We start from the raw sequence: 57,671 nt of genomic DNA on the forward strand, positions 1-57,671 counted from the left end.
ACGCCCACAAGTCCGGCACCGTGACCGGACTCAACGCCGAGGTCGGCGCGTCCGTCACCTCCGGCGCCGGCATCTGCGACATCAAGGCCTGACGGGAAACCGGGAGACGCCGACCGGCGCGCGAATTTCCGGTCGGCCGGTTGACGAATATGACACTGCCCTGACATTCGGGCTGTTGAAAACCGATCCGGGCGACCCGGATACTTGTCGTAAATTCTTTCGGGAGTCTAGCGGGTGCGAAAGGAAGAGGGGAAAATGCACAGCACGTTGATCGTCGCGCGAATGGACCCGGCAGCGAATGTGGACGTCGCCAAGCTTTTCGGCGAATTCGACGACACGGAAATGCCGCATCGCATGGGGACGCGCCGTCGGCAGCTGTTCCACTATCGAGGACTGTACTTCCACCTCCAGGACTTCGACGCGGACAACGGCGGCGAACGGATCGAGGAGGCCAAGACCGACTCGCGGTTCGTGGCGATCAGCGAGGACCTGAAGCCGTTCATCACCGCCTACGACCCCGCGACCTGGCGCTCGCCCGCCGACGCGATGGCCACCCGCTTCTACCACTGGGAGGCGTCCGCGTGACCGGGCGACGAGTTGTCATCACCGGCATCGAGGTCCTGGCCCCCGGCGGCGTGGGCCGGGAGAACTTCTGGAACCTGCTGAGCGAGGGCCGCACGGCCACCCGCGGCATCACGTTCTTCGACCCCGCGCCGTACCGCTCGAAGGTCGCCGCCGAGATGGACTTCGACCCCGAGGCCCACGGTCTGACCCCGCACGAGATCCGCCGCATGGACCGCGCCGCCCAGTTCGCGGTGGTCGCCGCGCGCGGCGCCGTGGCCGACAGCGGGATCGAGCTGCAGGCGTACGACCCGTACCGCGTCGGGGTGACCATCGGCAGCGCCGTCGGCGCCACGATGGGCCTGGACGAGGAGTACAAGGTCGTCAGCGACGGCGGCCGGCTCCACCTCGTCGACCACGAGTACGCGGTGCCGCACCTCTACAACTACCTGGTGCCCAGCTCCTTCGCGGCCGAGGTCGCCTGGGACGCCGGCGCGCAGGGCCCCAGCACGGTGGTCTCCACCGGCTGCACCTCGGGCATCGACTCCGTCGGGCACGCCGTGGAGCTCATCCGCGAGGGCACCACCGACGTCATGATCGCGGGCTCGTCCGACGCGCCGATCTCGCCGATCACCATGGCCTGCTTCGACGCGATCAAGGCGACGACGCCCCGGTACGACGCCCCCGAGACCGCCTCCCGGCCCTTCGACGGGACGCGCAACGGCTTCGTGCTCGGCGAGGGCGCGGCCGTCTTCGTCCTGGAGGAGCTGGAGCACGCCAGGAAGCGCGGCGCGCACATCTACGCGGAGATCGCCGGCTACGCCACGCGCTCCAACGCGTACCACATGACCGGACTGCGGCCGGACGGCGCCGAGATGGCCGAGGCCATCGACACGGCCCTGACCGAGGCCCGGATGAACCCGACCGCGATCGACTACATCAACGCGCACGGTTCGGGCACCAAGCAGAACGACCGGCACGAGACCGCCGCCTTCAAGCGCAGCCTCGGGGAGCACGCGTACCGGACCCCGGTCAGCTCCATCAAGTCGATGGTCGGGCACTCGCTCGGCGCGATCGGCTCCATCGAGATCGCCGCGTCCGCGCTGGCCATGGAGCACAACGTGGTGCCCCCGACGGCCAACCTGCACACCCCCGACCCCGAGTGCGACCTCGACTACGTGCCGCTGGTCGCGCGGGAGCAGCTGACCGACGCCGTGCTCACCGTGGGCAGCGGCTTCGGCGGATTCCAGAGCGCCATGGTTCTGGCGCGACCCGAGAGGAGTGTGGCATGACCACCTCGGTGGTAGTGACGGGCCTGGGCATCGCCGCTCCCAACGGGCTCGGGACGCGGGAGTACTGGGAGGCGACCCGCAACGGCAAGAACGGCATCGGCAGGGTCACCCGCTTCGATCCGTCCTCCTACCCGTCCACGCTGGCCGGAGAGGTCCCGGGCTTCGTCGCCGAGGACCACCTGCCGAGCCGTCTGCTTCCGCAGACCGACCGGATGACCCGGATGGCGCTGGTCGCCACCGACTGGGCGCTCCAGGACGCGGGCATCGACCCCGCCGCCCTGCCCGCCTACGACATGGGCGTGGTCACGGCCAGCTCCTCCGGCGGCTTCGAGTTCGGCCAGAACGAGCTGCAGAAGCTGTGGGGCCAGGGCAGCCAGTACGTCTCCGCGTACCAGTCGTTCGCCTGGTTCTACGCCGTCAACAGCGGCCAGATCTCCATCCGCAACGGGATGAAGGGGCCCAGCGGGGTCATCGTCAGCGACGAGGCCGGCGGCCTCGACGCGGTGGCCCACGGCCGCAGGCTCATCCGCAAGGGCACCCCGGTGGTCGTCTCCGGCTCGATCGACGCCTCGATCTGCCCGTGGGGCTGGGTGGCGCAGCAGGCCGCCGGCCGGCTGACCCACAGCACCGAGCCGACCCGGGCGTACCTGCCCTTCGACGCCGAGGCGTCCGGTTACGTGCCGGGCGAGGGCGGCGCCATCCTGATCATGGAGTCGGCCGAGTCCGCCCGCGAGCGCGGAGCGCGCGTCTACGGCGAGATCTCCGGCTACGGTTCCACCTTCGACCCGAAGCCGGGCAGCGGCCGTGAGCCCGGTCTGCGCAAGGCCATCGAACTGGCCCTGGCCGACGCGGACCTGACCCCCGGCGACATCGACGTCGTCTTCGCCGACGCGGCCGGCGTGCCGGAGCTCGACCGGATCGAGGCGGAGGCGCTCACCGCCGTCTTCGGTGCCGGGGGCGTCCCGGTCACCGCGCCCAAGACGATGACGGGCCGCCTCTACTCGGGCGCGGGCCCGCTCGACATCGCGTCCGCCCTGCTCGCCTTCGAGGAGGGGTTGATCCCTCCGACCGTCCACGTCACCGCGGACGAGAGCTACGGCCTCGACCTGGTCGTCGACCAGCCGCGGCAGGCCCCGCTGCGCGCCGCGCTGGTCCTGGCCCGCGGGTACGGCGGCTTCAACTCGGCCGTCGTCGTCCGCGCCGCCGGCTGACACCGGCGCCCGTCACACCCCGGTCGCCCGGCGACCGGTTCGACCGATCTCCCCATCCGGAAGGAACCCACGTGTCCACTGCGCCTTTCACCCTGGACGACCTGCGCCGCGTTCTCCTCGAGGCCGCCGGTGCCGACGAGGGCGTCGACCTCGACGGCGACATCCTCGACGTCCACTTCGAGAGCCTCGGCTACGAGTCGCTGGCGCTCCTGGAGACCGGCAGCCGCATCGAGCGCGAGTACGGCGTCGCCCTCGACGAGGACCTGCTGGCCGACGCCCAGACCCCGCGCGCGCTCATCGCCGCCGTCAACGAGGCGCTCGGCACGGTCCAGCAGGCCGCCTGAGCCTCCGCGCACCCCTGCGGGCCGGGCGATCGGTTGAGCCCGGCCCGCCCGCCGTCCACGGTCGCCGCCGTCACCGCCGTCGACCGTCACCGCTGTCCACCGTGACCGCTGTCCACCGTCACCGCCGGATCCCCGAAGAGGAAACATGTCCACGAAGCACAACCGGGTCGCCCTGATCACGGGCGCCACCAGCGGCATCGGACTGGCCGCCGCCCGAGCCCTGGCCGCCGACGGCCACCGCGTCTTCATCGGCGCCCGCAACGCCGACACCGTGGCGGCCACGGTGAAGGAGCTCCAGGCCGCCGGGTTCGAGGCCGACGGCAGCGTCCTCGACGTGCGGGACTCCGCCTCCGCCGCCGCCTTCGTCCAGGCCGCCGTCGACCGCTTCGGCAGCGTGGACGTGCTCGTCAACAACGCCGGGCGGTCCGGCGGCGGCGTCACGGCCGACATCGCGGACGAGCTGTGGGCCGACGTCATCGACACCAACCTCAACAGCGTCTTCCGGCTGACGAAGGAGGTCCTCAACACCGGCGGCATGCGCCACAAGAACCGCGGCCGCATCATCAACATCGCCTCCACCGCCGGCAAGCAGGGCGTCGTCCTGGGCGCCCCGTACTCCGCCTCGAAGCACGGCGTCGTCGGCTTCACCAAGGCGCTCGGCAACGAGCTGGCCCCCACCGGCATCACCGTGAACGCGGTCTGCCCCGGCTACGTCGAGACCCCGATGGCCGAGCGCGTCCGGCAGGGCTACGCCGCCGCGTACGACACCACCGAGGACGCGATCCTGGAGAAGTTCCAGTCCAAGATCCCGCTCGGCCGCTACTCCACCCCGGAGGAGGTCGCCGGCATGGTCGCCTACCTCGCCTCGGACACCGCCGCCTCCGTCACCGCGCAGGCCATCAACGTCTGCGGCGGCCTCGGCAACTTCTGACCGGCCCCGCCCGCACCGAACCCCTGGAGAACGAAGCCGTCATGACGACCCGTGAGGTTGAGCACGACATCACCATCGCCGCGCCCGCGCCGGCGGTCTACCGGCTGCTCGCGGAGGTGGAGAACTGGCCCCTCATCTTCCCGCCGACGATCCACGTCGACCGCGTCGAGGAGAGCCCCACCCAGGAGCGGATCCGCATCTGGGCCACGGCCAACGGCGAGGCCAAGAACTGGACCTCCCGCCGGGAGCTCTTCCCGGAGGAGCTGCGCATCACCTTCCGCCAGGAGGTCAGCCCGGCGCCGGTCGCCTCGATGGGCGGCACCTGGATCATCGAGGCGCTCGGCGAGGACGAGTGCCGGGTGCGGCTGCTGCACGACTACCGCGCCATCGACGACGACCCGCACGACCTGCTCTGGATCGACGAGGCGGTCGACCGCAACAGCCGCTCGGAGCTCGCGGCCCTCAAGAAGAACGTCGAACTCGTCCACGGCGCACGGGAGCTGACCTTCTCCTTCGAGGACTCGGTCCGCATCGACGGCGAGGCCAAGGACGTCTTCGCCTTCATCGACGAGGCCGACCGGTGGCCGGAGCGCCTGCCGCACGTGGCGACCGTCCGCTTCTCGGAGGACACCCCCGGCCTGCAGAGCCTGGAGATGGACACCCGTGCCAAGGACGGCTCGGTGCACACCACCAAGTCGTACCGGGTCACCTTCCCCCACGCGAAGATCGCCTACAAGCAGGTCACGCTGCCCGCGCTGATGACCCTGCACACCGGCCGCTGGACCTTCGTGGACGACGGCGCCTCCGTCGTCGCGACCTCCCAGCACACCGTCACCCTCAACGCCGACAACATCGCCGCCGTCCTCGGCGCCGAGGCCACCGTCGACGACGCCCGGTCGTACGTCCACACCGCGTTGTCCACCAACAGCCTGGCCACCCTCAACCACGCCAAGGCGTTCGCAGAGAGCAAGCGCCGGCCGTGACCACCGACCGCCGGGACACGGACGTCGTGGTGGTCGGGGCGGGGCCCGCCGGACTGATGCTCGCCTGCGAGCTCAGGCTCGGCGGCGCCCGGGTGCTCGTGCTCGACGAGCGGACGGGGCCGACCACCGAGTCCCGTGCCTCGACGCTGCACGCCCGCACCATGGAGATCCTCGACTCCCGGGGACTCCTCGAAGCCCTCGGCACCCCGCCCCGCGACGCCCGCGGCCACTTCGGCGGCGTACCGCTCGACCTGACCCTGCCCGGTCCCCACGCCGGGCAGTGGAAGGTCGACCAGACGCGCACCGAGGAACTGCTCGGCGACCGGGCCGTCGAGCTCGGCGCCGACGTGCGGCGCCGGCACCGGGTGCACGAGGTGACGGTCCGGCCGGACGGCGTGGAGGCGGCGGCCGAGGGTCCGGGCGGATCCCTGCGGGTGCGCGCCCGCTACCTGGTGGCGTGCGACGGCGAGGACAGCACGGTGCGGCGGCTGACCGGGGCCGAGTTCCCCGGCCGGGAACCGCGCCGCGAGCTGCTGCGGGCCGATGTGCGCGGCCTCGACATCCCCGACCGGCGCTTCCAGCGCCTGGAGCGGGGCCTCGCCATCGCCGCCACCCGGGGCGGCGTCACCCGCGTCATGGTCCACGAGTTCGGGCGGCCCGTCCGACCCGGGGGAGGACAGCCGGAGTTCGCCGACGTCGTCGCCGCGTGGCGGCGCGTCACCGGCGAGGACATCGGCCACGGTACGCCGACCTGGGTCAACGCCTTCCACGACGCCAACCGGCAGCTCGCCCGCTACCGGCACGGGCGGGTGCTGTACGCGGGAGACGCCGCGCACCAGCAGATGCCCAGCGGGGGCCAGGCCCTCAACCTCGGCGTGCAGGACGCCTTCAACCTCGGCTGGAAGCTCGCCGCCGTGGTCCGCGGCAGCGCCGGCGAGACCCTGCTCGACACCTACCACGACGAACGGCACGCCGTCGGCGCCCGCACCCTCGCCAACATCCGGGCCCAGGGCGACCTGCTGCTCGGCGGACCGGAGGTCGAGCCCGTCCGCGCGCTGCTCACCGAACTCGTCGCCCTGGACGGCGTACGGGAGCACCTGGCCGGGATGATCAGCGGCGTCGGCATCCGCTACGACGCCGCGCCCGAGGCGTCCCCGCTGGTCGGACTGCGGCTGCCCGACACCGTGCTGACCGCGCCCGACGGAGCCGTACGCACCACCGAACTGCTGCGCGGGGGCCGCGGGCTCCTGCTGCTCCCCGCCACGGCCGGCGCCCGGACGCTCGCCGAGGCGGCCCTGCCGTGGGGCGAGGAGGTCGACGTCGTCGACGCCCGGCCCGCGCCCGGATCCGGACTCCCCGGGGACCAGGCGGTCCTCGTGCGCCCGGACGGCCACACCGCCTGGACCGGCGACGACGTCGGCGGTCTGCGCGAGGCGCTCGACCGCTGGTTCGGGAGCCCGCCCACCGCCTGAGAGTCCGAGCCGAACGACCAGCCACCCGACGCGTGCCCCGCACGCCAGGAAAGGAAATTCATGGACAGGAAAACGGACGCGGACGTCATCGTCGTCGGTGGCGGTCCCACCGGCCTGATGCTGGCGGGCGAGCTGCGGCTCGGCGGGGCGAGCGTCGTCGTCGTCGAGGCCCTGGAGCAGCCCACCGGCCAGTCCCGCGGCCTGGGCTTCACCGCCCGAGCCCTGGAGTCCTTCGACCAGCGCGGCCTCGTCGAGCGCTTCGGCGGCCTGGAGACCAGCCCGATGGGGCACTTCGGCGGCGTGGTGTTCGACTACACGGTCCGTGAGGACGCCCACTTCGGCGCCCGCGGCATCCCGCAGTCCCAGACCGAGGCGGTCCTGGAGGAGTGGGCCGCCGAACGCGGCGCCGACATCCGCCGCGGCCTGCGGTTCCTCGCCCTGGAGCAGGACGAGGACGGCGTCACCGTCACCGTGGCCGGCACCGACGGCGAGGAGCGGCGGCTGCGCGGCCGGTACCTGGTCGGCGCCGACGGCGGGCACAGCGCGGTCCGCAAGGCCGGCGGATTCGACTTCCCCGGCACCTCCGCCACCCGGGGCATGTACCTCGCCGACGTCGTCGGCTGCGCCGTGCCGCCCCGCCCCCTGGGCGAGCGGCTCCCCGGCGGCATGGTGATGGCCGCGCCGCTCGCCGAGGGCGTGGACCGCATCATCGTCTGCGAGCACGGCACGCCGCCCGCCGACCGCAGCGAGACCCCCGAGTTCGCCGAGGTCGCGGAGGCCTGGAAGCGGCTCACCGGCGAGGACATCTCCGGTGGCGGCGCCGCCTGGGTCAGCTCCTTCACCGACGCCACCCGCCAGGTCACCGAGTACCGCCGGGGCCGCGTGCTGCTCGTGGGCGACGCCGCGCACATCCACCTGCCGGCCGGCGGCCAGGGCCTGAGCACCGGCGTCCAGGACGCCGTCAACCTCGGCTGGAAGCTGGCCGCCACCGTCCGAGGCCGGGCGCCCGAGGGCCTCCTCGACACCTACCACGGCGAGCGCCACCCGGTGGGCGAGCGCCTCCTGTCGAACACCCGCGCCCAGGGGCAGGTCTTCCTCGGCGGTCCGGAGTCCCAGCCGCTGCGGGACCTGTTCGCCGAGCTCATCGAGCACGACGAGGTCAAGCGGCACCTGGCCGGAGCGGTCAGCCACCTCGACGTCCACTACGACCTGGGCCCGGCCGGCCACCCGCTCGCCGGCCACCGGCTGCCGCCGCGCGCCCTCGACACCGCGCAGGGAGAGGTGCGGACGCCCGAACTGTTCCACCCGGCCCTGGGCGTGCTGCTCGACCTGTCCGGCAGCGGCACCCTGCGGGACCTCGGGGCCGGCTGGAAGGACCGGGTCGTCACGGTCGAGGGCACGCCCCAGGACCCGTCTGCCTTCGGCGGCGCCACCGCGATCCTGGTCCGCCCCGACGGGTACGTCGCCTGGGCGGGCACCGACGGGACCGGTCTCGACGCCGCCCTGCGCCGCTGGTTCGGCGCCCCCGCCACCGAGGACGGCGCCGACGTCACGGGCCTCAAGGAGGCCATGGACCAGTGGCTCGGCACCCCGGACCACGGATGAGCACCCTCCGCGCGACCGGCGTACGGCCGGAACCCACGGCGCGCCCGATGTCCCCGGGAGTGCGCCCGATCGTCCTCCAGGCGGGCGGCAGGACCCTGTCGGCGCTCGTCGCCCGGCCGGACGGGCCGCCGAGGGCCACGGTCCTCGCCGTGCACGGCGGCGGGATGAGCGCCGGCTACTTCGACGGGCAGGCGCACCCCGACGTGTCGCTGCTCGCGCTGGGCGCGCGGCTCGGCTACACGGTCGTCGCCGTCGACCGGCCGGGCTACGGGCTGTCCGCGGCGGAGCTGCCGAGCGGCCAGGACCTGGCCGCGCAGGCGGCGACGCTGCGGGCCGCTCTGGCCCACCTCGGGCGGCGCGGCGGTCTCGGCGCCGGACTGTTCCTGCTCGCCCACTCCTTCGGGGGCAAGCTGGCGCTGACCTACGCCGCGTCCGACGCCGACGCGCCGGGCGAGGCCGCCCCCGAACTGCTCGGACTGGACATCTCCGGTCTCGGCCGCGACTACGCGACCGAGCCGGAGGCGCTCGCCGACCCGCTGGCGCAGCGGAACTCGAAGCGGCACTGGGGTCCGCTGCGCTGCTATCCGCCGGACACCTTCCGGCAGGCGAGGGGCCTCGTGGCGCCCATGCCCGAGCGGGAGCGGGCGGAGGCCGCCCAGTGGCCGCGGCGGTTCGCGGCGGCCGCCGGGCGGGTCCGGGTCCCGGTGCGGCTGACCTTCGCCGAGCACGAGTTCTGGTGGCACCACGACGAGGAGGCCCGCGCCGACCTCACCGCGCAGTTCACGCGGGCGCCGCTCGTCCGGGTCGACGGCCAGCCCGACGCCGGCCACAACATCAGCCTGGGCTGGGCCGCCCGCGCGTACCACCTCCGGGCGTTCGGGTTCTTCGAGGACTGCCTGGCCCGCCGGGCCGCGGGTCCCGCCGCGGCCCCCGCTCCGGCCGTGGCCGCGGCCTGCTGAACGATGGGGAAGAAGTTTCCTGCTCCCTTCCGGTCCCTGGCCGTCCGCAACTTCCGGCTCTTCGTGGCGGGCCAGGTGGTCTCGGCCGCGGGCACCTGGATGATGGTGACGGCCCAGGACTGGCTGGTGCTGTCCCTGACCGGGGACTCGGGGACGGCGCTCGGCACCGTGACCGCCTTCCAGCTGACCCCGCTGCTCCTGTTCACGCTGTACGGCGGCCGGCTCGCCGACCGGTACGACAAGCGCCGGCTGCTCGGCGTCGCCAACGCGGCGGCCGGGCTGCTCGCCCTGGTCCTGTCGGTCCTGGTGATGTCGGGCGCCGTCCGGCTGTGGCACGTCTACGCGGCCGCGCTGTGCCTCGGGCTCGTCAACGCCGTCGAGGTGCCCGCCCGCATGGCGTTCGTCAGCGAGCTGGTCGGCCCCGATCTGCTGCCGAACGCCTCCTCCCTGAGCGCCGCCTACTTCAGCACCGCCCGCATGGTCGGGCCCGCCGCGGCGGGGCTGCTCATCGCCTGGATCGGCGTCGGCCCGGTCATGCTGGTGAACGCGCTGAGCTACCCGGCCACGGTGGCGGCCCTGTGCCTCATGCGGCACGGGGAGCTCGTCCGTTCCGCGCGGTCCGCACGGGCGGCGAAGGTCGTCGACGGGCTGCGCTACGTGCGGGGGAGACCCGATCTGCTGGTGCCGCTGGTGCTGGTCGGGACGGTCGGCCTCGCCGGCTTCAACTTCCAGCTCACGCTGCCGCTGCTCGCCAAGACCGTCTTCCACGCCGACGCCTCCGCGTTCGGGCTGCTCAGCGCCGCGTTCGCCGCCGGTTCGCTGTGCGGCGCGCTGCTCGCCACGACCCGCAGCGGCCGTCCGGCGGCCCTGCTCGTCACCGGCTCCGCGGTCGCCTTCGGCGCGCTGGAGACGGTCGCGGGGTTCGCCCCCGACTACGCGACCGCCGCCGTGCTCGTCGGCCTCACCGGGGCCGCCGGCATCTACTTCGTCCAGGCCGCCAACCACTACGTCCAGCTGGGCAGCGCGCCCGAGTACCGCGGCCGGACGATGGCGCTGTACACGCTGGTCCTCCAGGGCCTCACCCCGCTGGGCGCGCTGCTCGTCGGCTGGCTGTCCGCGCGGTACGGCGCCCGCTCGGGCCTGTACCTCGGGGGGCTCGTCTCCCTGGCGGCCGGCCTCGCCGTGCTGGCCCCGGCCCTCGTCCGCCGGCGCCGTGCCGGGACCGGGGCCGCTCCCGAGCCCGCCCCGGACCAGGCCGCCCCCGCTCCATCCGCGACAGGAAGGACACCATGACCACCGCCGAAGCACCCGCCCCGCACGGGCTCGAACGCCTCCGGGACGTGGAGGGGCTGCGCCGTCTGCCCCGGGAGGAACGCGTCGCCGCGATCTGCCACCTGCTGCGCCTCGAACTCCAGCGCCTGCTCGCGGTCCCCCCGGCGCACCGGCTCTCCGCCGAACTCCCGCTGGGCTCCCAGGGCCTCGACGCGATCAACGCGCTCAGCCTGGAGCGCGCGATCCGCACCGTCCTGCGCACGGAGCTGCCCGCGGAGGAGCTGCGGGCGAGCACGGTCGGCGAGGTGGCCGAGCGCCTCGCCGGGGCGACCGGACCCCACGACGAACAGCCGTCATCCATCCACCGCTAGCAGAAGGAGCACCGCAGATGTCGATCGCGGCTGCCGACGAACTCACCGTACGCCTCGACGAGTTGGCCGAACGAAAGACCGCCGCACGGGACGGCGGGGACCCCAGGGCCACCGAACGCCAGCACGCCAAGGGCAAGCTGACGGCCCATGAGCGCATCGCCCTCCTGCTCGACAAGGGCAGCTTCAGCGAGGTGGAGCCGCTGCGCCGGCACCGTGCCACCGGCTTCGGCCTGGAGGCGAAGAAGCCGTACGGCGACGGCGTCGTGACCGGCTGGGGCACGGTCGAGGGCCGCACGGTCTTCGTCTACGCCCATGACTTCCGGGTCTTCGGCGGCGCCCTGGGCGAGGCCCACGCCACGAAGATCCACAAGATCATGGACATGGCCATCGCGGCCGGCGCGCCGCTGGTCTCGCTGAACGACGGCGCCGGCGCCCGCATCCAGGAGGGCGTCTCCGCCCTCGCCGGCTACGGCGGCATCTTCCGGCGCAACACCAAGGCGTCGGGCGTGATCCCGCAGATCTCGGTGATGCTGGGCCCGTGCGCCGGCGGCGCGGCCTACAGCCCCGCGCTGACCGACTTCGTCTTCGCCGTGCGGGACATCTCGCAGATGTTCATCACCGGTCCGGACGTCGTCAAGGCGGTCACCGGCGAGGAGATCAGCCAGAACGGCCTCGGCGGCGCCGACGTCCACGCCGGGACCTCGGGCGTCGCGCACTTCGTGTACGACGACGAGGAGAGCTGCATCGCGGAGGTCCGCTACCTCCTGTCGATGCTCCCGCAGAACAACCGGGAGCTGCCGCCGGTCGCCCACACCGGCGACCCCGTGGACCGCCCCGGCGACAGCCTGCTCGACCTGGTGCCGGTCGACGGCAGCCGCTCGTACGACATCCGCGCGGTCATCGAGGAGGTCGTGGACGACGGCGAGTTCATGGAGGTGCACGCCACCTGGGCGCAGAACATCGTGGTCGGTCTGGCCCGCGTCGACGGGCACACCGTCGGCGTCGTCGCCAACCAGCCGGCCGCCATGGCGGGCGTCCTCGACATCAAGGCCTCCGAGAAGGGCGCGCGCTTCGTCCAGTTCTGCGACGCCTTCAACATCCCGCTGGTCACCCTGGTGGACGTGCCCGGCTTCCTGCCCGGCGTCGACCAGGAGCACGAGGGCATCATCCGCAGGGGCGCCAAGCTGCTCTACGCCTACTGCAACGCGACGGTGCCCCGGGTCTCCGTGGTGCTGCGCAAGGCGTACGGCGGCGCCTACATCGTGATGGACTCGCGCTCCATCGGCGCGGACGTCGCGCTGGCCTGGCCGACGAACGAGATCGCCGTCATGGGCGCGGAGGGCGCGGCCAACGTGGTGTTCCGCCGCGAGATCGCGGCCGCCGACGACCCCGACGCCATGCGGCAGGAGAAGATCGACCAGTACCGCCGCGAGCTGGTCCACCCGTACTACGCCGCCGAGCGCGGCCTGGTCGACGACGTCATCGACCCCCGGCAGACCCGCGAGGTCCTCGCCCGCTCCCTCGCCATGCTCCTCCACAAGCACACCGACCTGCCGAGCCGCAAGCACGGCAACCCGCCCCAGTGAGCCCAGGAGACACGATGACCGCGGAACACCCCACCACCGGCGCGCCGCTGTTCCGGCTCGAGGCCGGCTCCGCGACGCCCGAGGAGCTCGCCGCCCTGACGGCCGTCCTGCTGTCCCGGTCGCTCCTCGCCGGCGCCGCCCCCGACGACGTGGCGCGCCGGGCCCAGACGGTCGCCCGGTGGCGGCGGCCGGAGCGGGTGACGGGCTTCGAGGGGCCGCGCAGCTGGCGCGGCGCCGCCTGACCGCAGACCGCCGGACACACCGAAGGGCCGCGGAGTCGGTTTCGACTCCGCGGCCCTTCGGTGTGTCCGGCGGGTCATTCCCCGAGGGGCGCCGCCGACCGGTCCCGCAGCACCGTGCGGAAGCCGGGTTCGATACCGCCGATGCCGCGCACGGCGCTCCCGGCGTCCGCGGCGTACAGGTACGCGGCCGGCACCGCCCGCATGGCGACCTGCCAGTTCCCCGAGCCCTGCAGCGCCACCGCGCCGACGTGCCCCTCGCACAGGGGCAGGTTGCCCACGAGCCAGCCGCGCGGCCGGCCGGACGGCTCGCCGTCGCCGAGGTAGTCCAGGCTCGGTGCCCGGTTGAGGCCGGTGCCCAGGCCCTTCAGATAGGCCTCCTTGCGGGTCCACAGCCGGCCGAACACCGCCGCCCGCGCGTGCGCGGGCACGGCCAGGAGCTCCTCGCGCTCGTCCGGATGGAGCGCCGGAAGGCAGGCCTCCACCGTCGAGTCCGAGGGGATCCGCTGGACGTCGGCGCCCACCCGGGCGTGGGCGACGGCGGCCAGCGCCAGGCCGTGGCTGTGCGACAGGGAGAACTGGGGGGCGCCGGGCACGCGCAGCACCCGGGGCCGCCCGTGCCGGCCGCCGTCGCCCTTGTGCAGTTCACCGCCGATGACGAGGCGGGCGGGCGCGATGCCGGTGTAGAGGGCGAGGACCCGGCGCAGCCCGACGTGCGCCGCGAGGTACATGCGGCGGTCGGCGGGCTGGAGGAAGGACTCGGCCCGGCGCCGCTCGACGGCGTCGAGCTCATGGCCGGGCACGTCCCGGGGCGATTCGGGAGGCGGCAGCAGCCAGACGTCCAGCACCTCCCTCCCGAAACCGAACGGAGAAAGCGGGCGCTGAAAGTCCAACTGCGGTCAGCTCCTTGTCCTGTTCCGCGGTGGGCGCGCGCGGCGCCCCCGCTTCGGATACGCGAAGGCCGCCGGCAGGGTGGGGGAAACCCTGGCGGCGGCCGGCCGGTGGGGGCGAGGTCACTCGCCCGCGGAGCGCGTGTGCACCACCCGGTAGGTGTTGTCGTCGTACCAGGTCCGCAGGGCCTGGACGCGGGCGTCCACCTTCAGGCGGTCCGGCACGCGGTCCGGCTGCGCCTCGGTGCGGAAGGCGTCGTACGCCTCCTTGCTGTCCCACTGGGAGTAGACGACGACGAACTTGCCCTCGATGCCGCGGGCCTTCAGGCCGCGCAGCACGGTGTGGGTCCGGTAGCCGGGAACGTCGAGGAGGTACTCCTGCGAGGCGCCCAGGGCGTCGACCAGGTCCTCCTGGTCGGCCTCCGCCACGCCGAACAGCTCGATCGCCGTGTAGTCGTCGCGGGTCGGGGAGACCTCGGTCACGCCGTTCAGCGCGGGCTTCTGCTGGGTGAACGCGATCTCGTTCTGCAGCAGCCGGATCGAGGTGGTGATCTCACCGAAGAGCGGCAGCGTGCGGTGCTTGAACTCGTCGCCCGCGTAGCGGGCGTCCAGGTCCTCGGTGCTGCGCCACTGGATGAAGTTGGCCGTGCCGAACTTGTCGTGCCCGGCGTGGACCGTGCTGGAGATCCAGCCCTCGTACGCCGCGGCGTCGACGATCTGCCGCATCGCGGCGAGCAGCTTCTCCTGCTTCTCCGCGGTGTCGGTCGTGAACAGGTTGAGGACCGTCAGATGCTGGCCGTCGGCCGCGATCTTCGGCATTCTCTCGTCTCCTTCATCGGCGGAAGTTCGATACGGCAGAAGCATTGCAAGGCCGGAACACGAATTGAAGGCCTTCGAGTTCAAGCTTTCCGGCTGATTCGCCAAGAACCAGGGAGAGGTGTCACAGTTCTTCGCGGTCTTGGTCAGGAAGATGAAAAGAGCCCTTGGCGGCCCGGGAAATCCTGCGCATCCTCGAACAATGGATTCAGGACAGGAAGTATTTGAGATCAGCGGCCTCCTGAGCCGGTATCTCGTTTCTCTCGACGACGAGGAGATCGACGACGCCTGGGCGCGCAGGCTCTTCACCGAGGACGCGCACATCGACTTCCCGATGAGCCGGCACGACGGAATCGACGGCCTCGCCGCCTTCCACCTCCACGCCCGCGCGGCCTTCGCCGGGACCCAGCACCTCGGCTCGTCGGTCGTGACCGAGGTCGAGGACGACGGCGACCACGCCGTGCTGCGCGCCAACGTGCTCGCCACCCATGTGCACCACCCCGGCGCGGCGGCCGATCCGCTGTTCCAGGCCGGCACCCTGGCGACCGCACGCGCGCGCCGCACCGCCGAGGGCTGGCGGCTCGCCTCCCTGTCCCTGCGCGTGCTGTGGACCCGGGGCACCCCGCCCGGCCCCCAGGAGCCCCGATGACGCTGCTCGCCGCGGTGAACCCGCGGGAGATGCAGATCGCGGTGATGCTGGCCGACATCGCCGTCGTCCTGGTCGCCGGAGCCCTGCTCGGCCGGCTCGCGCGACGGCTGCGCCAGCCCGCCGTCGTGGGCGAGATCACCGCCGGCATCCTGCTCGGCCCCAGCGTCCTGGGCCTGCTGCCCGGCGGCCTCACGGAGCGGATCTTCCCGCTCGACGTGCGGCCGCTGCTCTCGGCCGTCTCCCAGGTGGGCCTGATCCTCTTCATGTTCGTCGTGGGGTGGGAGTTCGAGCGGCGCCTGATCAGACCGCACGCGAAGCTCGCCGCCGGCGTCTCGGTGTCCTCGATCGCGATGGCCTTCGGCCTCGGCTACGCCCTGGCCTTCCCGCTCTACCCGGAGCACGCGACGGTCGGCGGGCACGAGATCCCGTTCACCGCCTTCGCCACCTTCCTCGGCGCCGCCATGTCGGTCACCGCCTTCCCGGTGCTCGCCCGGATCCTGACCGAGAACAACCTCGTCAACACCCGCGTCGGAGCGCTCTCCCTCGCCAGCGCCGCCATCGACGACGTCCTCGCCTGGTGTCTGCTCGCCTACGTCTCGGCACTGGTCGCCGCGGACGGCAACTACGCCGAACTCGCCCGGATCGGCGCGCTCAGCGTGGTCTACGTGGCGCTGATGCTGCTGGTCGTCCGACCACTGGCCGCCCGCCTGACCTGGCGGCTCGCCGCCACCGAGCGCTGGTCCCTGCTGCTCTCGCTGCTCTGCGCGGGCGCCCTGCTCTCGGCCTGGGTGACCACCTGGATCGGCATCCACGCCATCTTCGGAGCCTTCCTGTTCGGCTTCGTCATGCCCCGCGAGCCGGCCCGGCTGCTGATCGAGCACGTCCGCAAGCCGATCGACAACGTGAGCACGGTGCTGCTCCCGGTCTTCTTCATCGTCACCGGTCTCGGCGTCGACCTCGGCGCGCTGACCGGCGGCGACGTCCTGGCGCTCGTCGCGATCATCACCGTCGCCTGCGTCGGGAAGCTCGTCGGCGCCCTGGTGCCCGCACGGCTCGCGGGCATGTCCTGGCGGGACACCAAGGACCTCGGGCTGCTGATGAACACCCGCGGCCTCACCGAGCTGATCATCCTCAACGCCGCCGTCAGCCTGGGCGTCCTCGACGGCCGCATGTTCACCATGCTGGTGATCATGGCCCTCGTCACGACCGCCATGGCCGGCCCGCTGCTCAGCCGCCGGACGGCCCAGGAGCCGGACCGGGACGAGCCCGCGCCGGAGCAGGACGACACCGCGCCGGAGCAGGACGACACCGCGCCGAAAACCGCCGAACCCGCCGGCCTCGGCCGGCTCCGAACCTGATGAGAGGGAAGCCATGACCAGCGTTACGCCTGCCGCGCTCCGGCCGGCCGCTCCGATCGAGGGCCGTCAACTGCGCACCGTCTGCGGGAACTTCGCCACCGGTGTCACCGTGATCACCTCCGGCCTCGGCGACGAGGGCGCCGGGGCCACGGTGAACTCCTTCACGTCGGTGTCGCTCGATCCGCCGCTGGTGCTCATCTGCCTGCACGAGAACTCCCGGCTGCTGCCGGTGATCCGGAGTTCCGGCGGCTTCGTCGTGAACCTCCTGACGCTCCGGCAGGCACCGGTGGCCTGGGCGTTCGCCGGCCGGGCCACCGCCCGGCTCGACGAGACGCCGCACCACAGGACCGGCAACGGACTCCCCGTCCTGGACGAGGCCCTGGGGCACCTGGAGTGCCGGGTGGCCGCCGAGTACGACGGCGGCGACCACACCATCCTCCTCGGCGAGGTCGTCGGGCTCGCCGCCCCGGCCGAGGAGGAGGAGCCGCTGGTCTTCTTCCAGGGCTCCATGCGCGAGCTCGGGGAGCCGGTGGCCTCCGGCCGGCGCTGACCGGCGCGCGGCAGGCGCTCAGCCGAGGGTGACCGGGTGCTCCGCCCCGTCGAACGCCTGCCGCGCCCGCTCCACGGCGGGCAGGTGCTCGGTCGACCAGTCGGCGAGCGCGGCGAACAGCGGCGCCAGGCTCCGGCCCAGGTCGCTGATCTCGTACTCCACGCGCGGCGGCACCTCCGGGTAGTAGGTGCGCAGGACCAGGCCGTCCCGCTCCATCTGCCGCAGCCGCTGGGTCAGCACCTTCGGCGTGATGGTGCCGATGTTCCGGTGCAGCTCCACGAAGCGCTGGACGCCGTAGGCGTGGAGCGTCCACAGGATCGGAGTGGTCCAGCGGCTGAAGACGATGTCCAGGACCGGAGCGATCGGGCACGCCTGCTCCGCTCCGGGGGTGTCGGCGGGGCTCCTCAGCACGGCGGTCACCTTTCGGGAAGTCACTTTCCTCTAGGTACTCACTATATCGACGGTGGTAGCTTCCGGAAACCGCGCATTCGCCCGGCTCTCCCCGTCCACCGTCCGTACACGTCCACCCATTGGAGTCGCATGTCCGTGCCACGACCGCAACGGTCGCCCTTACGCCTGGACGCCGCCACCGAGGCGTTCCTCACGGAGAACCACGTGGGCACCCTCACCACCGTCCGCGGGGACGGCTCCCCCCACGCCGCGCCCGTGCGGTTCACCTGGGACGCCACGGCGGGCCTGGTGCGGGTCATGACCGTCGTCACCCGCCAGAAGGTGCGCAACCTCTCGGCGGACGGCGCCCGGGCCGCCATCTGCCAGGTGGCCGGAATGCGCTGGATCACGCTGGAGGGGGCGGCGGCGGTCTCCACCGACCCCGAGCGGCTCCAGGAAGGCGTCCGCCGCTACACCCGGCGCTACTGGTCGCCGCCCCCGCAGCCACCGGGCCTCGCCGTGATCGAGATCGCCGTCGATCGCGTGCTCGGCCTCGGCTGACAGACCCCAGAGGGTGCCGGAGTTCCCCGCCGGCACCCTCTCGCGCGTTCCGCGCGCCCCCTCCCGCCAGATCCCTGACGAACTTGTCAGAGTCCTGTATCTGCGGCCGTTCAGCTTCCGTCGCCACCCCGGAATACTGAGGGAAAAGCCTGCGGGAGAGGGAATATGGACGCGTACAACGCCGATGTGATCATTGCCGGCACGGGCCCTTCGGGCCTCATGCTCGCCGGAGAGCTCCGACTCCAGGGAATTTCCGTCATCGCGGTCGACCGGCTTGAGGAGCCGATGCAGCAGTCCCGTGCACTGGGATTCTCGGCCCGCACTCTCGAAGAATTCAGCCAGCGCGGTCTCCTCGGTGAATTCGGCGCGATGGAGTCCATGCCCGGCGGGCACTTCGGAGGACTTCCCCTCGACTACACCATCGTCGAGGGCGGCAACTTCGGCGTCCGCGGCGTTCCGCAGTCCCGGACCGAGGCCATCCTCGCCAAGTGGGCCGTCGGCCTCGGCGCCGAGATCCGCCGCGGCCAGGAGGTCGTCGGACTGACCCAGGACGAGGACGGCGTCAGCGTCGAGGTCTCCGGCCCCGAGGGCACCGCGACGCTCCGCGGCCGCTACCTGGTGGGCTGTGACGGCGCCCGCTCCACCGTGCGCAAGCTGACCGGCATCGACTTCCCCGGCTACGACCCCACCATCGAGATGCAGATGGCGGACGTGGCCGGCGTCCCGGTGCGCCTGCGCCCGACCGGCGAGATCAGCGAGGCCGGCATGGTCGTCGTGCTCCCGCTCGGCCCCCACGCCACCCGCGTCGTCGTCTTCGAGCGCGGCGCCGGCGTCCGCCCCAGCCAGGAGCCGCCCACCTTCGAGGAGGTCGCCGCCTCCTTCCAGCGCGTCACCGGCGAGGACATCAGCGCCGCCAAGCCGCTCTGGACCAGCTACTTCACCGACTCCAGCCGCCAGGCCGCCGAGTACCGCAAGGGCCGCGTCTTCCTGGCCGGCGACGCCGCCCACATCCACATGCCGATCGGCGCCCAGGGCATCAGCGCCGGCGTCGGCGACGTGATCAACCTCGGCTGGAAGCTCGCCGCCGAGATCAAGGGCCACGCCCCCGAGGGCCTGCTCGACACGTACCACGCCGAGCGCCACCCGGTCGGTGCCCGCGTCATCACCAACACCCTGGCGCAGCGCACCCTCTACCTCGGCGGCCCCGAGGCCCAGCCGCTGCGCGACCTCTTCGGCGAGCTCGTGCGCATCGAGGCGGTCCGCCACCACCTCGTCGGCCTCGTCACCGGTCTCGACATCACCTACGGCGCCGCCCCCGGCGGCCACCCGCTCCTCGGCCGCCGTCTGCCGGAGCAGGCCCTGGTGGTCGACGAGGCCGAGACGACCACCCACGAGCTGCTGCACACCGGCCGTCCGGTGCTGCTCGACATGTTCGACGACGCCGCGCTGCGCGAGGCGGCCGCTCCGTGGGCGGACCGGGTCGACATCGTCACCGCCCGCCGTCCGGAGGCCGGCGCGCCCGCCGCGAACCTCCTGGTGCGCCCCGACGGCTACATCACCTGGGCGAGCCCCGCGGGCTCCGTCGAGGGGCTGACCGGCGCCCTCGCGCAGTGGTTCGGCGAGCCCCGCTCCTGAACGCGGTCCCAGGACACCCGAGCAACCCGGAAAAGGAGAGTGCCGTCTTGCCCAGCAAGACCGAGAAGCAGAACGCGGCCCCCGGGGCCGGTGAGTGGACCGAGACCGACGTCCTGATCCTCGGATCGGGCCTCGCCGGCTCGATCATGGGCTCGATCCTGGCGCGGCAGGGGGTCGACGTCACCCTGATCGACGCGGGCCAGCACCCCCGGTTCGCCGTCGGCGAGTCGCAGAACCCGCAGCTCGTCGAGTGGCTGCACATCCTGGCCGTCCGCTACGACGTGCCCGAGATCAAGCACATGCTCGACGTCAAGGCGATCACCGAGCACATGGGGCCGCACCACGGCCGCAAGCAGAGCTTCGGCTTCGTGACGCACCGCGAGAACCGCGAGCCGGATCCGCGGGAGGCGACCATGTTCGTCATCCCCAAGATGCTCACCGAGGCCGTCCACCTGTACCGCCAGGACACGGACTCGTACTACCTGAACGTCGCCGCCACGTACGGATGCACCATCCGGCAGAACTGGTGGGCGGCCGACATCGACTTCGACGACGACGGCGTCACGGTCACGGGCAAGAGCGGCGAGGTCTTCCGGGCCAAGTACCTGATCGACGCGAGCGGCTTCCGCTCCCCGCTGGCCCAGAAGTTCGACCTGCGGGAGAGCCCGTCCCGGCTCAAGCACCACGCCCGCTCGATGTTCACCCACTACGTGGGCATCAAGCCGTACGACGACGTGTGCAACTACCCCGAGGCGCTCCGGCCGCCGGCCGAGTCCCCCTTCCACGGCGGGACGCTGCACCACCTCATCGACCGCGGATGGTTCTGGATCATCCCCTTCGACAACTACAAGGACTCCAAGAACCCGGTCTGCAGCGTCGGCCTGACGCTCGACGAGCGGCTCTACCCGAAGCCGGCGGACATGACGCCGGAGCAGGAGTTCCAGCACTACCTCGACAAGTTCCCGGCCGTGAAGCGGCAGTTCGAGGGCGCCAGCCGGATCCGCGAGTGGGTCAACACCGCCGACCGCATCCAGTACTCCTCCAAGAAGACCGTCGGCGACCGCTGGTGCCTGATGTCGCACGCCGCCGGCTTCGTCGACCCGCTGTACTCGCGCGGCCTGTCCAACACCTTCGAGGTCGTGGACGCGCTCGCCTGGCGGCTCCTCGACGCCCTGCGCGACAACGAGTTCTCCGCGGAGCGCTTCGAGTACGTCGAGCGCCTGGAGCAGGGGCTCCTCGACCACAACGACAAGATCGTCAACAGCTCGTACATCGCGTTCAAGCACTTCCGGCTGTGGAACGCGGTCTTCCGGGTCTGGGCCTGCTTCACCACGCCCGCGACGATGCGCCAGATCAGGGCGCGCCAGAACTTCGAGATCGACGGCGACGACCGTCACTTCAAGGAGATGGAGAACTCCCCCTACACGGGCCTGTGGTGGCCGGACAGCCACGCCTTCAAGCACCTCTTCGAGCTCACGAACACCACCTGTGAGCGGTACGAGGCGGGGGAGATCGACGGCGACAAGGCCGCGGACATCGTCTTCGAGGCGATCCGCGAGTGCGAGTCCGTCAACACCCCCTTCGGCTGGAAGGACCCGGAGGACCACCGCTTCTACCGGGCGACCACCCCCACCATGATGAAGTTCATGTGGTGGGCGAACACGACCGGCCCCAAGGAGATGCGCGATCTCGGGCGCTCGTTCCTGGCCGGCGCCGTCAAGCAGGGCCTGCGCGGCCGCAAGGTCTCCTGAGCACGGCCGACCTGTCACCTCACACGAACGGACATCTGGACTCCACATGATCAGCCGTAGAAAAGTCCTGGGCACGGCCGTCGGCGGACTGGGCGCCGCAGCCGTCCTGACGCAGGTCCCGCCGGTGGCGGGGATCGCCGAGGCCGCCGTGGCGGGCACCGACGCCACCTGGGGAACGCTCGCCGCGATGATGGACGGCGACCTGGTGCTGCCGACCCACGCCGAGTACCCGGTCGCCAAGCAGCTCGAACTGGCCCAGTACGACGTGATCAACCCCAAGGCCATCGCGTACTGCGTCAACGAGTCCGACGTGGCCGCGGCCCTCGAGTACGCGAAGTACAAGCGCCTGCCGTTCGCCGTCCGCAGCGGTGGCCACAACTACGCCGGCGTCTCCACCTCCACCGGTCTCGTCATCGACGTCTCCCGGATGGACTCCATATCCGTGGGCGCGAGCACCGTCACGATCGGCCCCGGCGCCCTCAACGTCGACGTGCTCAACACCCTGGCCGACCAGGGGTACGCGCTCAGCAGCGGCGGCTGTCCCACGGTCGCGGCCGGCGGCTTCCTCCAGGGCGGCGGCCTCAGCTTCATGACCCGCTCCCTGGGCGTGGGCTGCGACTCCGTGCGCTCCGCCCGGGTGGTGCTGGCCGACGGCCGGACCGTCACCGCCTCGGAGACGGAGAACTGCGACCTGTTCTGGGCGATCCGGGGCGGTGGCGGCGGCAACTTCGGCATCGTCACCTCGTACACGCTCAAGCACCACGTCGTCGGCGACCTGCTGGTGTCGTACCTCTTCTTCCCGTACGAGCGCTCCGCCGAGGTGCTCGACGCCTCCACCCGCTGGCTGGTCAACGCCCCGCGCTCCATCACCGGCGGCACCTACATCACGCTGCCGGACGCCGCGCCGGGCAACGTGCCCACCACCACCGTCACCCTGGTCTCGCGGGGCACCTCCGCCGAGCTGGCCGCCGAGACCTCGCGGCTGCTCGCGATGACCGGCCAGCCGGTCGGCCGGCACGACATGACGGTCTCCTACCGCGACCTGATGATGAACATCTTCGGCTGCGGCAGCCTGAGCCAGGACGCCTGCCGCCGCTCCGAGAAGTCCACCACCGGCCAGCTGGCCCGCAACGCCTACGGCGTGGAGCGGATGCGCATGGTCACCGACCCGCTCCCGGCCAGCGGCTGGGCCGAGGTCATGGCCGCCTTCGACGGACAGCGTTCCGCCGGCCAGATGCGCACGCTGGAGATCCACTGGTTCGGCGGCGCCGCCAACGACATCGCGGCCAGCGCCACCGCCTACCCGCACCGCGACACGCTCTACTGCATCAGCTACCGCTCGACCATCGCCAACGCGACCGTCGCGACCACGGCGAACAAGGCCAACGCCCAGAGCTGGGCCGACACGGCCTTCCACACGATCGACCCGTACTCCAACGGCGGGACGTACGTGAACTACATGGACCCGGCGCTGACGGACTGGAAGCAGTCCTACTACGGCGACAACTACGCCCGCCTGGTCACGGTCAAGAAGAAGTACGACCCGTACCGCCTCTTCACCTTCCCCCAGTCGGTCGGCGCGGTCTGACCGCCGTCCCGGCGGCGCCGGCTCCCTCCGGGGGCCGGCGCCCCGGGTGCCCGCTTCCACAGAATCCCAACGAAAGGCCGTGACCGAAGTGCAGTCCGCCACCGCCCAGATCCCCCCCTCCGCCCGGGTCCTCCAGCTCGCGATGTCGAGCTGGGTCGCCGCCGCCGTCAGCGCGGTCGCCGAGCTCGGCGTGGCCGACGTCCTCGGCCAGGGGCCCAGCGACGTCGACCGGCTGGCGAAGGAACTCGACGTCGACACCACCAACCTGTACCGGCTGCTGCGCGCCGCGGCCGACCTCGGCCTCTTCGAGGAGACCGAGGGCCGGGTGTTCGCCCTCACCGAGGTCGGCAACGCCCTGCGCAGCGACGCCCCCGACTCGATGCGCAACTTCGCCCGCTGGGTGAACACCGCGGCGGAGCGCTCCACCTGGACCGGCCTCGCCGACTCGGTCCGGACGGGCCGCTCCGTCTTCGAGTCGGTGCACGGCAAGCCGGTCTGGGAGTACATGCTGGAGCACCCCGAGGTCAACGCGCTGTTCGACCGGGCGATGACGGACACCTCGTCCCAGGTGACCGCCCCCGCCGTGGCGTCGTACGACTTCAGCGGCTTCCGCAAGGTCGTCGACGTCGGCGGCGGCCACGGCCAGTTCCTCGCGGCGATCCTGGCGGCCAACCCGGGTGTCCGCGGTGTGCTGTTCGACCAGCCCGAGGTCGTCGCGGGCGCCGGCGAGGAGTTCGACAAGGCCGGCGTGCGCGACCGCGTCGAGGTGGCGGGCGGCGACTTCCTCGCCTCGGTCCCCGAGGGCGGCGACGCCTACGTGGTCGTGAACGTCCTGCACAACTGGGAGGACGACAAGGCGGAGCTCATCCTCGGCGGGATCCGCAAGGCGATGACGGACGACGCCCGGGTGCTGCTCGTCGAGGCCGTGATGCCGCCGGACGGCGCCGAGGCGCTGACCGTGAAGCTGATGGACCTCAACATGATGGCGCACGCGGACGGCGTCCAGCGCAGCGAGGCCCAGTACGCCGAGCTCTTCGCCCGCGTCGGTCTGAAGCTGTCCCGCGTCCTGCCCGGCGGGGGACTGTGCAGCATCGTCGAGGCCGTGCGGGCCTGACGGCGGTCCGGGCGGCGGGCCCGGGCCACCGGGCCGGCGTCAGGCCGGCCCGGAGCCCGGAGCCGCCGCCGGAGGCTCAGGGGCGACGCCCGTACCAGCCCACGAGCCGGTCGATGGCGGGAGCGTCGTCGGGAACCTCGACGACGGGACCGAACGGCACGTGCCCGCCGCGGGGTTCGGCGGGGACGGCCTGCTTCATGACGGCGAGCGGGGCGGCGAGCATCGCGGGGTCCCACTCGGGGCTCTGGCCGGTGCCCTTGGCCACGTCCCAGGCGTGCAGCACGAACTCGTTGGTGTAGATCACCGCCGCGACCGCGCCGGGGACGGGGCCCCAGGGCAGCCCGATCTCGCGGCCGAGCACGGCGTCGTCGGTCCACACCGCGTCGAACTCCTTGCGGGAGACGGCCAGGGCCTCGGCCCAGTCGCCGTCGGCGACGTCCTCGGCGAGGTGCGGAACGCTCATGAACGAGCCGCCCGTGCCCATGACGGTCAGCCGGCGCAGGACCGAGACGAGGTGGTTGGCCATGGCGCGGACCGTGAACTCGGGACACGGGGTGACGGTGTCGTACTGCTCGGGGCGGATCGCCGCGAGCGTGTCGCCGACCAGGTCGAGGGCCTTGAAGAGGCCCAGGCGCGGGTCGTCGGCGGCCATGGAGGAAGAGGCGGAGGTGACGGAAGAAGAAGTCATGACCGTCATCTTTACCGCAAAACAGGTCATCTTGTGGCCTCTTACCGAAAAAGATGTGAAATGAAGGCGGATCGACTGGTGGCGACGCTCCTGCTCCTCCAGGAGCGGGGACAGGTCACGGCGCGCGAGGTGGCGCGGGAACTGGAGGTCTCCGAGCGCACGGCGCGACGCGACCTGGAGGCGCTGGCCTCGTCCGGGGTCCCCGTCTACTCCCAGCGCGGCCGGGGCGGCGGATGGCAGCTCGTCGGCGGGGCCCGTACCGACCTGACGGGCCTGACGGCCGGCGAGACCGAAGCGCTCTTCGCGGCCGCCGCGCAGGCCCCGTCCTCGCCCGAGCTCCGCTCCGCCCTCCGCAAGCTCACGCGGGCGCTGCCCGCGCCGATGCGACCGGTCGCCGTGGCCGCCTCGCGGTCCGTCAGGCCGGAGCCGCGCGACCGCGCGCGGACCCACGAACTTCCCGAGGCGCGGGAGACCCTCGCGCGCTTCGGGGTCTCACTCGCCGCCGCGTACGGCGGGGACCGAGGGGTGAGTCACTTTCCTCTAGGTACCTACTATTCCGAGGATGCTAGCGTCCGGAACGTGACGGCCAGGAGCACTGTCCGACCCGTTCGGCGCGGTCTCCCGGCAGCGGCGAACTCACCCCAACCACACTGATATAGGGAGCTGTTCATGATTGTTGTCACCGGTGCCACCGGCAACATCGGCCGCCCGCTGGTCGCGGCCCTGGCCGAGGCCGGCGAGGACGTCGTCGCGGTGTCGCGCAACGCCCAGCCCGCCGGCCTCCCGGACGGCGTCCGCGCCGTCCAGGCCTCGCTCGGCGACTTCGCGAGCATGAAGCCGGTCCTCGAAGGGGCCGACGCCTTCTTCATCCTGCTGGCCGGCGAGCAGAACGGCCCCGGCGAGCCGGCGGCGAACCTGCTGGACATCGCGAAGGGCGCCGGCGTCAAGCGCGTCGTCCTCGTCTCCTCCCAGCTCGCCGGCACCCGCTCGGACACCCCGTCGCACAACCGCCTGCGCGAGTTCGAGGCCGCCGTGCGCGAGTCGGGCCTGGAGTACACCATCCTGCAGCCGGGCGGCTTCGCCTCCAACGCCTTCGCGTGGGCCGAGTCGGTGCGCACCAGCCGCCAGGTCTTCCACCCCTTCGGCGACATCGCGCTGCCCGTCGTCGACCCGGCGGACATCGCCGACGTCGCCGCGGTCGCCCTCCGCGAGGACGGCCACAACGGCCGCACCTACGTGCTGACCGGCCCCGAGTCGGTCGGCCCGCGCCGCCAGGTCGCCATGCTCTCCGAGGTCCTCGGCGAGGAGGTGACCTACGTGGAGCTGACCCGCGAGCAGGCCACCGAGGTCATGTCCCAGTTCATGCCGCCGGCCGTCGTCAAGGGCACCCTCGACGTCCTCGGCGAGCCGCTCCCCGTCGAGCAGGAGGTCAGCCTCGACGTGGAGAAGGTCCTCGGCCGCCCGGCCCGTTCCTTCGGCGACTGGGTCGCCCGCACGATCCCGGCCTTCAAGTAAGGGATTCCGGCAGGACCGGACACGGAGCCGCCACCGGGCATCCGCCGCGATCGACCCCCCGCGGCGGGCGGATGCCCGGTGGCCGTCGGACAGGCCCGCACCACGGACGTTCCGCCGTGCGGGCCTCCGCCGCGCCGCCGCAGGTCGGAGCCCGTTCGCGACCGGGGTTGGACGGCTCCTCAAGCGGCCTGTGACAGGCTGGCCGTCCGGATGAAGGGGTGGACGATGCGTTGGGACAGCGTGTACGTCGGTGCTGCCACGGTCCGGCTCGGACGACGTGAGCCCATTCGCCCCGCGGTGACCGCCGGGCGCTACAGCCTCCGGACCTGGCGCCGCGACGGGTACGACGCCGTGTGCGTCGCCGAGCGCGAGAGCGCCGAGCAGCTCACCCACTCCGCCGCCTCGCACGCCGTGCGCACCTCCGGCCGCGCCGGCCGCGAGCTCGACCTCGTCGTCCACGCCCAGTCCACCCGGTGCGGCTCGCTCCAGGGCGCCGCCGGGGCGCGGGTCCAGGAGGAGGTGGCCGGACACCGGGCCACCACCCTGGAGGTCGTACGGTCCGCCGGGGGCGGAGTGCTGGCCCTGCACACGGCCGCCTCGTACCTCGACGCGCTCGACGGCGACGGCGTCGCGCTGGTCGCCACCACCGACGCCGGGGGCGCCGCCGGCTGCGACCGCTACCGCCACACCAGCGGCGCGGTCCTCGGCGACGGCTCCACCGGGCTCGTCCTCACCCGCACCGGGGGAGTGGCCCGGGTGCTCTCCACCGTGGTCCTCGGCGAACCGCCCGAGGGCACGCTGTTCCGCGCCGACCTCGCCTGGCGCGAGGCGCCCTCCGCCACCGACTGCCGCCACCGCGCCGACGAAGGACCGGGCGCCGCGTCCCTCCTCGCCACGCGCGAGCGGGACGCCGTCCGCACCGCCGTCGCCGAGGCCGGACACACCCTGGACGACGTCGCGCGCTTCGTCTTCTCCAACGTCGGCCGGGACTCCGCGGTGTGGCGGTGGCGCACCGCCGACGGGATCGACGAGAGCCGCACCACCTGGGGCTGGGGGCGGCAGGTGGGACACCTCGGCGCCGGCGACCAGATCGCCGGACTCGCCCACCTCCTGGAGACCGGCGCGGTACGGCCCGGGGACCTCGTGGCGCTCGTCGGCGGCTGCTCGCGCACCGTCGGCTGCGCCGTGGTGGAGATCCTCCGCTAGCGACCCCCGTCCACGGCGCCGCGGGGTTCTCGGAACATCGGTACGGACGAGGCCGCTCCGACCAGGGAGCCGGCCCAGGCATCGACAGGGGAGAGACATCGTGAGTGGTGAGTGGTTCCGGCGTTTCGACGCGATACGCGCGAGCGGTCCGCGGCTGTTCTGCTTTCCGCACGCCGGCGGCGCGGCCAGCGCCTACGTGGGCCTGGCCCGCGAGCTGAACCCGGCGTTCGACGTGGTGGCCGTGCAGTACCCGGGCCGGCAGGACCGGCGTCTGGAGGAGCCGATCGACGACATCGGACGCCTCGCGGACGCCGTCGCCCGGGAGATCGTCACGCACCTGGACCGGCCGTACGCCTTCTTCGGGCACAGCATGGGCGCCGTCATCGCCTACGAGACGGCCCGCCGCCTCGCCGGCCAGGACCTCCCGGCCCCGGTGCGGCTCTTCCTGTCGGGCCGCGGCGCGCCGACGCCGTTCCGCAACCCGCTGGACCGCATGGACGACGACGAGGCGGTGATCGCCGCGATCCGCCGGCTCGGCGGCACCGGCAGCCAGGTCCTGGAGGACCCGGAGATCATGGCCATGGTGATGCCCAGCCTGCGCGCCGACTACCGCGCCATCGGCTCCTACGCCTGGACCGAGGGCCCGCGGCTCTCCATGCCGTTCACCGTCCTCGTCGGCGACAGCGATCCGGTGGTCACCACGGACCGGGCCGCCGCCTGGCGCGAGCACACCGAGGCCAGGACGGACGTCCGGATCTTCCCCGGCGGGCATTTCTACCTCGACGGCCGGCAGGCCGATGTCGCCCGCGTCGTCCATTCCGCGCTCACCGCGGGTTCCGTGACCGTGCCCACCGCCGGGAAATGAGCGGCCGATGACCGCGGCATGACCCGGCGGGAGAAAAGCGAGAGGCCTTCCGGTTCCAGGCCGTGGATAGGGTCGCCGCAACGCTTCGTGGTCGACGTGGTCGACGTGGCCGGAAAGAGGGCGGCATGAATTCCAAGACACAGCAACCCGAGTTGGCGGAGCCGTACATTCTCGGTTTTCTCAGCTCCGTGGGACTCGACGTCGCGTACAAGCGGGCCTCGGGAAACACCCTGTACTACGAGGGCCCGGACGGCCGTGAGGTCGAGGTGTTCGACGCGGCGGGCGGTTACGGCTCGCTGTTCTTCGGGCACAACAACCCGGAGATCGTCGCGCACGCCAAGGAACTGCTCGACTGGGGGACCCCGGTGCTCGCGCAGTTCTCCCGGCACCCGGACGCGGACGCCGTCGCCAACCAGCTCAACCGCGTCCTCCAGCGCGAACTGGGCACCGACGAGCCGTACTTCGCCATCTTCGGCAACAGCGGCGCCGAGGCCATCGAGGCGGCCGTCAAGCACGCCGAGCTCGACCGTGTGATGCGCGTCGGCGAGCTCACCGAGAGCGTCGCCGCGCAGCTGGCGGAGGCGCGGGCCGCGGTCCTCACCGGTGAGGCCGTGGTGGCCGCCGAGGCCTTCCGCGACCTCGGCGTGCCGGCCGCCGCCGGCGCCACCGGCTTCGAGGCCCTCGCCGCCGAGGCGGAGCGCCGCAACGCCGAGGCGGCGGGCCGGGCCCCGGTCTTCCTCACGCTGGAGGGCTCGTTCCACGGCAAGCTCGTGGGCAGCGTCCAGCTCACCCACAACCCGGGCTACCGGACGCCGTTCACCGCCCTCGCCGCGCAGGCCCGCTTCGTGCCGCGCGAGGACGCCGAGGCGCTCCGCCGGACCCTCGCCGAGGAGCGGACCGTCCTGCACGGCCTCGCGGTGCGCGGCGGCCAGGTCGTCGTCGTGGAGCACGCCTTCCCGAGCGTGGCGGCGCTGCTCCTCGAACCCATCCAGGGCGAGGGCGGCATCGTCCCGCTCTCGGAGGCCTTCGTGGCCGAGATCCAGCGGGAGTGCGCGGCGGCGGGCGTCCCCATCGTCGTCGACGAGATCCAGAGCGGCGTCGGCCGGACCGGGCGGATGCTGGCCAGCTCGGCGATCGGGCTGCACGCCGACTACTACGTCCTGGCCAAGAGCCTGGGCGGCGGCCTGGCGAAGACCTCGGTCATGCTGACCCGGCAGAGCCGCTACCGGCACGAGTTCGAGCTCGTGCACAGCTCGACCTTCGCCAAGGACGGCTTCTCCACGCGCATCGCCCTCAAGGTGCTGCAGATGCTGGAGGCCGACGGCGGCCGGGCCTACCGGCTCGCCGAGGAGCGGGGCGCCCGGCTCGCCGAGGCGCTCGGCAAGGTGCAGGCCGACTTCCCCGAGGTGGTCAAGGACGTGCGGGGCCGCGGCCTGATGCAGGGCCTGGAGTTCCACGAGCAGTCCGGTTCGGCGTCCGAGGTGATCGCCGAGGGGGCCCGCTCGGGGCTGCTCGGCTACCACCTCGCCGGATTCCTGCTGCGCGAGCACCGGGTGCGCACCTTCCCCACCGCGAGCGCCGGCAACACCCTCAGGTTCGCGCCGTCCGTGCTGGTCACGGACGCGGAGATCGCCCAGCTGGAGGCCGGCCTCCGGGCCGTCGCCGAGGTGCTGAGGGACGCGGACGAGGCCCGGCTGACCGGTCGCTGACCGGTCCCGCGGACGGCGTGGGGCCGCGGGCGGCGAGCCCGCGGCCCCACGAGGAGTCCCGAGTCCCGAGGAACCGTCAGCCCGCGAGGGGCTCGGGGGACTTCGCCCCGGCCGGGAGCTCCGGCAGGGGGGTGGCGAGCCGCAGCAGTTCGCGCACCTGGCGGCGGCGGTCGGCCGGCGGGTGGCAGGCCGCGCCCTGGAGCGTGCGGTGCAGCAGCCCGCCGTTCCGCTTGTCCATCCCGGCCGCCGGCTCGGTGACCAGCAGGTCGAGCAGCCGGTCCACCGCGGTGTCGGACAGCGGCGACAGGGTGAGGGTGGTGGTGTGCGGGGCGGCCGCGCCCCACACCGGGCGGCGCTCGCGCAGCTCGGGGCGCGCCGCCGCGACCACCACCAGCGGCACCGGGCCGGCCGCCTCGGGAAGCCGCTCCACGCAGTCGAGGAGGAGGTCGTCGGCCAGGTGCAGGTCGTCGACGGCGATCACCACGGGCCGCACCCGCGCGGCCCGCACGAGTAAGGACCGCCAGGCGTCCAGGACTTCGACCGTACGCCCGACGCCGCCGGCTCCCCGCTCGCCGCCCGCCCCGGCGTCCCCGAGGGTGACGAGCGGCAGCAGGAGCGACAGCGCGCGCTCGCCGTCGGCGTCCGACGGCGGCCCGGGCGGCAGCTCCCGCAGCGGCCGGGCGAGCTTGCCGCGCACCTTCTCCGGCGGGTCGCCGGGAAGGATCCCGCAGTACGCGCGCAGCAGCTCGGCCGGCACGGCGAGCGGGCCCGCGCCGGCCGCGTCCGGTGCGGGGGTCGTCGCGGCGAGGAACTGCGCCAGGTCCGGGCGGCCCGCCACCCGGCGGCCCAGCTCCATCACGAGCCTGGTCTTGCCCACCCCGTCGGCGCCGACCATGGTCACGAGGTGCGGCGCGGCACGGTGCTCGGCGAGCTCCACCAGGCCGCTCAGAAGCTCCAGCTCGTACTCCCGGTCGACGATCGGGAGGGTGTGGAGGCCGGGCCGGTCGCGGCGCGGGCCCGTGAGCTTCCACCCGGTGCCCGGACCGTCCGTGGGGAGATAGGAGAAGGCGGCCTCGGTCGCGCTGTGCACACCGGCGCTGGCGTGGATCTCGCCCGCGGGGATCCCCGCGAGGAGCGTGTGCGCGCCGTCCAGGAGCCGGCCGCTCACCTGGGGCGGAGTGTTCTCGTCGTCCGGGCAGAAGTGGACGAGGACCTCACCGGTGTCGATGGCGGCCCGGAACTCGACGAGCCCGGTGTGCGCGAGCCGGTCCCGCACGGCGAGGGCGGCCCGGACCGCCCGGGTCGTGTCGTCGCCGTGGCTGCGGCGCACGCCGAACAGGGCCAGGGACACCGAGCCGATGGTCGCCGCGAGGCTGCCGTTCAGCCGCTCCACCTCCTCGCGGACGGCGGCGGACGTCTCGGCGAGCGACCGGTCGACGACGTCGACGGGCGACTCCAGGGCCTCCGGGGTGGGTTCGGTGCGGATCAGGAGCACGCCGAGCCACCTCCGCTCGGCCGACACCGGGGTGCGGCCCGCCGCCGGGGCGGCCAGCTCACCGGTGCCGTACGCCGTCGCGCCCGACGGCGAGGCCGCGGGCGCGGTCCGGTCCGGGAGGCCCCGGGTCTGCGCGGGGATCAGGGGGTCGACCCCGGCACGGGGACGGTCGGCCGCGCCGGGGACGGCGATGGCCTCGGGCACCGGGGCGAGGAGGGGCGTGGCGGCGGAGAGGCCGGCCAGGGCCACCGGACGGGCAGCGGACCAGCCCATCGGCAGGGACTGCTGGGCGGACATGGGACTGCTCGGGAGGATGAGCTCCGGATCCTGGTTGAGAATGGCCTGGTGGAGCAGGCGCAGGTCGTGCCCGGGCTCCAGGCCCAGGTTCTCCACCAGCTCCGCCCGTACGCGCGCGTAGACACTGAGCGCGTCGGCCTGCCGGCCGCAGCGGTACAGGGCGAGCATCAGCTGGCCGCAGGCGCGTTCCCGCAGCGGCTCGGTCTCCACCAGGGTCTCCAGCTCGCCGAGGATCGCCTGGTGACGGCCCCGGGCCAGCTCGGCCTCGAAGTAGTCCTCCAGGGCGTCGAGGCGCGCGCCCTGCACGGCCGCGAGCTCGGGCCAGGACACCCCGCCCTCCACCAGGTCCGCGAGCACCGGGCCGCGCCACAGCGCGAGGGCGTCCTTCAACTGCTGGGCGGCCAGGTCGGGTTTGCCCGCGGCGAGCCGCGCCCGGCCCTCCTCGACCTGGGTGCGGAACCGGAACAGGTCGATCTGGTCGGTGCTGACGCGCAGCATGTAGCCGGGCTGCTGGGTGACGACCCACGGGGCGCTGGGGTCGCAGCTGGAGTTGTCCCCGTTGGCCGCCAGGACGCGGCGCAGGCCCCACACCGTGTTCTGGAGTATCTTGCGCGCCGAGTTGGGCGCCTCGTCCTCCGGCCACAGGGCCTTCAGGAGCTGACTGGTCGCCACCACCTTGTTGACGCGCAGCAGCAGGAACCCCAGTGTCGCCCGCTGCTTCGAACCCCCCAACGCCAACGACTGGTCGTCGGCCGTGATCTCCAATGGTCCCAGCATCCGAAACCGCATCAATTCCCCCGCGCGATCGTCGTCATGGACTGCATCGCTCGCAGCCCCCACCCGGGGGGCATGGCCGCATGGTCTCGACTCGACTCCGAGCCGGCCCTTGAGCATCGAGCCGCGCAACGGGAAGATGACGGCGACGCCCAGGGCCACGGGTCCAGTGCGACGGCATGCGGCCGACAGTGCCCCGCGCCCAGGGTCGCAGAGGTCTCTCGAAGGCCCGTAGAGGCCCCATGGAAGCCCCGTGGAAGCCGTGTTTGAGGTGTCCACCACCCGTTCGGACGGGTCCCAGGCGCAGGTCAGACGCCTGGATGAAAGCTCAAGTAGCTCTCCAGGGTGCCGTGTTTCCATGAGCACGTCCGGCCGACGGCGCAGGAGACGGCCGACCAGCGCGAGTGCTGGAAATACAAGGAGTAGAGAATGAGCAAGTACGCAGGCAAGAAGGCTCTCGTCACCGGCGGCAGCAACGGCATGGGCCTGGCCATCGCCAAGCACTTCGTCGACGGCGGCGGCGAGGTCATCGTCACCGGCCGCAGCGAGAAGAACCTCCAGGACGCCAAGAACACGCTGGGCGCCAAGGGCCACACCGTGGTCTCCGACACCGCCGTCCTCTCGGACATCGACGCCCTCGCGGGTGCCGTCAAGGACACGCTCGGCACGCTCGACTACGTGTTCATCAACGCCGGCATCTCGGAGCTCGGCCCGCTGGACCTGGTGACCGAGGAGTCCTACGACCGCCAGTTCAACATCAACACCAAGGGCGCGTTCTTCACCGTCAAGGCCCTGGCCCCGCTCATCAACGAGGGTGGCGCCATCGTCTTCACGACCTCGATCGCCGACGTCACCGGCACCCCGGGCATGGGCGTCTACTCGGCGTCGAAGGCCGCCCTGTGGTCCTTCGCCCAGGTGCTCGCCTCCGAGCTGCTCCCGCGCAACATCCGTGTGAACGCGGTCCAGCCGGGCTTCATCGACACCCCCACCGCCGGTGCCGCGGGCCTCTCCGCCGAGGAGCGCGCCGGCTTCCACGCGGTGGGCGACGCCATCACCCCGATGAAGCGCCACGGCTCGGTCGACGAGATCGCCTCCGCCGCGCTGTTCCTCGCCGCGGACGCCACCTTCACCACCGGTGTCAAGCTGCCGGTCGACGGTGGTCTGGCGCAGCACATCTCGGCCCCGCAGGAGGGCTGAGCGGTACCCACCGGGCACGTCTCGGCGAGCATCCCTCGCTGAGCGCGTCACGGTGGGAGCTCTTCGGTGAGCACCCAGGTCCGGCCCCCGCCACGGCGGGGGCCGGACCCTTTTCGCTGCCCGCGCTCAGTTGCCGAACGGGTGGTCGATGGCGAAGCGCCACTTGCCGTCCTCGCCGAGGCGCAGGACGTCGTTGCCGACGCCCTCGTGGTGCTCCTCGGTCCCGTCCGGGCCGGTGACGTCGATCGTCCAGTCGACGACCAGGAGCGCGGCGTCGCCCGCCACGTAGGCCGTGCGCAGCTTGGCGTTCATCGTCGGCTTGAGGGAGAGGAACTCGGCCAGCGCGTCCTTCCGCTCCTGACCCGTCTTCGGGTTGCCCGGCTCCCAGACCGTCACGGCGGCGTCGGTGTACAGCTGGTTGACCACATTCGGGTCACCGGAGTTGAACGCCTTCTGGTAGAGCTCCGTCATCTTGGTGGCGTCATCGGTGAGTTCAATTGCCATGGCGAATCCGGTCCCACTTTCATCTCGATCGGCGATGCTTTTCGGAAAAGCTAACCGACCCCGACTCACCCACCGCTCACCACAAGGTAACCGAACGCTCTCCGACGCGGATTCCACCGCCATGACCAGGGGCCTACCGGAACATTACCGAGCCCGAACGAGGCAATTAGCGGTGGTCGGTAAGTTCGTTCGGGCTTCAGCTGTCTGCCTGTTTTCGATGATGAAGTCGGACAGTTCTTCTGTGCTTCTGCGATGAAAGGTCAGTCGAGCGCGATGACGGTCGAACACACCCCTGTCGTCAACGGTCCCGGAAACGGGAATGGTGCGGGCATCGCTGTGGTGGGAATTTCCTGCCGGCTCCCCGACGCCGCCGACCCGGGCGCATTCTGGACCCTGCTCCGCGACGGTTCGAGCGCCATCACCGAAGCACCGGAGGGACGCCTGGAGCACTCCACGCCGGCCGCGCAGGACGGCGTACGGCGCGGTGGCTTCCTGGACCGGGTGGAGGACTTCGACGCCGCGTTCTTCGGCGTCTCCCCCCGCGAGGCCGCCGCGATGGACCCGCAGCAGCGGATCGTCCTCGAACTGGCCTGGGAGGCCCTGGAGGACGCCGGAGTCGTCCCCGCGACCCTCCGGGGCAGCCGCACCGCCGTGTTCGTCGGCACCCTGCGCGACGACTACGCCGGGCTCGTCTACCGGTACGGCGACCAGGCCGTCACCCAGCACACCATGGCCGGCGTGAACCGCGGCGTCATCGCCAACCGCGTCTCCTACTTCCTCGGCCTCCAGGGCCCCAGCCTCACGGTCGACGCCGCCCAGTCCTCGTCGCTCGTCGCCGTCCACCTCGCCTGCGAGTCGCTGCGCACCGGCGAGTCCGAGACCGCCATCGCGGCCGGCGTGAACCTCAACCTGCTCACCGAGGCGGCCCTCGCCGAGGAGCGCTTCGGCGGGCTCTCGCCCGACGGCACCGCCTACACCTTCGACGCCCGCGCCAACGGCTTCGTCCGCGGCGAGGGCGCCGGCGTCGTCGTCCTGAAGCCCCTCGACCGCGCCCTCGCCGACGGCGACCGGATCTACGGCGTCATCCGCGGCAGCGCCGTCAACAACGACGGCGCCACCCCGGGTCTCACCGTGCCCAGCGCCGCCGCCCAGGAGCAGGTCCTCCGCGAGGCGTACACCAAGGCCGGCGTCACCCCCGCAGAGGTGCAGTACGTCGAACTCCACGGCACCGGCACGCCGGTCGGCGACCCCATCGAGGCCGCCGCCCTCGGCGCCGTCCTCGGCGCGGACCGCCCGACCGGCGAGCCCCTGCACGTGGGCTCCGCCAAGACCAACGTCGGCCACCTCGAAGGCGCCGCCGGCATCACCGGGCTCATCAAGACCCTGCTCAGCCTGACCCACCGCGAACTCCCGCCGAGCCTCAACTTCGAGACGCCCAACCCGGCCATCCCGCTCGACGAACTCGGCCTCGCCGTGCAGCGCGAGCTGTCCGCCTGGCCGCACCCCGAGCGCGAACTGATCGCCGGCGTCTCGTCCTTCGGCATGGGCGGCACCAACGCCCACGTCGTCGTGGCGGAGAGCCCCGCGCGCGAGACCGCGACCTCCGGCGGCGAGCCGGCCCCCGCCGCGCGGGCCGGCCTCACTCCCTGGGTGCTGTCCGGGCGCACCCCCGAGGCGCTGCGCGCCCAGGCTGCCCGCCTGCACCAGGCCCTCGCCGACGGTGCCGACGGTGCCGGCGCGCCCGACGCGGCCGACATCGGCTGGTCGCTCCTCACCACCCGCACCCTCTTCGACCACCGCGCCGTCGTGCTCGGCACCGGCACCGGCGAACTCCTCGCCGCCACCGGCGCCTTCGCCGCCGGCGACCCGGCGCCCGGCGCCGTCGGGGGCTCCGCCGCCGAAGCGGCCAAGACGGCGTTCCTGTTCACCGGCCAGGGCGCGCAGCGCGCCGGGATGGGCCTCGAACTGGCGGAGAAGTTCCCGGAGTTCGCGGAGGCGTTCGACGAGATCGTCGGCGTCCTCGACGGTCTGCTGAAGGTGTCGCTGCGCGAGGTGATCGCCTCGGGCGAGAACCTGGACCGTACGGGGATGACGCAGCCGGCGCTGTTCGCCGTCGAGGTCGCGCTGTTCCGGCTGGTGGAGTCGTGGGGTGTGCGTCCGGACTTCGTGGCGGGTCACTCGATCGGTGAGCTGGCGGCCGCGCACGTGGCGGGGGTGCTGTCCCTGGAGGACGCGGCCCGTCTGGTCGTGGCGCGTGCCTCTCTGATGGACGGGCTGCCGTCGGGTGGCGCGATGGTGGCCGTCCAGGCTGCCGAGGACGAGGTTCTGCCGCTGTTTGAGGGCCGGGTGGCGGTCGCGGCCGTCAACGGCCCCACCTCGGTGGTGATCTCGGGTGATGAGGACGCGGTCCTCGCGGTCGCGGAGAAGCTGCGGGAGCAGGGCCGTAAGACCAAGCGGCTGACGGTGTCGCACGCGTTCCACTCTCCGCACATGGACGGCATGCTCGACGACTTCCGCACGGAAGCCGCCCAGCTGACGTTCGCCGAGCCTTCGATTCCCGTTGTGTCGACGCTGACGGGCCGTCTCGCCGAGGGTGACGATCTGCGGACGCCGCAGTACTGGGCGGACCAGGTCCGTGGCGCGGTGCGGTTCGCCGACGCGGTCGGGACCCTGGAGACCGCCGGAGTCGGCGTCTTCCTCGAACTCGGCCCCGACGGCGTCCTGTCCGCCATGACCCGCGACTCGGTGGCCGCCGTGGACCGCGTCACCGCCGTCCCCGTGCTGCGCCGCGACCGCGACGAGGCGCAGACCTTCACCTCCGCGCTCGCCGCCGCCTTCGTGCACGGCGCCCCCGTCGACTGGACCCGCGCCTTCGAGGGCGCGTCGCCGCGCCAGGTCGCCCTGCCCACGTACGCCTTCCAGCGGCAGCCCTACTGGGTCTCCGGCAGCCCGCGCGCCGCGGCGGAGCTTCCGGCCGCCTCCCCGGCCGGGACCGAGGCGTCCGCGGCGCCGCGCGCCCACGGCGGCGCGTTCGCCCAGCGGCTCACGGGCCTCGGCGAGGCCGAGCGCCGCACCACCGTCGCCGACCTCGTCTTCGCCCACGTCGCCGCCGTCCTGGAGTACGCGAGCCCCTCGGCCGTCGACGCCCGGCTTCCGTTCAAGGACCTCGGCTTCGACTCGCTGATGTCGGTCGAGCTGCGGGAGTCCCTCGCCACGGCGACCGGCCTCCGGCTGCCCAGCGGCCTGCTCTTCGACCACCCCACCCCGGCCGCCCTGGTCGAGCACCTGCTCGCCGAGCTCACCGGCGTCCGTGACGCGGACGACGACCTGTTCACGCCGGTCGCCGGCGACGACGAGCCCATCGCCATCGTCGGCATGGCCTGCCGCTACCCGGGCGGGGTCGCCTCGCCCGAGGAGCTGTGGCGGATCGTCGCGGACGGCGTCGACGCCATCGGCGGCTTCCCCGAGGACCGCGGCTGGCCCGAGGACCTCTTCGACCCCGACCCGGACCGCAGCGGCCGCAGCGCCGTCGACCGGGGCGGCTTCCTGCGCGGCGCGGGCTCCTTCGACGCCGGCTTCTTCGGCATCTCCCCCCGCGAGGCCCTCGCCATGGACCCGCAGCAGCGGCTCCTCCTGGAGACCGCGTGGGAGGCCGTCGAGCGCGCCGGGATCGACCCGGAGACGCTGAAGGGCAGCCGCACCGGCGTCTTCGTCGGTGCCACCACCCTCGACTACGGGCCGCGCATGCACGAGGGCGCCGAGGCCGTCGAGGGCCACCTCCTCACCGGCACCACGCCCAGCGTCATGTCCGGCCGCATCGCCTACCAGCTCGGCCTCGTCGGCCCCGCCGTCACCATCGACACGGCCTGCTCGTCCTCGCTCGTCGCCCTCCACATGGCCGTCCGCTCGGTCCGCCAGGGCGAGTCCCGGATGGCCATCGCCGGCGGCGCCAGCATCATGTCGACGCCCGGCATGTTCGTCGAGTTCTCCCGGCAGCGGGGCCTCGCCGCCGACGGCCGCTCCAAGTCGTTCTCCGCCGCCGCCGACGGCACCTCCTGGGCCGAGGGCGTCGGCCTCCTCGTCGTCGAGCGGCTCTCGGACGCCCGCCGCCACGGCCACCGCGTCCTCGCCGTCATCCGCGGCACCGCGATCAACCAGGACGGCGCCAGCAACGGCCTCACCGCCCCCAACGGCCCCTCCCAGCAGCGCGTCATCCGGCAGGCGCTCGCCGACGCCGGACTCACCGGCGCCGACGTGGACGCCGTCGAGGCGCACGGCACCGGCACCCGCCTCGGCGACCCCATCGAGGCCGAGGCCCTGCTCGCCACCTACGGCCAGGACCGGCCCGGCGACCGCCCCTTCTACCTGGGCTCGCTGAAGTCCAACATCGGCCACGCGCAGGCCGCCGCCGGCGTCGGCGGCATCATCAAGATGGTCGAGGCGATGCGCCACGGCGTCCTGCCCCGCACCCTCCACGTGGACGAGCCCAGCCCGCACGTCGACTGGGAGTCCGGCGCGGCGCGCCTCCTCACCGAGGAGACCCCGTGGCCCGAGGCCGGCCGGCCCCGCCGGGCCGCCGTGTCCTCCTTCGGCATCAGCGGCACCAACGCCCACGTCGTCCTGGAGCAGGGCGACGAGGCCCCGGCCCCCGCCGCCGACACCACCGACGGCGTCACCGCCCCCGCCCTGTGGGTGCTGTCCGCCCGCGACCAGGACGCCCTGCGCGAGCAGGCCGCCCGCCTGCACGCCCACCTCACCGAGCACCCCGGCACCGAGGCCGCCTCCGCCGGCGCCGCGCTGGCCGCCCGTACCGCCTTCGAACAGCGCGCGGCGGTGTACGGCTCCACCACCGAGGAGCTCCTCGCCGGGCTCGACGCGCTCGCCCGGGGCACCGACGCCGCCCACGTCGTCACCGGCGACGCCGCCCGCGCCGGGCGCACCGCCTTCCTCTTCACCGGCCAGGGCGCCCAGCGCGCCGGCATGGGCCGCGAACTGTACGCCGCCCACCCGGTGTTCGCCCGCGCCCTCGACGAGGTCGTCGACAGCCTCGACCCGCACCTCGACCGGCCGCTGCGCGAGCTGCTGTTCGCCGAGCCGGGCACCCCGGAGGCGGAGCTCCTCGACCTCACCACGTACACCCAGCCCGCCCTGTTCGCCGTCGAGGTCGCCCTCTTCCGGCTCCTCGCACACCACGGGCTCGCCCCCGACCTGCTCGCCGGGCACTCCATCGGCGAACTCGCCGCCGCGCACGCCGCCGGCGTGTTCTCCCTCGCCGACGCCGCCCGCCTGGTGGCCGCCCGAGGCCGGCTCATGCAGGCCGCGCGGGCAGGCGGCGCGATGATCGCCGTCGAGGCCTCCGCCGACGAGATCACCGAGAGCCTGACCGGCTACGAGGGCCGCGTCGCGCTCGCCGCCGTCAACGGCCCCACCGCGGTCGTGATCTCCGGCGACGCCGACGCCGCCGAGGAGATCGCCGAGGCGTGGCGCGCCCGCGACCGCAGGACCCGCAGGCTCACCGTCAGCCACGCCTTCCACTCCCCGCACATGGACTCCGTCCTCGACGAGTTCCGCCGCACGGCCGAGGAGCTGGACTACCGCGAGCCCGCCGTCCCCGTCGTCTCCACCGTCACCGGCACGCTCGCCGAACCCGGGCAGCTCACCTCGCCCGCGTACTGGGTCACCCAGATCCGCGAGGCCGTCCGCTTCTTCGACGCCGTCCGCACCCTGGAGGAGCAGGGCGCGACCGTCTTCGTCGAGGTCGGCCCCGACGCCGTGCTCACCGCCATGGCCACCGGCTCCTTCGCCACCCCGGCCGCCCGCGCCTACCCGCTGCTGCGGTCCGGACGCGCCGAGCCCGGCACCCTCCTCGCGGGCATCGCCGGCGCCCACGCCGCCGGCGCGCCCCTGGACCGCGCCTCGTTCTTCCCCGGGGCCCGGCCCGCCGCCGCCCTGCCCACGTACGCCTTCCAGCGCGCCCACTACTGGCTGGCCCCGCAGGCCTCCGGCGACGCCCGCAGCCTCGGTCTGGACCCGGCGGACCACCCGCTGCTCGCCACCACCGTCCGGCTCGCCGACCGCGAGGACGTCGTCCTCACCAGCCGCCTCTCCCTGAGCGCCCACCCCTGGCTGGCCGACCACACCATCGGCGGCACCGTCCTCGTCCCCGCCACCGCCTTCCTGGAGCTCGCCGTCGCGGCGGGCGACCAGACCGGCGCCGGCCGCGTCGAGGAGCTCACCCTGGAGGCCCCGCTCGCCCTGCCCCGCCAGGGCGCGGTGCGCGTGCAGGTCACCGTCGGAGCCCCCGACGCCACGGGCGCCCGCCCGTTCACCGTCCACTCGTCGCCCGAGACCCGGGTGAGCGACGACGCGGCGCCCCTCACCGACGGCGAGTCCCTGTGGACCCGGCACGTCACGGGCGCCCTCGCCCCGGCGACCGGCACCGCCGCCCCCGAGGACCTCCGCGAGTGGCCGCCCGCCGGCGCCACCGCCGAGCCCCTCGACGGCGTGTACGCCCGCCTCCAGGACCTCGGATACGCGTACGGCCCCGCCTTCCAGGGCTTCACCGCCCTCTGGCGCGCCGGCGCCGACGTCTACGCCGAGATCCGGCTGCCCCAGGACCAGCACGAGCGGGCCGCCCGCTTCGGCGTGCACCCCGCGCTGCTCGACGCCGTCCTGCACCCGCTGGTCCTCGACGCCGCCAAGGACAGCGCGCCGGACGAGATCCGGCTGCCCTTCGCCTGGTCCGACACCGTCCTCCACGCGTCCGGGGCCACCGCCCTGCGCGTCCGGATCTCGCCCGCCGGACCCGACACCGTCTCCCTGCTGCTCGCCGACACGACCGGCGCCCCGGTGGCGTCCGTCGCGGCCCTGACCCTGCGGCCGGTGCCCAAGGCGCGCCTGGGCCGGGCCGCCGACACCACGCCCGACGCGCTGTACCGCGTGGAGTGGCAGGAGGCAGGCGGAGAGCCGGCCGAGGCCGTCCCCGAGCCCGTCGTCCTCCGCGTCCCGCAGACCGCCGACACCGACGCCGCCGACGACCGGCCGTCCGCCGCGCACGCCACGGCCCGTACCGCGCTCGACCTCCTCCAGCGGCACCTGGCCGACGAGGCGCACGCCGACGCGCCGCTCCTCGTCGTCACCCGCGGCGCGGTCGCGGCCCTGCCCGGCGACGAGGTGGACGGGCTCGCCGCCGCCCCGGTCTGGGGACTCGTCCGCTCCGCCCAGGCCGAACACCCCGGCCGCATCGTCCTCCTGGACGTGGACACCGAGGAGTCCGGCACGGACACCGACGTGTTCGCGCGGGCCCTGGCCACCGGCGAGCCGCAGCTCGCGCTGCGCGACGGACGCCTCCACGCGCCCCGCCTCGCCCGCGCCACCGCCGCGCCGGAAGCCGACGGCGACACGCGGCCGGCCGCCTTCGACCCGGACGGCACCGTCCTCGTCACCGGCGGCACCGGCGGCCTCGGTGCCCTCTTCGCCCGGCACCTCGTCACCGCCCACGGCGTCCGCCACCTGCTGCTGAGCAGCCGGCGCGGCCCCGCCACCCCCGGCGCCGACGAGCTGACCGCCGAACTCACCGCCCTCGGCGCCCGCGTCACCGTGGCCGCCGCCGACGCCGGCGACCGCGACGACGTCGCGGCCCTGCTGGCCGGCGTGCCCGCCGCGCACCCGCTGACGGCCGTCGTGCACACCGCCGGCGTCCTCGACGACGCCACCGTCGCCGCGCTCACCCCCGAGCAGCTCGCGACCGTCCTCGCACCCAAGGTGGACGCCGCCTGGCACCTGCACGACCTCACCCGCGACCTGGGCCTGTCGGCCTTCGTCCTCTTCTCGTCGGTGTCCGGCATCACCGGCACCGCGGGACAGGCCAACTACGCGGCGGCCAACACCTTCCTGGACGCCCTGGCCGCCCACCGCCACGCCCAGGGCCTGCCCGCCCTGTCGCTGGCCTGGGGCCTGTGGGACGCCCAGCAGGGCATGGGCGCCGGACTCGGCGAGGCCGACCTGGCCCGCTGGACGCGCGCCGGCATCAACCCGCTCGACGCGGCCCGCGGCCTCGCCCTCTTCGACGCCGCCCTCGCCTCGGGCGACGCCCTCGCCGTCCCCGCCGCCTTCGACCTGCCGCGGCTCCGCGCCGCCGGCGAGCCGTCCGCCCTGCTGCGCCGGATCGTCCCGGCCGCCGCCCGTGCCCGCCGGGCCGTGGCGTCCGGCCCGGGCGCCGCCGGATCGGACTGGGCCGGGCAGCTCGCCGCGCTCTCCGCGGAGGAGCGGGCCGCCAGCGTCCTCGACCTGGTGCGCGGTGTCGTCGCCACCGTGCTCGGCCACGCCGACGCCCGGTCCGTCGACCCCGAACGGGCCTTCAAGGAAACCGGGTTCGACTCCCTCGCGGGCGTCGAGCTCCGCAACCGGCTGAACGCCGCCACCGGGCTCCGGCTCCCCGCCACCCTGGTCTTCGACCACCCGAGCCCGGCCGCCGTCGCCGCCTTCCTCCTCGGCAAGGCCGAGGGCGCCGCCGGCGCCGCCGCGCCCGCCGCCCCCGCGAAGAAGCGCACCACCGCGACCGCGAACGAGCCCATCGCCATCGTCGGCATGGCCTGCCGCTACCCGGGCGGGGTCTCCTCGCCCGGCGACCTGTGGCGGCTCGTCGCCGACGGCGTCGACGCGATCAGCGAGTTCCCCGTCAACCGCGGCTGGAACCTCGACGACCTGTACGACCCCGACCCGGAGCAGGCCGGCACCTCCTACGTCCGCCACGGCGGCTTCCTCCACGACGCCGACCTGTTCGACCGGGAGTTCTTCGGCATCTCGCCGCGCGAGGCCACTGCGACCGACCCGCAGCACCGCCTCCTCCTGGAGACCGCCTGGGAGACCTTCGAGAGCGCCGGCATCGACCCGGCGACCCTCCGCGGCTCCCACACCGGCGTGTACACCGGCGCGATGTACGACGACTACGCGGCCCGGCTGCCCGCCAGCCCCGAGGAGTTCGAGGGCTTCCTCCTCGCGGGCAACCTCTCCAGCGTCGTCTCCGGCCGGCTGTCCTACACGTACGGCCTCGAAGGCCCGGCCGTGACCGTGGACACCGCCTGCTCGTCGTCCCTGGTCGCCCTGCACCTCGCGGCCAACGCCCTGCGCGGCGGCGAGGTCGACCTCGCCCTCGCCGGCGGCGTCACCGTGATGGCGGGACCCAGCGTGTTCGTGGAGTTCTCGCGCCAGCGCGGACTCTCGGCCGACGGCCGCAGCAAGTCGTTCTCGGCGGACGCCGACGGCACCGGCTGGGCCGAGGGTGTGGGCCTGCTGCTCGTCGAGCGCCTGTCGGACGCGGTGCGCAACGGCCACCAGGTCCTCGCCGTGCTGAAGGGCTCCGCGGTCAACCAGGACGGGGCGAGCAACGGCCTCACCGCCCCGAACGGCCCGGCCCAGGAGCGGGTCATCCGCCAGGCCCTGACGGCCGCCGGCCTGACCGCCGCCGACGTGGACGCGGTCGAGGCGCACGGCACCGGCACCCGCCTCGGCGACCCCATCGAGGCGCAGGCGCTGCTCAACACCTACGGCCAGGACCGGCCGGAGGACCGTCCGCTCTACCTCGGCTCGCTGAAGTCGAACATCGGCCACTCCCAGGCCGCCGCCGGCGTCGGCGGTGTCATCAAGATGATCGAGGCGATGCGCCACGGCGTGCTGCCCCGCACCCTCCACGCCGACGAGCGCAGCCCGCACGTCGACTGGGAGGCCGGCGCCATCGAGCTCCTCACCGAGGAGACCCCGTGGCCCGAGGCCGGCCGGCCCCGCCGGGCCGCCGTGTCCTCCTTCGGCATCAGCGGCACCAACGCCCACGTCATCATCGAGCAGCCGCCGGCGAAGGCCGCCGCCCCGGCCGCCCCGGCCGCCCCGGCCGTCCCCGTCACCCCGTGGCTCCTCTCCGCCCGCGGCGAGGACGCGCTGCGCGCCCAGGCCGCCCGCCTCCACGCGTACGTCACCGAGAACCCCGGCACCGACGCCGCCGACATCGGCTGGTCCCTGGCCACCACCCGGGCCCTGCTCGACGACCGCGCCGCCGTCACCGCCGGCGGACGCGACGAACTCCTCGCCGGACTCGACGCCCTGGCCCGCGGCCAGGTCTCACCGGACGTCGTCCGGGCCGCCGCCCGGCGCGGCAAGACCGCGTTCCTGCTGACGGGCCAGGGTTCCCAGCGGCTCGGCATGGGCCGGGAGCTGTACGAGACCTCGCCCGTGTACGCCGCCGCCTTCGACGCGGTCTGCGCGCGCCTCGACCAGGAACTGCCGCGTCCCCTGAAGGAGGTGCTGTTCGCGCCGGCCGACTCCGCCGACGCCGCCCTCGTCGACCAGACCGCCTTCACCCAGGCCGCCCTGTTCGCCGTCGAGACCGCCCTGTTCCGGCTCCTCGAACACCACGGGGTCACCCCGGACTACCTCCTCGGCCACTCCATCGGCGAGGTCACCGCCGCCCACCTGGCCGGCGTCCTCGACCTCGACCACGCCTGCGTCCTCGTCGCCGAACGCGGACGGCTCATGCAGGCCGCCCGCGAGGGCGGCGCCATGGCCGCGCTCCAGGCGACCGAGGAGGAGGTCCGCGCCGAGCTGGCCGGGCTCCCCGCCGGCGCCGCCGTCACCGTCGCCGGGCTCAACGGCCCGTCGTCCACGGTGATCTCCGGCGACGCCGACCACGTGGCGGCCCTCGCCGCCGCGTGGAAGGAGAAGGGCCGCAAGGCGAAGGTGCTGTCCGTCAGCCACGCCTTCCACTCCCCGCACATGGAGGAGGTCCTCGACGAGTTCCGGGAGGTCGCCGGCGGGCTCGTCTACCACGCCCCCCGCATCCCCGTCGTCTCCAACCTCACCGGCGGGCTCGCCACCCCCGAGCAGCTGGCCTCGGCCGACTACTGGGCGAGCCACATCCGCGAGGCCGTCCGCTTCCTCGACGGCGTGCGGACCCTGGAGGCCGCCGGGGTCACCGAGTGGATCGAGCTCGGCCCCGACGGCGTCCTCACCGCCCTCGTCCAGGACTGCCTCACCGAGGACCCCGGGGTCGTCGCCCCCGTCCTGCGGCGGGACCGCCCCGAGGGCCGCTCCTTCGCCGCGGTGCTCGGCCTGCTCGCCGCCTCCGGCGCGTCCGTCGACTGGGACGCCGTCTTCCCCGGCGCCCGCAGGACCGCTCTCCCGTCGTACGCCTTCCAGCACGCCCGCTACTGGCTCGACGGCCCCGCCGGCGGCACCGGCGACGCGAACGGCCTCGGCCTGTCCGGCACGGACCACCCGCTGCTCGGCGCCGCCGTCGCCCTCGCCGACCGCGACGAGTACGTCCTCACCGGCCGCGTCTCGCGCGGCGGCCACCCGTGGCTCGCCGACCACGCCGTCGCCGGAGTGACCCTCCTGCCCGGCACCGGCCTCCTCGAACTCGCGGCCCGCGCCGCCGAGGAGACCGGTGCGAGCCACGTCGAGGAACTCACCCTCGCCGCCCCGCTCGTCCTGCCGGAGACCGGCGCCCTGCACCTCCAGGTCGCCGTCGGCGCCGCCGACGACACCGGACGCCGCACCGTCGACATCCACTCCCGGCCCGAGGCGGACGCCGACGGCGCCGGCTGGACCCGGCACGCCACCGGCACGCTCGCCGCCGACCGGACCCCCGGACCCGAGGCGCTCGCGGCCTGGCCGCCCGCCGGGGCCGAGGAGGTCGACCTGACCGGCGCGTACGACCGGCTCCTTGAGCAGGGCTACGGCTACGGCCCGGTGTTCCAGGGCCTGCGCCGGGTCTGGAAGGCCGAGGGCGAGCTGTTCGCCGAGGTGGCCCTCGGCGAGGAGCAGCGTGCCGACGCCGCCCGCTTCGGTCTGCACCCCGCGCTCCTCGACGCCGCCCTGCACACCCTGCTCCCGGGCGTCGCCGACAAGGACGGCCGGTCCTGGCTGCCCTTCGCCTGGAGCGGCGCCGCCCTCCACGCCACCGGCGCCACCGCCCTGCGGGTACGCCTGGCCCTGACCAGCCCCGACGCCGACACCCTGCAGGCCGCTCTCACCGTCACCGACGGCGCCGGCACGCCCGTCGCCACCGTGGAGAACCTGCACCTGCGCCCGCTCTCCCTCGACGTCCTGCGCGCCGCGGGAGCGGGCACCCGGGACGGACTCCTCCGTGTCGCGTGGACGGCGCTGCCGCCCACCGCGGGCGAGCCCGCCCTGCCCGAGGACCGCTTCGAGCTGCCGGCCGGCGCCACGGACGTGTCGGACGTGCCCGCGGCACCGGGCCTGGTCGTCCTGCCGCCGGCCTCCGGCGGCGCCGTGACGGGCGAGGCGGCGCGCGGCGCCGTGGCCCGGGTCCTCGACGTGGTGCGCTCCTGGCTCGCCGAGGAGCGGTTCGCCGACGCGCGGCTCGCGGTCGTGACGCGCGGCGCCGTCTCCGCCGACGGCGGGGACGTGACCGACCTGACGCACGCCGGTGTGTGGGGCCTGGTGCGCTCCGCGCAGACCGAGAACCCCGGCCGGATCGTCCTCGTCGACCTCGACCCCGGCCTCGACACCGCCGAGGCGTCCGACGCCTCGGACCGGGCCCTCGCCGCCGCCCTGGCGAGCGGCGAGTCGCAGGTCGCGGTGCGGGCGGGATCGCTGCTCGTGCCCCGGCTCGCCCGGGCCCAGGCGGTCCAGGCGGACGCCGAGTCCGACGGCGGCTCCGGTCCCCGCTGGGACGCGGGGACGGTGCTGATCACGGGTGCCACGGGTGCGCTGGGTGCGGTCCTGGCCCGGCACGTGGTGGCCGAGCACGGTGCCCGTCATCTGCTGCTGGTCAGCCGGCGGGGCGAGAACGCCCCGGGTGCGGCCGAGTTGCGTGCGGAGCTGGAGGAGGCCGGTGCGTCGGTGACGGTCGCGGCGTGCGACGTGACGGACCGGGAGGCGCTGGCCGGGCTCCTGGCCGCCGTTCCCGCCGAGCAGCCGCTCACCGCCGTCGTCCACACCGCCGGCATCGTCGAGGACGGCGTCTTCTCCGCCCTCACGCACCGGCAGCTCGACGCCGTCCTGCTGCCCAAGGTCGACGCGGCGTGGAACCTCCACGAGCTCACCCGCGAGCTCGACCTCACCGCCTTCGTCCTCTACTCGTCGGTCGCCGGCCTCCTCGGCACCGCCGGGCAGGCGAACTACGCGTCCGGCAACACCTTCCTCGACGCCCTGGCGGCGCACCGCCGGGCCCAGGGCCTGCCGGGTCTGTCGCTGGCCTGGGGCCTGTGGGCCGAGAGCAGCGAACTCTCCGGCAGCCTCACGGACGCCGACATCAAGCGGCTCGCCCGCTCGGGCCTCCTGCCGCTGCGCACGGCCGAGGCCATGGAGCTGTTCGACGCCGCCCCCGCCACCGGGGAAGCCGTCCTCGGCGTCACGCGCCTCGACACCGCGGCGCTGCGCTCCGCGGACACCGAACCGCCCGTCCTGCTGCGCGGCCTGGTCCGCCGGGCACCGAAGCGCGCGGCGGCCGCCACCACCGGCGACCAGGCGGGCGGCGCCACCCTCGCCGAGCGGCTCGCCGCCCTGTCCCCGGGCCAGCAGGAAGCGGCCCTCGTGGACCTGGTGCGGGCGCAGGTGGCCGGGGTCCTCGGACACGCCGATCCGTCGGCGATCGACGCCGACCGGGCGTTCCAGGAGCTGGGCTTCGACTCGCTGACCGCGGTCGAGCTCCGCAACCGCCTCAACACCGCCACCGGCCTGCGGCTGCCGACCACGCTGGTCTTCGACCACCCGAACCCCGGCGCCCTCGCCACCCACCTGCGCGACCAGCTCGGCCTCGACGGAACCCCGTCCGCCGAACCCGTCCTCAAGGAACTCTCCCGCCTCACCTCGCTGATCAAGGAGGTGGCGGCCGCCGGCTCCGACGGCCAGGCCCTCCTCACCGCCCGGCTGCGCGAGCTGCTCAGCCTGGCCGAGACGGCCGGGGCCGAAGCCGCCCCCGGCGGTCGCGAGGACGACGACGCGGACCTGGAGAGCGCCAGCGACGAGGAGCTGTTCGCCCTGCTCGACGAGCTGGAGTGAGTACCGCACCGCGCGCACAGGCGCCGTACCCAACACCACACCCAACGCCACAGCCATCGGCGGACCGCCGCCGCCACACGCACACCACACCTGGGGGAGAGGACACCATGTCGGGCGAGGAGAAACTCCGCGATTACCTCAAGCGGGCCATCGCGGATGCCCGTGACGCGCGCAGGCGCCTGCGCGAAGTGGAGGACAGGCAGCAGGAACCCATCGCGATCGTCGGCATGGCCTGCCGCTACCCGGGCGGGGTCACCTCGCCCGAGGACCTGTGGCGGCTGGTCGCCGACGGCGTGGACGCGGTGTCCGAGTTCCCGGACAACCGCGGCTGGGACGTCGACTCGCTGTACGACCCCGACCCCGAGAGCGTCGGCAAGACCTACGGGCGCGAGGGCGGCTTCCTCCACGACGCCGACCGCTTCGACCCCGAGTTCTTCGGCATGTCGCCGCGCGAGGCCGTCGCCGTCGACCCGCAGCAGCGCCTGCTGCTCCAGACGGCCTGGGAGGCCTTCGAGCGGGCCGGCATCGACCCCGAGGACGTCCGCGGCAGCCGCACCGGTGTGTTCACCGGCGTCATGTACAACGACTACGGCTCCCGCCCCCACCTGCCCCCGGAGGGCGTCGAGGGCTACCTGTTCAGCGGCAGCGCCGGCAGCATCGCCTCCGGCCGGCTCGCCTACACGTACGGCCTCGAAGGCCCGGCCGTGACCGTGGACACCGCCTGCTCGTCGTCCCTGGTCGCCCTGCACCTCGCCGCCAACGCCCTGCGGCGCGGCGAGTGCGACCTCGCCCTCGCGGGCGGCGCCACGGTGATGTCCACCCCGGTCGCCTTCATCGAGTTCTCCCGGCTCCGCGGCCTCGCCGCCGACGGCCGCTGCAAGTCGTTCTCGGCGGACGCGGACGGTACGGGCTGGGCCGAGGGTGTGGGCCTGCTGCTCGTCGAGCGCCTGTCGGACGCGGTGCGCAACGGCCACCAGGTCCTCGCCGTGCTGAAGGGCTCCGCGGTCAACCAGGACGGTGCGAGCAACGGCCTCACCGCCCCGAACGGCCCGGCCCAGGAGCGGGTCATCCGCCAGGCCCTGACGGCCGCCGGCCTGAGCGCCGCCGAGGTCGACGCGGTCGAGGCGCACGGCACCGGCACCCGCCTCGGCGACCCCATCGAGGCGCAGGCCATCCTCAACACCTACGGAAGCGACCGCGAACGCCCCGTGTACCTCGGGTCGTTGAAGTCGAACATCGGCCACGCCCAGGCCGCGTCCGGCGTCGGCGGCGTGATCAAGATGGTGGAGGCGATGCGCCACGGCGTGCTGCCCCGCACCCTCCACATCGACGAGCCGACCCCGCACGTCGACTGGGAGAGCGGCGCGGTCGAGCTCCTCGCCCAGGAGACGCCGTGGCCCGAGGCCGACCGGCCCCGCCGGGCCGCCGTGTCCTCCTTCGGCTTCGGCGGCACCAACGCCCACGTCATCATCGAGCAGCCCTCGGCGCCGGTCGCCGAGGACGAGACGACGGAGCAGGCCTCGGCCCCGGCTGCCCCGGCCGTCGACCTGCCGGTCGTCCCGTGGGCGCTCTCCGGCAAGACGCCCGAGGCCCTCACCGCCCAGGCCCGCAACCTGCTCACCGCCCTGGAGACGGCCGAGACCGCCCCGCGCCCCGTCGACGTCGGCTTCTCGCTGGCCGCCGGTCGTGCGGTGCTGGATCACCGGGCCGTGGTCGTCGGCGACGACCGCGAGGCCCTGTTGTCGGGGCTGCGGGAGCTCGCCGAGGGCGGCTCCAGCGCCTCGGTCGTGAGCGGCGCGGGCCGTTCGGGCAAGACGGCGTTCCTGTTCACGGGCCAGGGCGCGCAGCGCGCCGGCATGGGCCTCGAACTGGCGGACGCGTTCCCGGAGTTCGCGGAGGCGTTCGGTGAGGTCGTCGCAGTTCTGGACGGTCTGCTGGGGGTGTCGCTGCGCGAGGTGATCGCCTCGGGCGGTGAGGCCCTGGACCGTACGGGGATGACGCAGCCGGCGCTGTTCGCGGTCGAGGTCGCGCTGTTCCGGCTGGTGGAGTCGTGGGGTGTGCGTCCGGACTTCGTGGCGGGTCACTCGATCGGTGAGCTGGCGGCCGCGCACGTGGCGGGGGTGCTGTCCCTGGAGGACGCGGCCCGTCTGGTCGTGGCGCGTGCCTCTCTGATGGACGCGCTGCCGTCGGGTGGTGCGATGGTGGCCGTCCAGGCTGCCGAGGGCGAGGTTCTGCCGCTGCTTGAGGGCCGGGTGGCGGTCGCGGCCGTCAACGGTCCGACCTCGGTGGTGATCTCGGGTGATGAGGACGCGGTCCTCGCGGTGACGGAGAAGCTGCGGGAGCAGGGCCGTAAGACCAAGCGGCTGACGGTGTCGCACGCGTTCCACTCTCCGCACATGGACGGCATGCTCGACGACTTCCGCACGGAGGCCGCCAAGCTGACGTTCGCCGAGCCTTCGATTCCCGTTGTGTCGACGCTGACGGGCCGTCTCGCGGAGGGTGACGATCTGCGGACGCCGCAGTACTGGGCGGATCAGGTCCGTGGCGCGGTGCGGTTCGCCGACGCGGTCGGGACCCTGGAGACCGCCGGAGTCGGCGTCTTCCTGGAGCTGGGTCCGGATGGTGTCCTGTCCGCCATGGCGGCGGAGTCCGTCGAGGACGGCACGCTGGTCGCCGGTCTGCGGCGCGACCGTTCCGAGCCGGACACCCTGGTGGCCGCGCTCGGGCAGCTGCACGCCGCCGGCGTCGCGGTCGACTGGGACGCGTACTTCGCCCCGGCCCAGCCGGGCCGGGTCACCCTTCCCACCTACGCGTTCCAGACGCAGCGCTACTGGCTGGAGTCCGGTCCGGCGGTCCTGGCCGACAGCAGCGGTCACCCGCTGCTCGGTGCGGCCGTCACCGTCGCCGGTTCCGAGGACACCCTCTTCACCAGCCGCGTCAGCCGTCGCACCCACCCCTGGCTCGCCGACCACCGGGTCCTCGACACCGACCTCTTCCCGGGGACGGGCTTCGTGGAGCTGGCGACGGCGGCGGGGGAGCGCCTCGGCGCCGGCCGCGTCGAGGACCTGACCCTCGCGGCCCCGCTCGTGCTGCCGGCCTCCGGCGGTGTCCGGATCCAGGTCCTCGTCGGCGGTCCCGACGCCTCGGGCCGCCGGAGCGTCGGCGTCTACTCCCGGCCCGACGGCGACGACGACGTCGCCGCCCAGCCGTGGGTGCCGCACGCCACGGGCACCCTCGTCCCGGTCGGCACGGAGACCCCGGAGGGGCTGGCCGCCTGGCCGCCCGTCGGGGCCGAGGAGGCCGAACTCGACGGGATCTACGCGCGGTTGTCGGAGCTCGGCTACGGCTACGGCCCGGTGTTCCAGGGCCTGCGCCGGGTCTGGAAGGCCGAGGGCGAGCTGTTCGCCGAGGTGGCCCTGGGTGAGGAGCAGCGTGCCGACGCGGCCCGCTTCGGTCTGCACCCCGCGCTCCTCGACGCCGCCCTGCACACCCTGCTCCCGGGCGTCGCCGACGGCAAGGGCCAGGAGGGCTTCCCGTTCTCCTGGTCCGGCGTCCAGGTGCACGCCCTCGGTGCGTCGGCGCTGCGCGTACGGCTCCGGCTCACCGGGCCCGAGTCGGTCGCGCTGACCGTCGCCGACGCCTCGGGCGCGCCCGTCGCCGTCGTCGAGGAGCTGGCGCTGCGCCCCCTCTCCCGGGAGGCGCTGCGCGCCGCGGCGACCCAGGTCCACGACGGTCTCTACGCCGTCTCGTGGACGCCCCTGCCCGCCCCCGCGGGTGAACTCGCCCTCCCCGGCGACCGTTTCGAGCTCGCCTCGGACGCGTCGGACCTGTCGGCGGTGTCCGCGCTGCCGGCGGTGCCGGGCGTGGTCGTGCTGCCGTTGATGTCCGGCGGCGCCGTCTCGGGCGAGGCGGCGCGCGGCGCCGTGGCCCGGGTGCTGGGCGTGGTGCGTTCCTGGCTGGCGGAGGAGCGGTTCGCCGAGTCGCGGCTCGTGGTCGTGACGCGCGGCGCGGTCTCCGTCGGCGGCGGGGACGTGTCGGATCTGCTGCACGCCGGTGTGTGGGGTCTGGTGCGCTCCGCACAGACCGAGAACCCGGACAGGATCGTCCTCGTCGACCTCGACGAGGAGACCGACGCGTCCGGCCGTGCCCTCGCCGCCGTCCTGGCGAGCGGGGAGTCGCAGGTCGCGGTGCGGGCGGGATCGCTGCTCGTGCCCCGGCTCGCCCGGGCCCAGGCGGTCCAGGCGGACAGCGACGACACCGGCGCGTCCGGTCCCCGCTGGGACGCGGGGACGGTGCTGATCACGGGTGCCACGGGTGCGCTGGGTGCGGTCCTGGCCCGGCACGTGGTGGCCGAGCACGGTGCCCGTCACCTGCTGCTGGTCAGCCGGCGCGGTGAAAGCGCCCCGGGTGCGGCCGAGTTGCGTGCGGAGCTGGAGGAGGCCGGTGCATCGGTGACGGTCGCGGCGTGCGACGTGACGGACCGGGAGGCGCTGGCCGGGCTCCTGGCCGCCGTCCCCGCCGAGCAGCCGCTCACCGCCGTCGTCCACACCGCGGGCGTCCTCGACGACGGGCTCATCGGCTCGCTCACCGCCGAGCGCCTCGACGCCGTGCTGCGGCCGAAGGTCGACGCGGCGTGGAACCTCCACGAGCTCACCCGCGAGCTCGACCTCACCGCCTTCGTCTTCTACTCCTCGATCGCGGGTCTCCTCGGCACCGCCGGGCAGGCGAACTACTCCGCAGGCAACACCTTCCTCGACGCCCTGGCGGCGCACCGCCGGGCCCAGGGTCTGCCGGGTCTGTCGCTGGCCTGGGGCCTGTGGGCGGAGAGCAGCGAGCTCTCCGGCGGTCTGTCGGACGTCGACCTCCAGCGCATGGCCCGCTCGGGCCTCCTGCCGCTGCGCACGGCCGAGGCCATGGAGCTGTTCGACGCCGCCCCCGCCACCGGCGAGGCCGTCCTCGCCGTCAACCGCATCGAGCTCGCCGCGCTGCGCGGCGGGAACGGCGACCAGCCGCCGCTGCCGATGCTGCGGGCCCTGGTCCCGGCGGCGCCGCGCCGCGCCGGCTCCGCGAGCCACGGCGACGCCGCCCTGGCGGAGCGGCTCGCGCCGCTGACGCCGGCGCAGCGGGACACGGCCCTGCTCGACCTGGTGCGGGCGCAGGTGGCCGGGGTCCTCGGGCACGCCGATCCGTCGGCGATCGACGCCGACCGGGCGTTCCAGGAGCTGGGCTTCGACTCGCTGACCGCGGTCGAGCTCCGCAACCGCCTCAACACCGCCACCGGCCTGCGCCTGTCGACCACGCTGGTCTTCGACCACCCGAACCCCGGCGCCCTCGCCACCCACCTGCGCGACCAGCTCGGCCTCGACGCGAACACCCCGGCCGCCGCCGCTCCCGTGGCACCCACCGTCGTCACGACGGACGAGCCGATCGCGATCGTCGGCATGGCCTGCCGCTACCCGGGCGGGGTCACCTCGCCCGAGGACCTGTGGCGGCTGGTCGCCGACGGCGTGGACGCGGTGTCCGAGTTCCCGGACAACCGCGGCTGGGACGTCGACTCGCTGTACGACCCCGACCCCGAGAGCGTCGGCAAGACGTACACGCGCCACGGTGGCTTCTTGTACGACGCCGACCGCTTCGACCCCGAGTTCTTCGGGATGTCGCCGCGCGAGGCCCTGGCCACCGACCCGCAGCAGCGCCTGCTGCTCCAGACGGCGTGGGAGGCCTTCGAGAACGCGGGCGTGGACCCCGGCGCCCTGCGCGGCAGCCGGACCGGCGTCTACACCGGCGTCATGTACCACGACTACGGCGCCGGGGCCGCGTACATCCCCGACGACCTGGAGGGGTACCGCGCCGCCGGCATCGCGGGCAGCGTGGCCTCCGGCCGCGTCTCGTACACCCTCGGCCTGGAGGGTCCGGCCGTCACGGTGGACACCGCCTGCTCGTCGTCCCTGGTCGCCCTGCACCTCGCGGCCAACGCCCTGCGCAGCGGCGAGTGCGACCTCGCCCTCGCCGGCGGCGCGACCGTGATGTCCACCCCGCTGACGTACGTGGAGTTCTCGCGCCAGCGCGGACTCTCGCCCGACGGCCGCTGCAAGTCGTTCTCGGCGGACGCCGACGGCACCGGCTGGGCCGAGGGTGTGGGCCTGCTGCTCGTCGAGCGCCTGTCGGACGCGGTACGCAACGGGCACCAGGTCCTCGCGGTGGTGCGGGGTTCGGCCGTCAACCAGGACGGCGCGAGCAACGGCCTCACCGCCCCGAACGGCCCCTCCCAGGAGCGGGTCATCCGCCGGGCCCTCGCCGCGGCCGGACTCTCGACCGCCGACGTGGACGCGGTCGAGGCGCACGGCACCGGCACCCGTCTCGGCGACCCCATCGAGGCGCAGGCGCTGCTCAACACCTACGGCCAGGACCGGCCGGAGGACCGTCCGCTCTACCTCGGCTCGCTGAAGTCGAACATCGGCCACTCCCAGGCCGCCGCCGGCGTCGGCAGCATGATCAAGATGATCGAGGCGATGCGCCACGGCGTGCTGCCCCGCACCCTCCACGTCGGCGAGCCGACGCCGCACGTCGACTGGGAGACGGGCGCCGTGGAGCTCCTCTCGGAGGAGATCCCGTGGCCCGAGGCCGGCCGGCCCCGCCGGGCCGCCGTGTCCTCCTTCGGCATCAGCGGCACCAACGCCCACGTGATCATCGAGGAGCCCCCGGCCGCCGCCCCGCGGACCGCGCGGGACGACCGGCCGGCCACGGACCTGTCCGTGGTGCCGTGGACGGTGTCCGGCCGTACGGCCCAGGCCCTCCAGGACCAGGCGGCTCGCCTCGCCGCGTTCGTCGAGGCTGGCGTCGAACTCCGTCCGGCCGACGTCGGTTTCTCGCTGGCCGCCGGTCGTGCGGTGCTGGATCACCGGGCCGTGGTCGTCGGCGACGACCGCGAGGCCCTGTTGTCGGGGCTGCGGGAGCTCGCCGAGGGCGGCTCCAGCGCCTCGGTCGTGAGCGGCGCGGGCCGTTCGGGCAAGACGGCGTTCCTGTTCACGGGCCAGGGCGCGCAGCGTGCCGGGATGGGTCTGGAACTGGCGGACGCGTTCCCGGAGTTCGCGGAGGCGTTCGGTGAGGTCGTCGCAGTTCTGGACGGTCTGCTGGGGGTGTCGCTGCGCGAGGTGATCGCCTCGGGTGGTGAGGCCCTGGACCGTACGGGGATGACGCAGCCGGCGTTGTTCGCGGTCGAGGTCGCGCTGTTCCGGCTGGTGGAGTCGTGGGGTGTGCGTCCGGACTTCGTGGCCGGTCACTCGATCGGTGAGCTGGCGGCCGCGCATGTGGCGGGGGTGTTGTCCCTGGAGGACGCGGCCCGTCTGGTGGTGGCGCGTGCGTCGCTGATGGATGCGCTGCCGTCGGGTGGTGCGATGGTGGCCGTGCAGGCTGCGGAGGGCGAGGTTCTGCCGCTGCTTGAGGGCCGGGTGGCGGTCGCGGCCGTCAACGGTCCGGCCTCGGTGGTGATCTCGGGTGATGAGGACGCGGTCCTCGCGGTCGCGGAGAAGCTGCGGGAGCAGGGCCGTAAGACCAAGCGGCTGACGGTGTCGCACGCGTTCCACTCTCCGCACATGGACGGCATGCTCGACGACTTCCGCACGGAAGCGGCGAAGCTCACCTTTGCCGAGCCGACCATTCCGGTCGTCTCCACGCTGACGGGCCGTCTCGCGGAGGGCGACGATCTGCGGACGCCGCAGTACTGGGCGGACCAGGTCCGTGGCGCGGTGCGGTTCGCCGACGCGGTCGGGACCCTGGAGACCGCCGGAGTCGGCGTCTTCCTGGAGCTGGGTCCGGATGGTGTCCTGTCCGCCATGGCGGCGGAGTCCGTCGAGGACGGCACGCTGGTCGCCGGTCTGCGGCGCGACCGTTCCGAGCCGGACACCCTGGTGGCCGCGCTCGGGCAGCTGCACGCCGCCGGCGTCCCGGTGGACTGGGACGCGTACTTCGCCCCGGCCCAGCCGGGCCGGGTCACCCTTCCCACCTACGCGTTCCAGACCCAGCGCTACTGGCTGGAGTCCGGCTCGGCCGCTTCCGCCGGTGCGAGCGGCGGTCACCCCCTGCTCGGCGCGGCCGTCACCGTCGCCGGCTCCGAGGACACCCTCTTCACCAGCCGCGTCAACCGCCACACCCACCCGTGGCTGGACCGCCACGCGGTCGGGGACGCCGTCGTCCTCTCCGCCGGCTCGTTCGTCGAGCTGCTGATCCGCGCCGGTGACGAGCTGGGCGCGGACACCCTCCACGGGCTCGCCCTGCACGCGCCCCTGGTGCTGCCCGCCTCCGGCGACGTACAGCTCCAGGTCCGCGTGGGCGGGCCGGACGAGGACGGGCTGCGGCCGTTCGCCGTCCACGCCAGGGCCGACCGGCCCGGCGCCGAGTGGACCCTGCACGCCGAGGGCACGCTGGGCGACGCCGGACCGGACGCGGAGGTCCCCGGTGCCGGAGCGTCCGGCCCCGAGGTGGCGCTCGCGGACGAACTCGCGGCCGACGCCGGGCGGTTCGGCCTGCACCCGGAGCTGATCGACGGGGCGCTGCTCCGGCATCCGTTCCCCCGGCCGGCCGAGGCGGACGGGGTGCTCGTGCCCGTCGCGTGGAGCGGGGTCCGGCTGCACGCCACCGGTGCCACCGCCGTACGCGCCCACTTCACGGAGCGGGACGCGGACTCGGCCGCGCTCCTGCTGACCGACGGTGCCGGTCAGCCCGTGCTCTCCGCAGGCTCCGTCTCCTTCCAGGAGATCCCGTACGAGGCCTTCGCCGCGTCCGGGCCGGAGGGCGAGGGCGACGGCGCGGAGCGGGCGCCGCGGGAGGCCGCCCGGGCCGCCCGTCGTACCGCCGCGTCCCAGGCCGCGCCCGCCGAGTCGCTCGCCGACCGGCTCGCCGGGCTCGACGCCGAGGCGCGGTCCCGCACCGTGCTCACCCTGGTGCGGAGCAAGGTGGCGGAGGTCCTCGGCCACGCGGACCCGGACGCCGTCGAGCCGACGCGGGCGTTCCAGGAGCTGGGCTTCGACTCGCTGACCGCGGTCGACCTGCGCAACCGCCTGGGTGCCGCGGCCGGGATGAAGCTGCCGGCCACGCTGGTCTTCGACCACCCGACGCCCGCCGCGCTCGCCGCCGGTCTGCTGGAGCTCGCCACGTCGGGCACGTCCGGCAGCGGCGCGGTGCTCGACGAACTCGACCGCGTCGAGGCCGGGTTCGGGGCTCTCGCCGACGACGAGGAGGCCCGTGCGGCGGTCTCGGCGCGGCTCATGGAGCT

The 57,671-nt window shown here is 73.8% G+C and carries 34 protein-coding genes and 1 pseudogene (1 of these 35 running past the window's edge); 29 read left to right on the top strand and 6 right to left on the bottom strand.

The window, feature by feature from the left end; genetic code table 11:
* Positions 1-255 precede the first annotated feature (255 nt).
* From AB0E19_RS32090 to AB0E19_RS32150, 13 genes are all read left to right on the top strand, one after another.
* Complete coding sequence (locus AB0E19_RS32090) at positions 256-585, top strand: TcmI family type II polyketide cyclase (RefSeq protein ID WP_189955277.1); 330 nt, start codon at positions 256-258, stop codon at positions 583-585.
* The gene (locus tag AB0E19_RS32095; protein WP_362186339.1) at positions 582-1,853 is read left to right on the top strand and encodes a beta-ketoacyl-[acyl-carrier-protein] synthase family protein; all 1,272 of its coding nucleotides are present in this window, start codon (positions 582-584) and stop codon (positions 1,851-1,853) included. The genes AB0E19_RS32090 and AB0E19_RS32095 overlap by 4 nt, the downstream gene beginning before the upstream one ends.
* The gene (locus AB0E19_RS32100) at positions 1,850-3,064 is read left to right on the top strand and encodes a ketosynthase chain-length factor (protein ID WP_362186342.1); all 1,215 of its coding nucleotides are present in this window, start codon (positions 1,850-1,852) and stop codon (positions 3,062-3,064) included. The genes AB0E19_RS32095 and AB0E19_RS32100 overlap by 4 nt, the downstream gene beginning before the upstream one ends.
* A gap of 71 nt (positions 3,065-3,135) precedes the next feature.
* Entirely contained in the window at positions 3,136-3,408 is a 273-nt protein-coding gene (locus AB0E19_RS32105) for an acyl carrier protein (RefSeq protein ID WP_362186345.1), read from the top strand.
* A 145-nt stretch (positions 3,409-3,553) separates the two neighbouring features.
* Positions 3,554-4,339 carry a 3-oxoacyl-ACP reductase FabG gene (gene fabG, locus AB0E19_RS32110; RefSeq protein WP_362186348.1) on the top strand — a complete coding sequence of 262 codons (786 nt, stop codon included), beginning with the start codon at positions 3,554-3,556 and terminating at the stop codon, positions 4,337-4,339.
* A 41-nt stretch (positions 4,340-4,380) separates the two neighbouring features.
* A complete protein-coding gene (locus AB0E19_RS32115) occupies positions 4,381-5,322 on the top strand; it encodes an aromatase/cyclase (protein ID WP_362186351.1) in 942 nt (313 codons plus the stop codon).
* A complete protein-coding gene (locus AB0E19_RS32120) occupies positions 5,319-6,794 on the top strand; it encodes an FAD-dependent monooxygenase (RefSeq protein WP_362186354.1) in 1,476 nt (491 codons plus the stop codon). Before AB0E19_RS32115 ends, AB0E19_RS32120 begins: the two co-directional genes overlap by 4 nt.
* Positions 6,795-6,854: 60 nt before the next feature.
* A complete protein-coding gene (locus tag AB0E19_RS32125) occupies positions 6,855-8,399 on the top strand; it encodes an FAD-dependent monooxygenase (protein ID WP_362186357.1) in 1,545 nt (514 codons plus the stop codon).
* Between the two features lie 47 nt (positions 8,400-8,446).
* Positions 8,447-9,358: an alpha/beta fold hydrolase gene (locus AB0E19_RS32130; protein WP_362186461.1), complete on the top strand. Its 912-nt coding sequence runs from the start codon at positions 8,447-8,449 to the stop codon at positions 9,356-9,358.
* 3 nt (positions 9,359-9,361) lie between these two features.
* Positions 9,362-10,651, top strand: a complete 1,290-nt coding sequence (locus AB0E19_RS32135; RefSeq protein ID WP_362186360.1) for an MFS transporter — start codon at positions 9,362-9,364, stop codon at positions 10,649-10,651.
* On the top strand, positions 10,648-11,001 hold the full coding sequence (locus AB0E19_RS32140; RefSeq protein ID WP_362186363.1) for a phosphopantetheine-binding protein: 354 nt from the start codon (positions 10,648-10,650) through the stop codon (positions 10,999-11,001). The genes AB0E19_RS32135 and AB0E19_RS32140 overlap by 4 nt, the downstream gene beginning before the upstream one ends.
* Before the next feature lie 17 nt (positions 11,002-11,018).
* Positions 11,019-12,587, top strand: coding sequence for an acyl-CoA carboxylase subunit beta (locus AB0E19_RS32145; protein ID WP_360605095.1), 1,569 nt, complete (start codon positions 11,019-11,021; stop codon positions 12,585-12,587).
* A 14-nt stretch (positions 12,588-12,601) separates the two neighbouring features.
* Positions 12,602-12,829 (top strand): acyl-CoA carboxylase subunit epsilon, encoded by a 228-nt coding sequence (locus tag AB0E19_RS32150; RefSeq protein WP_360605093.1) that lies wholly within the window; start codon positions 12,602-12,604, stop codon positions 12,827-12,829.
* 74 nt (positions 12,830-12,903) lie between these two features.
* Here the strand turns inward: AB0E19_RS32150 and AB0E19_RS32155 are convergent, their stop codons facing one another.
* Positions 12,904-13,674 carry a 4'-phosphopantetheinyl transferase superfamily protein gene (locus AB0E19_RS32155; protein WP_362186368.1) on the bottom strand — a complete coding sequence of 257 codons (771 nt, stop codon included), beginning with the start codon at positions 13,672-13,674 and terminating at the stop codon, positions 12,904-12,906.
* Between the two features lie 165 nt (positions 13,675-13,839).
* Entirely contained in the window at positions 13,840-14,535 is a 696-nt protein-coding gene (locus AB0E19_RS32160) for an antibiotic biosynthesis monooxygenase family protein (protein ID WP_362186371.1), read from the bottom strand.
* A 199-nt stretch (positions 14,536-14,734) separates the two neighbouring features.
* On the opposite strand from AB0E19_RS32160, the gene AB0E19_RS32165 reads away from it, so the two are divergent.
* The 3 genes from AB0E19_RS32165 to AB0E19_RS32175 are packed head-to-tail and all read left to right on the top strand — an operon-like array spanning position 14,735 to position 17,089.
* Entirely contained in the window at positions 14,735-15,181 is a 447-nt protein-coding gene (locus AB0E19_RS32165) for a nuclear transport factor 2 family protein (protein WP_362186374.1), read from the top strand.
* Positions 15,178-16,539 carry a cation:proton antiporter gene (locus AB0E19_RS32170; protein ID WP_362186377.1) on the top strand — a complete coding sequence of 454 codons (1,362 nt, stop codon included), beginning with the start codon at positions 15,178-15,180 and terminating at the stop codon, positions 16,537-16,539. The genes AB0E19_RS32165 and AB0E19_RS32170 overlap by 4 nt, the downstream gene beginning before the upstream one ends.
* Positions 16,540-16,552: 13 nt before the next feature.
* Positions 16,553-17,089, top strand: coding sequence for a flavin reductase family protein (locus tag AB0E19_RS32175; protein ID WP_362186380.1), 537 nt, complete (start codon positions 16,553-16,555; stop codon positions 17,087-17,089).
* A gap of 18 nt (positions 17,090-17,107) precedes the next feature.
* Here AB0E19_RS32175 and AB0E19_RS32180 read toward each other — a convergent pair whose 3' ends face one another.
* Entirely contained in the window at positions 17,108-17,500 is a 393-nt protein-coding gene (locus AB0E19_RS32180; RefSeq protein ID WP_362186383.1) for a helix-turn-helix domain-containing protein, read from the bottom strand.
* Positions 17,501-17,629: 129 nt separating this feature from the next.
* On the opposite strand from AB0E19_RS32180, the gene AB0E19_RS32185 reads away from it, so the two are divergent.
* The 5 genes from AB0E19_RS32185 (at position 17,630) to AB0E19_RS32205 (ending at position 24,128) form a co-directional block, all read left to right on the top strand.
* Positions 17,630-18,040 (top strand): TIGR03618 family F420-dependent PPOX class oxidoreductase, encoded by a 411-nt coding sequence (locus tag AB0E19_RS32185; protein WP_362186386.1) that lies wholly within the window; start codon positions 17,630-17,632, stop codon positions 18,038-18,040.
* Between the two features lie 165 nt (positions 18,041-18,205).
* Positions 18,206-19,675: an FAD-dependent monooxygenase gene (locus tag AB0E19_RS32190; protein ID WP_362186389.1), complete on the top strand. Its 1,470-nt coding sequence runs from the start codon at positions 18,206-18,208 to the stop codon at positions 19,673-19,675.
* 47 nt (positions 19,676-19,722) lie between these two features.
* Positions 19,723-21,426, top strand: a complete 1,704-nt coding sequence (locus AB0E19_RS32195; protein WP_362186392.1) for an FAD-dependent monooxygenase — start codon at positions 19,723-19,725, stop codon at positions 21,424-21,426.
* A gap of 46 nt (positions 21,427-21,472) precedes the next feature.
* The gene (locus AB0E19_RS32200) at positions 21,473-23,014 is read left to right on the top strand and encodes an FAD-dependent oxidoreductase (RefSeq protein WP_362186395.1); all 1,542 of its coding nucleotides are present in this window, start codon (positions 21,473-21,475) and stop codon (positions 23,012-23,014) included.
* A gap of 79 nt (positions 23,015-23,093) precedes the next feature.
* Positions 23,094-24,128 (top strand): methyltransferase, encoded by a 1,035-nt coding sequence (locus tag AB0E19_RS32205; protein ID WP_362186398.1) that lies wholly within the window; start codon positions 23,094-23,096, stop codon positions 24,126-24,128.
* 76 nt (positions 24,129-24,204) lie between these two features.
* On the opposite strand, the gene AB0E19_RS32210 is transcribed toward AB0E19_RS32205, so the two are convergent.
* Positions 24,205-24,816 carry a TIGR03086 family metal-binding protein gene (locus AB0E19_RS32210; RefSeq protein WP_362186401.1) on the bottom strand — a complete coding sequence of 204 codons (612 nt, stop codon included), beginning with the start codon at positions 24,814-24,816 and terminating at the stop codon, positions 24,205-24,207.
* 60 nt (positions 24,817-24,876) lie between these two features.
* On the opposite strand from AB0E19_RS32210, the pseudogene AB0E19_RS32215 reads away from it, so the two are divergent.
* From AB0E19_RS32215 to AB0E19_RS32235, 5 genes and pseudogenes are all read left to right on the top strand, one after another.
* A pseudogene (locus tag AB0E19_RS32215) lies at positions 24,877-25,230 on the top strand (HTH domain-containing protein); the annotation flags it as partial.
* Between the two features lie 255 nt (positions 25,231-25,485).
* Complete coding sequence (locus AB0E19_RS32220) at positions 25,486-26,331, top strand: NAD(P)H-binding protein (RefSeq protein ID WP_362186404.1); 846 nt, start codon at positions 25,486-25,488, stop codon at positions 26,329-26,331.
* A 225-nt stretch (positions 26,332-26,556) separates the two neighbouring features.
* Complete coding sequence (locus AB0E19_RS32225; RefSeq protein WP_362186407.1) at positions 26,557-27,537, top strand: 3-oxoacyl-[acyl-carrier-protein] synthase III C-terminal domain-containing protein; 981 nt, start codon at positions 26,557-26,559, stop codon at positions 27,535-27,537.
* Positions 27,538-27,637: 100 nt separating this feature from the next.
* Positions 27,638-28,402 (top strand): alpha/beta fold hydrolase, encoded by a 765-nt coding sequence (locus AB0E19_RS32230; protein WP_362186410.1) that lies wholly within the window; start codon positions 27,638-27,640, stop codon positions 28,400-28,402.
* A gap of 125 nt (positions 28,403-28,527) precedes the next feature.
* A complete protein-coding gene (locus AB0E19_RS32235) occupies positions 28,528-30,111 on the top strand; it encodes an aminotransferase class III-fold pyridoxal phosphate-dependent enzyme (RefSeq protein ID WP_362186413.1) in 1,584 nt (527 codons plus the stop codon).
* 76 nt (positions 30,112-30,187) lie between these two features.
* On the opposite strand, the gene AB0E19_RS32240 is transcribed toward AB0E19_RS32235, so the two are convergent.
* Positions 30,188-32,680: a BTAD domain-containing putative transcriptional regulator gene (locus tag AB0E19_RS32240; RefSeq protein ID WP_362186416.1), complete on the bottom strand. Its 2,493-nt coding sequence runs from the start codon at positions 32,678-32,680 to the stop codon at positions 30,188-30,190.
* Between the two features lie 426 nt (positions 32,681-33,106).
* On the opposite strand from AB0E19_RS32240, the gene AB0E19_RS32245 reads away from it, so the two are divergent.
* Positions 33,107-33,874 (top strand): SDR family oxidoreductase, encoded by a 768-nt coding sequence (locus tag AB0E19_RS32245; RefSeq protein ID WP_362186419.1) that lies wholly within the window; start codon positions 33,107-33,109, stop codon positions 33,872-33,874.
* 126 nt (positions 33,875-34,000) lie between these two features.
* Here the strand turns inward: AB0E19_RS32245 and AB0E19_RS32250 are convergent, their stop codons facing one another.
* Positions 34,001-34,378, bottom strand: a complete 378-nt coding sequence (locus AB0E19_RS32250) for an SgcJ/EcaC family oxidoreductase (RefSeq protein ID WP_362186422.1) — start codon at positions 34,376-34,378, stop codon at positions 34,001-34,003.
* A gap of 336 nt (positions 34,379-34,714) precedes the next feature.
* On the opposite strand from AB0E19_RS32250, the gene AB0E19_RS32255 reads away from it, so the two are divergent.
* Complete coding sequence (locus tag AB0E19_RS32255) at positions 34,715-48,397, top strand: SDR family NAD(P)-dependent oxidoreductase (RefSeq protein ID WP_362186425.1); 13,683 nt, start codon at positions 34,715-34,717, stop codon at positions 48,395-48,397.
* A 107-nt stretch (positions 48,398-48,504) separates the two neighbouring features.
* On the top strand, positions 48,505-57,671 hold the 5' portion of the coding sequence (locus tag AB0E19_RS32260) for an SDR family NAD(P)-dependent oxidoreductase (protein WP_362186428.1). 166 nt of this gene lie beyond the right edge of the window; 9,167 of the gene's 9,333 nt are visible here — the first part of the coding sequence; the start codon lies at positions 48,505-48,507; its stop codon lies off the right edge, out of view.

Source organism: Streptomyces sp. NPDC047974, assembly GCF_040653375.1.
In the GTDB taxonomy this organism is placed as follows: Bacteria; Actinomycetota; Actinomycetes; order Streptomycetales; family Streptomycetaceae; genus Streptomyces.

What these genes read in the sequence shown, in the direction of transcription:
- AB0E19_RS32175 (WP_362186380.1), top strand. Translation starts at nt 16,553, where the DNA reads ATGACCAGCGTTACGCCTGCCGCGCTCCGGCCGGCCGCTCCGATCGAG.
- AB0E19_RS32210 (WP_362186401.1), bottom strand. Translation starts at nt 24,816, where the DNA reads ATGACTTCTTCTTCCGTCACCTCCGCCTCTTCCTCCATGGCCGCCGAC.
- AB0E19_RS32190 (WP_362186389.1), top strand. Translation starts at nt 18,206, where the DNA reads ATGGACGCGTACAACGCCGATGTGATCATTGCCGGCACGGGCCCTTCG.
- AB0E19_RS32170 (WP_362186377.1), top strand. Translation starts at nt 15,178, where the DNA reads ATGACGCTGCTCGCCGCGGTGAACCCGCGGGAGATGCAGATCGCGGTG.
- AB0E19_RS32140 (WP_362186363.1), top strand. Translation starts at nt 10,648, where the DNA reads ATGACCACCGCCGAAGCACCCGCCCCGCACGGGCTCGAACGCCTCCGG.
- AB0E19_RS32220 (WP_362186404.1), top strand. Translation starts at nt 25,486, where the DNA reads ATGATTGTTGTCACCGGTGCCACCGGCAACATCGGCCGCCCGCTGGTC.
- AB0E19_RS32160 (WP_362186371.1), bottom strand. Translation starts at nt 14,535, where the DNA reads ATGCCGAAGATCGCGGCCGACGGCCAGCATCTGACGGTCCTCAACCTG.
- AB0E19_RS32235 (WP_362186413.1), top strand. Translation starts at nt 28,528, where the DNA reads ATGAATTCCAAGACACAGCAACCCGAGTTGGCGGAGCCGTACATTCTC.
- AB0E19_RS32250 (WP_362186422.1), bottom strand. Translation starts at nt 34,378, where the DNA reads ATGGCAATTGAACTCACCGATGACGCCACCAAGATGACGGAGCTCTAC.
- fabG (WP_362186348.1), top strand. Translation starts at nt 3,554, where the DNA reads ATGTCCACGAAGCACAACCGGGTCGCCCTGATCACGGGCGCCACCAGC.
- AB0E19_RS32130 (WP_362186461.1), top strand. Translation starts at nt 8,447, where the DNA reads ATGTCCCCGGGAGTGCGCCCGATCGTCCTCCAGGCGGGCGGCAGGACC.
- AB0E19_RS32090 (WP_189955277.1), top strand. Translation starts at nt 256, where the DNA reads ATGCACAGCACGTTGATCGTCGCGCGAATGGACCCGGCAGCGAATGTG.
- AB0E19_RS32165 (WP_362186374.1), top strand. Translation starts at nt 14,735, where the DNA reads ATGGATTCAGGACAGGAAGTATTTGAGATCAGCGGCCTCCTGAGCCGG.
- AB0E19_RS32145 (WP_360605095.1), top strand. Translation starts at nt 11,019, where the DNA reads ATGTCGATCGCGGCTGCCGACGAACTCACCGTACGCCTCGACGAGTTG.
- AB0E19_RS32115 (WP_362186351.1), top strand. Translation starts at nt 4,381, where the DNA reads ATGACGACCCGTGAGGTTGAGCACGACATCACCATCGCCGCGCCCGCG.
- AB0E19_RS32200 (WP_362186395.1), top strand. Translation starts at nt 21,473, where the DNA reads ATGATCAGCCGTAGAAAAGTCCTGGGCACGGCCGTCGGCGGACTGGGC.
- AB0E19_RS32245 (WP_362186419.1), top strand. Translation starts at nt 33,107, where the DNA reads ATGAGCAAGTACGCAGGCAAGAAGGCTCTCGTCACCGGCGGCAGCAAC.
- AB0E19_RS32135 (WP_362186360.1), top strand. Translation starts at nt 9,362, where the DNA reads ATGGGGAAGAAGTTTCCTGCTCCCTTCCGGTCCCTGGCCGTCCGCAAC.
- AB0E19_RS32240 (WP_362186416.1), bottom strand. Translation starts at nt 32,680, where the DNA reads ATGCTGGGACCATTGGAGATCACGGCCGACGACCAGTCGTTGGCGTTG.
- AB0E19_RS32185 (WP_362186386.1), top strand. Translation starts at nt 17,630, where the DNA reads ATGTCCGTGCCACGACCGCAACGGTCGCCCTTACGCCTGGACGCCGCC.
- AB0E19_RS32225 (WP_362186407.1), top strand. Translation starts at nt 26,557, where the DNA reads ATGCGTTGGGACAGCGTGTACGTCGGTGCTGCCACGGTCCGGCTCGGA.
- AB0E19_RS32125 (WP_362186357.1), top strand. Translation starts at nt 6,855, where the DNA reads ATGGACAGGAAAACGGACGCGGACGTCATCGTCGTCGGTGGCGGTCCC.
- AB0E19_RS32100 (WP_362186342.1), top strand. Translation starts at nt 1,850, where the DNA reads ATGACCACCTCGGTGGTAGTGACGGGCCTGGGCATCGCCGCTCCCAAC.
- AB0E19_RS32150 (WP_360605093.1), top strand. Translation starts at nt 12,602, where the DNA reads ATGACCGCGGAACACCCCACCACCGGCGCGCCGCTGTTCCGGCTCGAG.